This is a genomic window from Kitasatospora sp. NPDC056273 (assembly GCF_042268845.1).
Lineage (GTDB): Bacteria > Actinomycetota > Actinomycetes > Streptomycetales > Streptomycetaceae > Kitasatospora.
The window spans coordinates 127,793-185,463 of record NZ_JBHJSJ010000010.1; the positions used below are offsets into that span (position 1 = coordinate 127,793).

The window sequence follows — 57,671 nt, forward strand, 5'->3', positions numbered from 1 at the left end:
GGGTGGGTCGTCGAAGGAGAAGCCGCTGGTCGACCGGGGTTCCGGGTCCACGTTGGACGGGAAGCCCGGTGAGAAGTGGGTGTCCCGGGATTCGGGCGATCGCAGGTCGATGACCGTGAACGACCTGCCGGCGGATGGTCCGGTGAAGGGCGGGTCGCCGAAGGAGAAGCCGCTGGTCGACCGGGGCACCGGGTCCACGTTGGACGGCAAGCCCGGTGAGAAGTGGGTGTCCCGGGATTCGGGCGACCGCAGGTCGACGACCATGGACGACCTCAAGAAGTCGGGGGACGCGGACACCCCCTCGCCGAGGGAGCACGAGGGCGGCACCGACGGGTCGAAGCAGAAGCCCTCCGCGGGCGAGGCCCCGGGCAAGGGGGACCGGCCCACCCCGGACCAGACGCGGCAGAGCGGCCGGCAGGAGGGGACGACGACGAAGTCCGAGGGCTCGGCGCCGAAGAAGCCCACCGTGCGGCCGTTCGGTCCCGAGAAGGTGAGGACCCTCGCCGATGGCCCCCAGGACGGGGCGGGGCCGAGGAGCAGCACCTCGGAGTCGGGGATGCGACCCGGCGGCTCCAACGTGAAGACCGTCACCGAGGCCAAGCCGACCGAATCGGGGGCGGGCGGCTCGACCAAGGTCGGATCGTCCACCGAGAAGCCCGTGAGCAAGACGGAGCCCTTCTCCGGCCGGGGCGATCGTCTCGGCGGGGGGGCGCGGGTCTCCGAGGACGCCGGAGCGTCGAACCGAACCGGCCCGCGGAGCGGATCCCAGCAGGAGTTCCCGAACGCGGAGACATCGACGAATAGCCGGGGTCCGCAGTCGGAGCTGGCGGCGAAGCAGGAGACCGCGGCGAACGCCCGGATCGCCAAGGCCAAGGCCGAGGCCGATGCGGCGGCAGCGGCGAAGGCGGGTGCGGGGGCCGAGGCCGGCAACGCGGGGGCGAAGGCGAAGTCCGGTGCGGGGGTGGAGGGTTCGGGTTCGTCGGAGCGGGTCAAGTCGTCGGCGGAGTTGACGGAGTTGACGGACAAGCGGGAGGCCGCGGCGAAGCGGGAGGCCGCGGGGAAGGATTGGGTGACGCCCAAGGGTGAGGAGCCTGCTGGGACGAAGGCGAAGTCCGGTGCGGGGGTTGAGGGTTCGGGTTCGTCGGAGCGGGTCAAGTCGTCGGCGGAGTTGACGGACAAGCGGGAGGCCGCGGCGAAGCGGGAGGCTGCGGGGAAGGCTTGGGTGACGCCCAAGGGTGAGGAGCCTGCTGGGGCGTCCGAGAAGTCCGGTGCGGCGGTGGGGGGTTCGGGTTCGTCGGAGCGGGTCAAGTCGCCGTCGGAGATGCGGGAGGCCGCGACGAAGCGGGAGGCTGCGGGGAAGGCTTGGGTGACGCCCAAGGGTGAGGAGCCTGCTGGGGCGTCCGAGAAGTCCGGTGCGGTGGTGGGGGGTTCGGGTTCGTCGGAGCGGGTCAAGTCGCCGTCGGAGATGCGGGAGGCCGCGACGAAGCGGGAGGCCGCCGGGAAGGCTTGGGTGACGCCCAAGGCCGAGGCCGATGCGGCGGCGGTGGAGAAGCCCGGCGCCGGATCGGCTGCCCGGCCCCGGGTGCCGGAGAAGCCTTCGCCGGAGGTGCGGGGCGAGGAGGCCCGGCTGACGGCGCAGAAGCACGCGGAGGTCATGGACCGCTGGCTGGAGCACAAGCGGCAGGACCCGGAGACCCGGAAGCTGACGGAGCAGCGTGCCGAGGAGGCGCGCCAGGCGGCGGAGAAGCAGGCGGAGCGGCGGGCGGAGGTGGCCGCGGAGCGGCGGGAGCGGGCCGCTGCCGAGCGGGAGGCGTCCGAGCGGACGAAGGCGCAGGTCGCGGAGGCCGAGGCCCGGGCCGACCGCCGGCGAGCGGAGGCGGCGGCCGCCGAGGATGCCCGGTGGCGGGAGCTGTTGCAGGACCTGCGGGACAAGTCGGGTGGGAACTCCGGGACGATCGGGGAGATCTCCTTCGCCGAGGCCAGGGCCCGGATCACCCAGCGGGCCGATGCCGCGCTGCGCAGGCCCATGCGCGAGTACACGGGGCCGGCGGACTTCGAGGCGATGGACCGCTACCTGGCACCCCACCTGGTGGCCGCCGAGGCCGAGGCCTGGCACGAGCTGGCGCGCGAACTCGGCATCAACGTGGGCTCGTTGGCTCGGCAGGGCCTCATGCCGAGGTTCCCCCGGAACCTTCCGGAGCGGCCCGGCGGGAGGGTCGCCTTCGAGGCAGAGGCGTCCGCCGTCTCGAAGACCGGACCGGTCGGGGGCAAGGGCAAGGGCCTGGCCGTCGAGCCGGTTGAGACTGTCGAGGCCGGCAAGCCCGGCAAGCCCGTCGAGGCCGTCGTGAAGGAGCCCGAGGAGGAGATCACGGTTCTGCGGGCTCCGAACCCGGACGAGACCTGGGCGCAGATGGAGGCCCGGGAGGCCCGCGAGCTGGCGGCGGCGATCGAGCTGTCGACGCGGCTCCGGCAGGAGTCGAGCGGGGGCGGGGGGCCGATCACCTCGGCGTCGGCCGCGTCCGGGAGCCGGACCGGGTCGGCGCTGACGCCCGAGGCCAAGGCGAAGCTCCTCCAGGTCCCCACGCAGGCCCTCGACGAGGTCTCCCCGGCGGAGGGGTCGGCGTCGACTCAGCCGGAGGTGCCCGTCGTCGCGCAGCCGGAGGCGCCGTTCACGGCGCAGGAGTTGATCGACGAGCTGGTCGGCCTGATGCCCGGGGTTCCCCAGGCGCCGGCGGGTCTGCTGGGTCCGGACGTGTTCGGTGACCGGGTCGTTCCGCCCGCTCCGGAGTTCCTCCAGGGCTACGACTACCGGCAGTTGAAGTCGGAGTCCCGGGTGGCGTTCTTCCGGGCGCTGGACCTGGCGCGCGCGACCGCGCCGACGGCCGAGGGGCTCGCCCCGGAGACGCTGGGCCAGCACCCGGAGTCGGTCGTCGAGTCCAGTGGGATCCGGACGATGTCGCGGAGTACCGGTTCGGGGTTTCTGCGGAAGTGGGTGCGCATTCCGCGGCTGGTGCACTCGATCTGGCTGGGTGGTCCGCTGTCGGCGGACAACGAGCACACGGGTCCGTTCATGACCAATGTGCAGGACTCGGCGGACGGTCCGGGCCAGGAGTTCACCCATGTGATCTGGACGGATGTCACCCGTGCCCGGGTCGCCGAGGCCAGGGCGGCCGAGGGGACGGGCGACGACACGCCCGAACTCGCCACCGTACGGGCGATGGTGACGTGGGCGGGGACCCGGCCGCGCGGGAACGTGGTGCTGGTCAACGTCGACGAGGTCTTCTCGGCCGAGGCGCCGATGGGCCTCGAAGCGGCCTACAAGATGGAGACGGCGAAGCGCCTCGGGCAGGGGTACGCCTCGGCGAGCGACATCCTGCGACTGGAGGTCCTCGGCCGGTTCGGCGGGATCTACACCGACGGCGACAACCGCCTCCGGACCGACCCCACCCCGGCGGTCCGGCGGATCGTCGAATCCGACCAGGGCTTCGCCGTCGCCAAGGTCGGCAACGCCGGCATGGCGAACGCGGTGCTGATCGCCCCGGCCGGGCACCGCGCCGTGCGGCAGCACCTGGAGGTGCTGCGCCGCAACTACCTGCGCAGCTCGCACGAGAACACCGTCCGCGGAGGCTACTTCCAGTACCTGGACCGGATGTCCGTGTCCAAGACCGACTTCCGCGAGGCGGACAAGATGGCGGGGGAGGACCCCGTCTGGGTGCAGGGCCACACGGAGGAGCGGGACAAGAACGCGGTCCTCTATCTGAGCGGGACCGGCATCAACATCTGGGCGGACCTGGCGCACGGCCTGGGGCTCAAGGGCCCCGGCAGGCTCCCGGTGGTCGAGCCGGGTGTGTTCGAGATCGGGGTCGGGAACACCTGGGTGCCGCGCGAGCAGCCGGCCGCGGAGGCGGAGCCGGCGGAGGGCGACCAGCAGCCCGAGGCGCCCGACCGCGCGGCGACACTGCTGGCGGCCCGGAACATCATCAACACGTTGATCCGCGAACTCTCCTACCAGAGCGGTAAGTTGGCTCTGAGCGAGGTGGCCGCGCGGGTCGCCCGGCACCCGCAGCCCGAGTTGCTGTGGGACACGGTGATCGGCTTCCTGGCCGGCCACCCCGAGCTGCGGACGCGGGTGCAGTGGCGCACCGTCCAGAAGTACGACGCGGGGACGAGGCCGATCGGCGCCCCGGTGCCGCTCCCGCCGTGGTCCGCCGGCCTCCTGGTGCCCGAGCCCGGGGAGGTCGAGGGGATCAAGACCGGGCGGGGTGTCGAGCGGGTGCGCATGCTGGCGCCCGAGGAGGTGCCGCCGCCCGCCGCGACGGGGGTGCTCCAGGTCCCCACCCAGGCCGTCGACGGTGTGGTCCCGGCGGTGACCGACCTGGACCGGGCCCGCGAACAGCTGGTCGCCGTGGGTGCGGGTGAGGGGGAGCGGGCCGCGATCGGCGCGCGCCTGGACGACCTGGTCGCGGCGCTGGACGAGATCGGTGCGGGTGCGGAGGCCCGGCAGGGTGTCGGCACGGCCTTGCAGATGGGTGCTTTCCAGCAGGCGTTCGCCGACCTGGGGCAGACGCAGCGTCTGGAGGTGCTCCGGCTGCTGGCGCAGGCGCTGCGGGACGGGCTGGAGCCCGGGGCGCAGCCGATGCTGGCACTGCTGGTGACAGTGCTCCTCGCGGCTCAGCAGATCCGGGACGAGGTGCCGGTGGCGGCTGCGGGGGAGTCTCCGCGTGACCTCGCCAGGCGGTTGACCGGGTTCGCCGACGGCATCATGGCGGGCGCGGTCGCCTGGGCCCGTGAGTCGATGCGGGGTGAGGCGACCGCGCCGTACGCGGTGGTGGCGGTGGCGGGCTACGGCCGCACCGACCTGACGCCGGCCGCCGACCTGGACTTCGGCCTGCTCGGCGCCCAGGCGGACGCGGCCTGGCTGCGGTCGCTGACCAACCTGGCGGCGGGCTGGCTGGACCTGGCCCGCCAGTTCCTGCCGGTGAACGGGTCGGCGGCGGCGCCGTTCCAGGCCGACATCATGTGGTTCAACCCCAACCTGGCGGTCTTCGACCCGGAGGCCGTGCTGGAGCACGCGCTCGCCGCTTCGGCGGACGAGCTGACGCCCAAGCACGGTGTCATGCACGACACGCGGTTGATCGAGCTGGCGCCGCTCACCGGTGCCCTCGCCGCCGTCACGTCGCACGAGGGCCAGCGGGAGCTCTTCCGGAGGTTCGCCCAGGAGCGGAGCGGGCGCGGCGACGCCGAGGTGGAGTGGGCCGCCCTGCGGGAGTCGCTCGTCGGCCTCCCGCGTCCGGAGACTCTGGCGCAGGTGGACAGCGTCAACGTCAAGACCGGCTTGATGCGCCAACTGACCGTCGCCACACGGCACCTCTATGCCGCGTACCGGGCGGTGGCGAAGCCGGAGACGCCGTGGCGGCTCAGCACCGGCGAGCGGCTGGAGGAGCTGATCGCGGGGAAGGTGCTGTCGGGGCCGCTCGGCCGACAGCTGGTGGACGCCTATGTGCTGGGCCTGAGTCTGCGGCAGCGGTTGCACCAGGCGTACGGGGGTGAGCGGGACGAGGTCGCGACGGCGCAGGTGGCCGAGCCGCCGAACGGGCTGGAGCGTCTGCTGCCGGAGGAGCAGGAGCAGTTGGCGGCCGCGATCGGGGTGCTGCACGAGGTGCAGGGGAGCCTCGGCGCCCTGTGGTCCAAGGTTCAGTCCTCGGCGCCGTCGCGCTGGAAGACCCTGTTCGGGCGCCGTCCGGTGGCGGACCAGTCCGTCGGCCTGGTGCCGGACACGGTCGAGCCGGGTGAGTTGTGGGACGCGGATCTGGAGCTGCCGCTGGTCGGTGGCGGCAGTGTGCGGCTGGGCGATGTGCAGAGCCTGACCATCGTGGCGCCGGAGACGGGTCTTCCGCAGGGTCGGGCGTTCCACGCGGAGGACGAACTCGCGCAGCGGCGTGAGGTGTTGAGGAACTTCGACCTGGGGCGGCGGTGGCTGCTGGAGGTCGACGGGCAGGGACGTGTGGTCACCGGGTACCGGAAGGTGCCGTGGGGGACGGGCGGTCGGCGTTACCTCGCGCTGCTGCACGGCAACCGGGACTTCGCGGTGCTGCCGCTGTCCGGTCCGGTCGGTACGGTGAAGGTCACGGCGACGGGTCTGGCCCGGACGTTGCGGCGCAGGCCCAGCATTCAGCAGTTGGCGGCGGGTGACGAGATCGTGCTGGCCGCGTGCGACGCGGCGCTGCCCGCTTCGGATGGCGGGCCCTCGCTGGCGCAGGAGGTGGCCAACGCTACCGGTCGGGTGGTGTGGGCGCCGACCGGGAAGATCGCGGCGCTGTCGACCGACCTGGACGCGGACGCGGGCTTCCTGATGTACCCGGCCGCCGACGGCACCCCGGGTGCCTGGATCCGCTTCACGCCCAATGGTGTCGATCCCTCCCAGGACTCGGAGGAGTCGCACCCGGCGGGCGTGTCCGAGGTGGGCCCGGTGCCGCGTGGCACGGCTCCGATGGCACCGTCGCAGAGTTCGACGGGCGTCGTGATGACGGGCGTCGAGGACTCCGAGGAGGAACAGTCCGAGTCCGAGGAGGACGCGGACGACCTGGAGGAACTGGACGACCTGGAAGAGCTGGATCCGGCGGAGGGGTTCGCGTGGTCGCAGCAGCCCCAGCACCCCGGGAACCAGGGCGAGGGGTCGGGGTCTGTCCAGGCCCAGGTGTCGACCGTCATGCAACCGGAGGCGCCCTTCACGGCACAGGAGTTGATCAACGAGCTGATCGACCTGATGCCCGGGGCTCCGCAGGCGTCGGTGGCGCCGGTGGGTCTGCTGGGTCCGGACGTGTTCGGCGACCGGATCGTTCCGGTCGCGCCGGAGTTCCTCCGGGGTTACGACTACCGGAAGTTGAAGTCGCGGTCCCGGGTGGGGTTCCTCCGGGCGCTGGACCTGGCGCGCGAGACCGCGCCGACCGCCCAGGAGCTCACCCCGGATACCCTGGGCCTGCACTCGGGGTCGGTCGTCGAGTCCGACCAGTCCCAGACGATGCCGCGCAGGTCGGGCCCGATTCACCTGCCGAAGCCGGTGCGCATTCCGCGGCTGGTGCACTCGATCTGGCTGGGTGGCCCGCTGTCGATGGACAACGAGCACACCGGTCCCTTCATGACCAATGTGCAGCACTCGGCGGACGGTCTCGGCGAGGGGTTCACGCATGTGATCTGGACGGACGTCACCCGTGCGCGGGTCGCCGAGGCCGAGGCCGCGGCGGCCGCGGGGACGGACGACGGTCCGGCCGAACTCGCCACCGTGCGCGCCATGGTGGATTGGGCGAGGAGCCGGCCGAACCACAACGTGGTGCTGGTCAACGTCGACGAGGTGTTCTCGGCCGAGGCTCCGATGGGCCTGGAGGCGGCCTTCAAGATGGAGACCGCCAAGGGTCTCGGGCAGGGGTACGCCTCGGCGAGCGACATCCTGCGACTGGAGGTCCTGAACCGGTTCGGCGGGGTCTACACCGACGGCGACAACCGGCTGTTGAAGGACCTGGACCCCGAGGTCCGGCGGATCGTCGAGTCCGAGCAGGGCTTCGCCGTCGCCAGGGCCAGTGCCGCGACCACGGTGCCGAGCGCCACGACCAGCACGATCGGTACGACCACCGGGTTCACAAAGACCACCAGGACCTCCAAGGGCGGCCTGGCGAACGCGGTGCTGATCGCCCCGGCCGGACACCGGGCCGTGCGGCAGCACCTGGAGGTACTGCGCCGTAACTACCTGCGCCGCTCGAACGAGAACACCGTCCGCGGGGTGTACTTCCAGTCCCGGAAGCCGTCGCACATTTCCGGTGCCGACTTCCGGGAGGCGAAGACGTGGGTGAAGACGGACCCTGGCGAGCCGACGCGCCACACGGACGACGGGGAGAAGAACGCGGTCCTGTACCTGAGCGGGACCGGTGTCAACATCTGGGCGGACCTGGCGCACGGCCTGGGGCTCAAGGGCCCCGACGCGCTCCCGCTGGTCACCTCGGAGATCTTCGAGATCGGCACCGGGAACACCTGGGTGCCGCGGGAGCAGCCGGCGGCGGCCGTCCAGCTGCCCGAGGTGCCCGACCGCGAGGCCACGCTGCTGGCGGCCCGTCGCATCATCAACACGCTGATCCGCGAACTCTCCTACCAGAGCGGAAAGTTGGCGCTGAGCGAGGTGGCCGCGCGGGTCGCCCGGCACCCGCGGCCCGATCTGCTCTGGGACACGGTGATCGGCTTCCTGGCGCACCACCCCGAGCTGCGGGAACGGGTGCAGTGGCGCACCGTCCAGAAGCTTGACGGGGCGACGAAGCCGACCGGCAGTCCGGTCGTCCTCCCGCCGTGGTCCGACAGCCTGCTGGTCAGGGTGGAGGAGGCCAAGCCCAGGGCGGGCGTCGAGCGGGTGCGCATGGTGGCGCCCGAGACTGTGGCGCCGCCCGCCTCGACGGTACCCGCGGCGGGGCTGCTCCAGGTTCCCACCCAGTCCGTCGACGGCGTCGCCACGGTGGTGGAGACCGTCGTTCAGGAGCAGTCCGAGCTGGACCGGGCCCGTGAACTGCTGGTCGCCGTGGGTGCGGATGCGGGGGAGCGGGCCGCGATCGGTGCGGGCCTGGACCGGCTGGTCGCGGCCTTGGACGGGAGCGGCGCGAGCGCGGAGGACCGGCAGGGCGTCGGCACGGCCTTGCAGATGGGGCCCTTCCAGCAGGCCTTCGCCGACCTGGGGCAGACGCAGCGTCTGGGCGTGCTCCAGCTGCTGGCCCAGGCCCTGCTGGACGGTCTGCGGCCCGGGGCGCAGCCGATGGTGGCGCTGCTGGTGACGGTGCTCCTCGCGGCTCAGCAGATCCGGGACGAGGTGCCGGTGGCGGCCGCGGGGGAGTCCCCGCGTGACCTCGCCAGGCGGTTGACCGGGTTCGCCGACGGCATCATGGTGGATGCGGTCGCCTGGGCCCGTGAGTCGATGCGGGGTGAGGCCACCGCGCCGTACGCGGTGGTGGCGGTGGCCGGTTACGGCCGTACCGATCTGACGCCGGCCGCCGACCTGGACTTCGGTCTGCTCGGTTCCCAGCAGGACGCGGTGTGGCTGGAGTCGCTGACCAAGCTGGCGGCGGGCTGGCTGGACCTGGCCCGCCAGTTCCTGCCGGTGAACGGGACGGTGTCGGCGCCGTTCCAGGCCGACATCCTGTGGTTCAACCCCAACCTGGTGGTCTTCGACCCGGAGGCCGTGCTGGAGTTCGCGCTCGCCGGTCCGGGAGGTGAGCCGGGGCCCACACACGGTGTCATGCACGACACGCGGCTGATCGAGCTGGCGCCGCTGCCCGGTGCCCTCGCCGCCGTCACGTCGTCGGAGGGCCAGCGGGGGCTGTTCCGGACGTTCACGGAGGAGCGGGGCCTGCGCCTCGACCCCGAGGTGGAGTGGATCGCCCTGCGGGAGGCGTTCGACCGCCTCCGGCGTCCGGAGACGCTGGCGCAGGCGAACACCGTCGACGTCAAGGCCGACTTCATGCGGCAGTTGACGGTCGCCACGCGGCACCTCTATGCCGCTTACCGGGCGGTGGCGAAGCCGGAGACGGAGTGGCGGCTCAGCACCGGCGAGCGGCTGGAGGAGCTGATCACGGCGCGGGTGCTGCCGGCGGCGCTCGGCCAGAGGCTGGTGGACGCCTACAGGTTGGCCCTGAGTCTGCGGCAGCGGCTGCACCGGGCGTACGGGGGTGAGCAGGACAAGGTCGCGACGGTGGCGGCGGCCGGGCCGCTGAACGGGCTGGAGCGCCTGCTGCCGCAGGAGCAGGAGCAGTTGGCCGTCGCGCTCGGGGCCCTGCGTGATCTGGAGGGGAGCCTCGACGCCCTGTGGGTCAAGGTCAGGCCCCCGGCCCAGGCTCCGTCGCGCTGGAAGAACCTGTTCGGGCGCCGTCCGGTGGCGGACCAGTCCGTCGGCCTGGTGCCGGACACGGTCGAGCCGGCCGAGTTGTGGGACGCGGAGCTGGAGCTGCCGCTGGTCGGTGGCGGCAGTGTGCGCCTCGGTGACGTCCAGAGCTTGACCATCGTGGCACCGGGGACGGGCCTTCCGCAGGGTCGGGCGTTCCACACGGAGGACGAACTCACGCAGCGGCGTGAGGTGTTGAGGAGTTTCGACCTGGGGCGGCGTTGGCTGCTGGAGGTCGACGGGCAGGGCCAGGAGGTCACCGGGTACCGGAAGGTGCCGTGGGGAACGGGTGGGCGGCGTTACCTCGCGTTGGTGCACGGGAACCGGGACTTCGCGGTCCTGCCGCTGTCCGGCCCGGTCGGTACGGTGAAGGTCACCGCGACGGGGCTGGCCCGGACGCTGCGGCGCCGGCCGAGTGTCCAGCAACTGGCGGCGGGTGACGAGATCGTGCTGGCCGCGTGTGACGCGGCGCTGCCGGCCTCGGACGGTGGGCCGTCGTTGGCGCAGGAGGTGGCGAACGCTACCGGCCGGGTGGTGTGGGCGCCGACGGGGAAGATCGCGGCGCTGTCGACCGACCTGGACGCGGACGCCGGGTTCCTGATGTACCCGGCGGCCGATGGCACGCCGGGTGTCTGGATCCGCTTCACCCCGAACGGTGTTGAGACCGCCCAGGTCTCGGACGAGTCGGTGGGCGCTTCCGAGGCGGGCCCGGTGTCGCGTGGCACGGCTCCCCAGGTGCCGTCCCAGAGCTCGACGGACGTCGCGACGACGGACGTCGTGGAGGAGCAGCCCCAGCTCCCCGAGAATCAGGGAGAAGGGTCGGCCCAGGCGCAGGCGCAGGCACCGGAACCGCCCTTCACGGCCCAGGAGTTGATCGACGAGCTGGTCAGCCTGATGCCCGGCGGCCCGCAGGCGCCGGCGGCGCCTGCGGATCCGCTGGAGGCCATGCTGGGGCCGGACCTGTTCGGCGACCGGGTGGTCCCGCCCGCCCCGGAGTTCCTCCAGGGGTACGGCTACAACCAGTTGAAGTCGGAGTCCCGGACGGCGTTCTTCCGGGCGCTGGACCTGGCGAGCGAGGCGGCGACGCCGACGGCCGAGGGGCTCGCCCCGAAGGCTCTGGGCCAGGACCCGGAGTCCGTCATCGAGTCCGGGGCGCTCCAGACGGTGCGGCGCAGGTCGGGGTCGATGCACCTGCCGAAGCGGGTGCGCATTCCGCAGCTGGTGCACTCGATCTGGCTGGGCGGTCCGTTGTCGGCGGGCAACGCGCACACCGGCCCCTTCATGGCGAACGTGCAGGAATCGGCCGACGGTCTCGGCCGGGAGTTCACCCATGTGATCTGGACGGACGTCACCCGTGCGCGGGTCGCCGAGGCCGCGGCGGCCCTGGGGACGGACGGCGACACGCCCGAACTCGCCACCGTACGGGCGATGGTGGCGTGGGCGAGGAGCCGGACGCACCGGAACGTGGTGCTGGTCAACGTCGACGAGGTCTTCTCCTCCGAGGCGCCGATGAGCCTCGAAGCGGCCTACAAGATGGAGACCGCCAAGGGGTTGGGGCAGGGGTACGCCTCGGCGAGCGACATCCTGCGGCTGGAGGTCCTGGACCGGTTCGGCGGGGTCTACACCGACGGCGACAACCGGCTGTTGAAGAACCCCGTTCCCGAGGTCAGGAGGATCGCCGACTCCAAGCGGCACTTCGCCGTCGCCACGGCCAGTCTGGCGGATGCGCCGGGCGCCAGGAACGGCACGACCGCCAGGGGCGGCCTGGCGAACGCGGTGCTGATCGCCCCGGCCGGGAACACGGCCGTGCAGGAGCACCTCAGGGTGCTGCGAAGCAACTACCAGCGCAGCTCGCACCAGAACACCTTCCGCGGGGAGTACTTCCGGCCCCGGGGGCAGGAGGACAACACCGAGGCCAACTTCCAGCAGGCGGACGTGGTGGCGGGGCCCCCGGTCTGGGTCCAGAACCACACGGAGGAGAACGAGAAGGACGCGGTCCTCCACCTGAGCGGGACCGGTGTCAACATCTGGGCGGACCTGGCGCACGGCCTGGGGCTCAGCGGCCCCGGTGCGCTTCCCGTGGTCGAGCGGGGCGTGTTCGAGATCGGGGTCGGGAACACCTGGGTGCCGCCGAGGCCGTCGGCTGTGGCGGGCGTCCAGTTGCCCGAGGTGCCCGACCGCGCGGCGACGCTGCTGGCGGCCCGTCGCATCATCAACACGCTGATCCGTGAACTGGTGTACCAGAACGGGAAGCTGGCGCTGAGCGAGGTGGCGGCGAGGGTCGCCCGGCACCCGCGGCCCGAGCTGCTGTGGGACACGGTGATCGGGTTCCTGGCCCGGCACCCCGAGCTGCGGGACCTGGTGCGGTGGCGCACCGTCCGGAAGGTCGGCGCGGGAACCGGGCCGGCCGACCAGCCGGTGGCGCTCCCGCCGTGGTCCGCCGGTCTCCTGGTGCCCGCGTCCGAGCCGGTGGCGGGGGTCACCGCCGGGTCGGATGTCGAACGGGTGCGCATGGTGGCGCCCGAGGAGGTGCTGCCGCCCACCCCGACGGTGCCCGTCGTGGGGCTGCTCCAGGTCCCCACCCAGTCCGTCGATGGCGTGGTCCCGGCGGTGACCGACCTGGACCGGGCCCGCGAGCAGTTGGTCGCCGCAGGCGAGGGTGAGGGGGAGCGGGCCGCGATCGGCGCGCGCCTGGACGACCTGGCTGCTGCGCTGGACGCGAGTGGTGCGAGTGCGGAGGACCGGCAGGGCGTCGGCCGGGCGTTGCAGATGGGTGCTTTCCAGCAGCCGTTCGCCGGCCTGGCGCAGGCGCAGCGTCTGGATGTGCTCCGGTTGCTGGCGCAGGCGTTGCGGGACGGTCTGCGGCCGGGTGAGCAGCCGATGGTGGCGCTGTTGCTGACGGCCCTCCTCGCGGCACAGCAGATCCGGGACGAGGTGCCGGTGACGGTCGCGGGGGAGTCTCCGCGTGACCTCGCCCGGCGGTTGACCGCGTTCGCCGACGGGATTCTCACGGATGCGGTCGTGTGGGCCCGTGAGTCGATGCGGGGCGTTCCGACGGCGCCGTACGCGGTGGTGGCGGTGGCGGGCTACGGTCGCACGGACCTGACGCCGGCCGCCGACCTGGACTTCGGGCTGCTCGGCTCCCAGGCGGACGCGGTGTGGCTGGGGTCGCTGACCAACCTGGCGGCGGGCTGGCTGGACCTGGCGCGCGCGTTCCTGCCGGTGAACGGGACGGTGCCGGCACCGTTCCAGGCCGACACCATGTGGTTCAACCCCAATCTGGCGGTCTTCGACCCGGAGGCCGTCCTGGAGTTCTCGCTCGCCGCTCCGGGAGATGAGCCGGGGCCCAAGCACGGTGTCATGCACGACACCCGGCTGATCGAGCTGGCGCAGCTCACCGGGGCCCTCGCCGCCGTCACGTCGAGCGAGGGCCAGCGGGAGCTCTTCCGGAGGTTCGCGGAGGAGCGCGGCGGCCGCATCGTCCCCGAGGTGGAGTGGCTCGCCCTGCGGGAGGCGTTCGCCGACCTCCAGCGCCCGGAGGCGCTGGCGCAGGTGACCAGCGTGGACGTCAAGGCCGACTTCATGCGGCAGTTGACGGTCGCCACGCGTCACCTCTATGCCGCGTACCGGGCGGTGGCGAAGCCGGAGACGCCGTGGCGGCTCAGCACCGGCGATCGGTTGCAGGAGCTGATCGAGGGGAAGGTGCTGTCGCCGAGCCTCGGGCGGAGGCTGGTGGACGCCTACGAGTTGGCCCTGAGCCTGCGGCAGCGCTTGCACCGGGCGTACGGGGGCGAACGGGACAAGGTCGCGACCGCGCAGGTGGCCGAGCCGCCGAACGGGCTGGAGCGACTGCTGCCGGAGGAGCAGGAGCAGTTGGCCGCCGCGCTCGGGGCCCTGCGCGAGGTGCAGGGGGGCCTCGACGCCCTGTGGTCCAAGGTCAAGTCCTCGGCTCCGTCGCGCTGGAAGAACCTGTTCGGGCGTTCCCGTCCGATGGCGGACCAGTCCGGGGGCTCGGCGTCGGACTCCGAGACGCCGGTGGTCGGTGTGCCGGAGGTGCCGGACACGGTCGAGCCGGGTGAGTTGTGGGATGTGGACCTGGAGCTGCCGCTGGTCGGTGGCGGCAGTGTGCGGTTGGGTGATGTCCGGAGTCTGACGATCGCGGCGCCGGGTTCGGGCCTTCCGCAGGGTCGGGCGTTCCACACGGAGGACGAACTCGCGCAGCGGCGTGAGGTGTTGAGGAACTTCGACCTGGGGCGGCGGTGGCTGCTGGAGGTCGACGGGCAGGGGCGTGAGGTCACGGGGTACCGGAAGGTGCCGTGGGGCACTGGCGGTGGGCGGCGCTATCTCGCGCTGCTGCACGGCAACCGGGACTTCGCGGTGCTGCCGCTGTCCGGTCCGGTCGGTACGGTGAAGGTCACCGCGACGGGGCTGGCCCGGACGCTGCGGCGCAGGCCCAGCATTCAGCAGTTGGCGGCGGGTGACGAGATCGTGCTGGCCGCGTGTGACGCGGCGCTGCCCGCTTCGGACGGCGGGTTGTCGCTGGCGCAGGAGGTGGCGAACGCTACCGGTCGGGTGGTGTGGGCGCCGACCGGGAGGATCGCGGCGCTGTCGACCGACCTGGACGCTGATGCCGGGTTCCTGATGTATCCGGCCGCCGATGGCACGCCGGGTGTCTGGATCCGCTTCACCCCGAACGGCGTTGAGTCCGCCCAGGTCTCGGACGAGTCGGTGGGCGCCTCCGAGGCGGGCCCGGCGCCGCGTGCCAGCGTTCCCCTGGTGCCGTCGCAGAGTTCGACGGACGTCGCGATGACGGGCGTCGAGGGCGAGGAGGAGGACGAGCTCCCGGCCTCGAACTCCCGTACGGACAAGGGCAAGGGCAGGGTCGACGAGGCCGCCGAGGAGGACCTGGACAACCTGGAGCGGCTTGATCTGGAGGAGGCGATCGCGCGTTCGCGGCGGCCCCAGTACCCCGGGAACCAGGGAGAGGGACCGGGATCGGGGTCTGCCCAGCCGTCGGTGCCGGTGCAGGTCGTCGTGCAGCCGGAACTCCGTTTCTCGGCCCAGGATTTGATCGACGAGCTGATCGGCCTGATGCCCGGGGTTCCGCAGGCGTCGGTGGCGCCGGTGGGTCTGCTGGGTCCGGACGTGTTCGGTGACCGGGTCGTCCCGGCCGCCCCGGAGTTCCTCCAGGGGTACGACTACGGGAAGTTGAAGTCCGAGTCCCGGGTGGCGTTCTTCCGGGCGCTGGACCTGGCGAGCGGAACGGCGCCGACGGCCGAGGGGCTCGCCCCGGAGGCCCTGGGTCTGGAGCAGGGTTCGGTCGTCGAGTCCGGACGGTTCCAGACGATGTCGCGGAGTACCGGTCCGGCGTTCGGGCGGAAGCGGGTGCGGATTCCCCGCCTGGTGCACTCGATCTGGCTGGGCGGCCCGCTGTCGATGGACAACGAGCACACCGGTCCGTTCATGACCAACGTGCAGGACTCGGCCGACGGTCTCGGCCAGGGATTCACCCATGTGATCTGGACGGACGTCACCCGTGCGCGGGTCGCCGAGGCCAGGGCGGCCGCGGGGACGGACCGGGACACGCCCGAACTCGCCACCGTACGCGCCATGGTGGCGTGGGCGGGGACCCGACCGCACGGGAACGTGGTGCTGGTCAACGTCGACGAGGTCTTCTCGGCCGAGGCGCCGATGAGCCTCGAAGCGGCCTACAAGATGGAGACCGCCAAGGGTCTGGGGCAGGGGTACGCCTCGGCCAGCGACATCCTGCGACTGGAGGTTCTCCGCCGGTTCGGCGGGGTCTACACCGACGGCGACAACCGGCTCCAGGCCGACCCCGCCCCGGTGGTCGAGCGGATCGTCAACGCCCGGCGGAGCTTCGCCGTCGCGAAGGTCGGCAACGCGGGCATGGCGAACGCGGTGCTGATCGCCCCGGCCAGGCACCCGGGTGTGGAGCAGCACCTGGAGGTGCTGCGCCGTAACTACCTGCGCAGCTCGCACGAGAACACCGTCCGCGGGATGTACTTCCAGTCCCGCGACCGGGCGCACATCACCGCCGAGGAGTTCGAGGAGGCGGAGGAGTGGGTGGGGAAGGTCCCCGCCGAGGCGCAGCGCCACACGGACGACGGGGAGAAGAACGCGGTCCTGTACCTGAGCGGGACCGGTGTCAACATCTGGGCGGACCTGGCGCACGGCCTGGGGCTCGATGGCCCTGAAGCGCTCCCGCTGGTCCCCTCGGAGATCTTCGAGATCGGCACCGGGAACACCTGGGTGCCGCGGGAGCGGCCGGCGGCGGCCGTCCAGTTGCCCGAGGTGCCCGACCGCGAGGCCACGCTGCTGGCGGCCCGTCGCATCATCAACACGCTGATCCGCGAACTCTCCTACCAGAGCGGGAAGCTGGCGCTGAGCGAGGTGGCCGCGCGGGTCGCCCGGCACCCGCGGCCCGACCTGCTCTGGGACACGGTGATCGGCTTCCTGGCGCACCACCCCGAGCTGAGGGAACGGGTGCAGTGGCGCACCGTCCAGAAGTACGACGGGGCGACGAAGCCGGTCGGCGCTCCGGTCGCCCTCCCGCCGTGGTCCGACAGCCTGCTGGTCAGGGTGGAGGAGGCCAAGCCCAGGCCGGGCGTCGAACGGGTGCGCATGCTGCGGCCCGAGGACGTGCCGCCGCCCGCCGCGACGGTGCCCACCGCGGCACCGGCGGGGCAGCAGCAGGTGACCGAAGAGGAGGAGACGACCGGACAGGAGGAGACGGCCGACGGCCAGGCCGGTCAGGCACCCGGCCGGCAGTTCCACGCGCCGACCGGCGGCACCGGAGGCACCGACGGCATGACGGCCGGCACCACCGCGCCGACCCGCGGCACGCCCCAGCAGCAGGCCGCGCCGCAGCCGCCCGCGGCGACGGACCCGGCGAACTTCCCCGGCTGGCAGCCCTTCACGACCGCCCAGGGGACGGCGGCCGAGCCGCTCCGCCCCGACCGTACGCCGCGCCCCGGCCCGGGCCCGCAGACCGACCCCAACGGGGTCGTGCGGGACCACGGCGGCTGGCAGCTGAAGCCGACGGCGGTCCCGGGGGCGCAGATCACGCGGTTCCCGGCCGCCTGGCAGCGGCCGGTGATGGCGCCGGAGTGGACGTACTACCCGGAGGACTGGAGCGCCGACACGGTCCTGCGGCACGTCCAGGCGGCGATGCGGAACAATCCGAGCGTCGCGCCGGGGCCGGACGGCCTGGACCGGGCGGTCGGCTGGTCCGGGAGCCTGTGGGTCGAGGCGGTCCTGGACCAGCAGGGCTACATCCTGTACCACCACCCGCTCCCCAACTCCCCCGCGCCGTACGCGGCGTGGCAGGAGGAGGCGGTGGTCGGCCGGGGCGACCGGGTCGACCTGTTCGGGTACCCGGGCGTACTGCTCCAGCGGGTGCGGTTCGACAGCGGGCAGGACGGCTTCGAGTTCACCGTCCGGCTGCACCTGGAGCCATCCGCGGGCATGACGCCCGCCGAGCTGGACGCGGTGCGGCAGCAGGTGCGGACGCTCATGGCCGACTTCACGGCCGGGCAGCAGGTCGGGGCCTTCGACCGGCTGCTGAACGTGGGCGTGGAGTTCACCGAGGAGGCGGGCGACGGCGTCACCACGCTCCCGGTCGCGCCGGGCGCGGTGCCGAGCCTGGCGCAGGTGCTGCCGCGGCAGTTCAGGGAGGCGGCCGGAACGGTCGACCTGGAGTTCGTGACGGGGACGCAGCTGCGCAAGTCCCCGCCGGTGCGGGAGGTCCACGTCGGCGGGGACTGGACGGCCGGGCTGCGCCCGTCGTTCACGGCTCCGGCCTGGGACCGCCCCGGCCGGGGGCTGCCCCCGGAGTGGGGCACCGCCGAGGCCCGGTACGCCGCCCACCACGTGCTGCGGACGGGGACGGCCGAGGTCGTCGGCGAGGCGGCCGCGGGCCGTCCGGCCCCCGAGGTCCGCCGCGGCCGGTTCGCCGGGGTGCGGCTGAACGTCCGGGTCGAGGACGGCGTCATCACCGACGTCTGGGGCGAGCCGCACCAGAAGCTGCGGCCGCAGCTGACCGCCCCGGTGGCCGGCACCGAGGCGGTGCTGGTCCCCGCGCAGGAGGTCAGGCCGCCCCAGGACGCCTTCATCCGGGCCATCACCGCCCGGGAGCTGGAGTCCTTCGACGCCCGCCGGGTCCGGCTGCCGGACGGGGACACCGAGACGGTGCTGACCGTCCGGCTGTACCTGGACCTCGAAGCGAAGCTGGACCTCGCGGACGGGCCGACGGCCGCGGCCGTGGAGGCTCTCCGGGAGGCGGGCCGGGAGGGGGTCGAGAAGGTCTACAACACCGGGCAGCGGCTGCCCAGCGGCGATCTGCTGCGGGTCGAGGTCGAGTTCGTCCCCGACCGGTCCACGGCGCACCACACGGTCGCCGTCCGGGAGCGCCAGGACCGGGCCAACCACCGGACCTGGGGCCTGAACACCGGGGCGCGGACGATCGCCCACGAGATCGGCCACCTGCTCGGCCTGGACGACGAGTACCGGGAGGCGGGTTCCACGCCCCGGCCGATCCATCCGGACGACAGCGGGATCATGGGCGGCCGCCAGACCGACCGGTTCGGACGCCCCTGGCTGGACATGAACCACCTCCACGAGGGCCCGCTGGAGATCCTCGCCCCCTTCGCGCCGCCGGCCGCCCGCAACCTGCGGCAGCTCGGCGGGGTGGTGGACGAGGCCTTCGGCGAGGACCGCGGCCCGACGCCGGTCGGCGACGCGCCGACCCGGGCCCGGTTCCGCGAGGAGGTGCTGCGGCGCGCCCTGTACGGCGGTCCGGGCGGGCGGGACGGCCACCTGGTGCCGCCGCGGGGGTCGACGCGCCCCCGGCCGGAGCGGGTGCCGGGGTCGCAGGAGCGCAACGGGACGTTCAAGGTGGTCGGCGGGCCCGCCGACGCGGCGGCCACGCAGGTCGGCGCCCTGGCCGGCGACCTGCCCGGCCCGCGCCGGAACCGGACGGTGTTCCCCGAGCACTGGACGGCGGACGACGCGGTGTACGCCGCCGAGCAGGCGTACCAGCACGCCCTGCGTACCGGCCGGGTCACCGCGACCGGCCTGCACTCCCACCACTGGGTCGGCGAGTACGGCGGGGTGCGGATCGAGGGCCGGATCCGGGCGGGGGAGTTCGTCTCCTTCCGTCCCTCCGACGACCAGAGCGGGCTGGACACCCCGGCGTACATGCCGTGGCGCCCGACCGGTGGGGCCTTCGGCGCCCGGGTCGAGGACCTCGTCCGGTACGGCGACCGGCAGACCCTCACCGGCGTCCACGCCGAGCCGGAGAGGACGGCCGCCACGGCGCACGGCGTCAAGGTGGGCTCGGTGCTCGCGGAGAACGGCAACGGCACCTACCGGGCCGACGTCTGGTTCCTCGACGCGGCCGTGACCCCCGGCGCCCCGATGGCGAAGTTCCCGTCGCGGTGGCACCAGCACGCGGACGGGGAGACCCACACCCTCTACCCGAAGGCGTGGACGCCGTCGCGCGTCCTGTCCGCCGTGGAGCGGGCGTACGCGGCCCGGCACACCTCCGAGCCGCTGGACTCCGGCGCCGTGCGCTGGGTGGGCGAGGCCGACGGCGTGCGGATCGAGGGGATCACCCGGGACGGCCGGCACCTGACGCACCGTCCGACCGCCCGGCAGCCGCTCACCGACTGGTACGCGCCCCCGGCGGCGTCCACCGGGCCCGGCCTGCGCGGCCGCCGCGTCCGGACGGTGGACGGACAGCTGGGCATCGAGGTCTCGGCACCGGTGCACCTGCGGGTCGCGGCGGGCGCCACGCCCGCGGCGGTCGCGGACGCCCGCAAGCGGCTCCAGCGGGCCGCCGACGACTTCGTCCGGCAGCACCGCGCCGCCGGCGACCCGCCGGTCCTGCTGACCCTCGACTTCGTCGACACGGAGGCGGACGCCCTTCCGGGCGCGGTGGCCGGGGCGGACTCCGTCCCCGACGGCGCCGGGCTGGACGTGCTCCTGCCCGGTGTGGCCGGGGCGTTGACGCCCGGGTTCTCCGCGACGGTCGCGGGCAGCGCGGGCCCGGCCACGGCCACCGCCAGGAAGCAGGCCGGGTACGGACAGCGGGCGCTCGTCGAACCGGAGTTGGCGGAGCCCGCGGCACCCGGAACGGGCACCCGCCCGGCCACCGTCACCGAGATGGCGGGGCAGCAGTGGATGATCGACGGGGCCTTCGCCCCGACGCTCGCGGGGAACGCCGGGCGGGGACTGCCGTCCGGCTGGACGCCGGGCGAGGGCAGGTACGCGGCGCTCCAGGTGCTCGCCGGCTGGCGCGGCCGGCGGCGCGAGCTCGTGAAGGGCCGTTTCAACGGCGTCCCGATCGAGGTCCGGACCGAGAACGGGCGGATCGTGGACTTCCGCGGCCTGCCGGACCGGAGTGTCCCGGCCCAGTTCACCAAGGCCGTCCCCGAGCCGTCCGGCCAGGGCCTGCTCTTCCCGGCCGGCCCGCGCCACGCCCCCGAGTCCTCCTCCTCGTCGTCCTCGTCCTCCGCGCCCGCCGGCGCGATCCCGCAGCCGGCGCAGGACCCGGCGACGGCGCTGCTGCCGGGCCACGCCTCGGCCGAGGCCGTACCGGACGACCCGGCGGCGCAGCCGTTCGAGCTCCGGCGCGGCCCGCTCGTACCGGGCGGCGAGGACGTCACCGTCCTCGTCCTGCGCGTCCACCTGGACGGCTCCGGCCTGACCGGGGAGGACGCCCGGGCCAGGGTCGCCGCGCTGGGCGCGCGGATCCGGGACGCCGCCGCGCGGTTCGACAACCGCACCAGGCTCCCGGACGGCACCCCGCTGCTGGTGCGGGTGGAGTTCGTGGACGCCACCGGCGATCCGCACCGGACGGTGCTCCTGCACGAGCGGAGCGTCGCCCAGGACGCCGGGAACTGGCACCTGGAGATCTCCCGGGACGCGCTGGTCCACCAGCTGGGCCGGGCCTTCGGCATCTCCGTCACGGAGTACGCGGGCGGCGGCACGACCCACGTCGTCCCGGCGCCGTCGGTCCGCGTCCTGCGCGAACTCGGCGAGCTCGCGGACGACCGGCTGGGCCGCCTCGGGCACGACACCGAGGACGGCGAGTCGCCCCGGACGGAGTTCGCCGACGGCGTCCTGGAGGCCGAACTCGGCCCGGCCGTCGGGACGCGGGGCGGCCACCTGCCGTCGGCCATCGGCGAGGAGGGGGCCGAACAGCTGGAGCTGGTGCGCCGTCACGCCAACGGCACCCTGCTGGTGGAGACCGGCGCGGGCCGGCGCACCCTGTTCCCCGAGCACTGGACCGCCGCCGAGGCCCGGTACGCCGTCGAGCAGGCGGCCGTCGACGCGGTCCGCAACGAGACCTTCCGGGTGACCGAGAACGGGATCTTCTGGCAGGGCGTGTACGAGGGCGTCCGGATCGAGGGCAGGTCGGACGAGGACGGGACGGTCACCGCCTTCCGCCCGGCCGCCGACCAGCGCGGCCTGGTGGCGCCCGCCCACGCGCCGGGCGCCGGCGCGGTCGACGTCCCGTCGCTCGACGGGGCCCCGGTGCTCACCCCGGACCAGCTGCGCGTGTTCGGCGAGCAGGCCAGGCGGGAGGGCGGCACCGGTCTGCCCCCGGAATGGACCCGGGAGCAGACCCGCCACGCGGCCCTGTGGGTGTACGAGCAGCAGAACGGCGCGGCGAGCGGCCGTGGCCGGGATGAGATCCTCACCGGCGCCTACGGTGACGTCCGGATCAGGCTGCTGGTCCGCAACCGGCAGATCATCGACTACTGGGCCGAGCCGGGGCAGCGCTTCGACGCGACCGAACCGGCCGAGCCGGTACGGGTGCTGGCCACGGCGGAGGTGCGTCCGCCGGTCCGCCGCTTCCTGCGCTCGCTCCAGGCCCAGTTCATCCAGTCGTACGAGGTCCGGCGGGTGGTGGACGCCGACGGGGACACCCGCACCGTCCTGACGGTGCGGGTCCACCTGGAGGCCGACGGCCTGACGGGCAGCCGCGCCGAGGCCGAGCGGGACCTCGACCGGGTGCGGCTCAACGCCGAGGCGGGCGTCCGGGACGTCTTCGGCCAGGGGCTGCGGCTGCCCGACGGCAGCCTGCTGGAGGTCGCGATCCGGTTCGTCGACCGGGAGAGCGCCCACCACGTCGTCGAGGTGCGCTCCTACACCTCGCAGGAGCACGCCCAGCACTGGGGCGTGGACTCCCCGCCGAGGGTGATCGGCCACGAGGTCGGCCACCTGCTCGGCCTGGCCGACGAGTACCGGCGCCAAGGGGCCGGCCCGCGGCCCGTCCACCCGGAGTTGGGTCTGATGACCGCGCCCGGGAGCGACATCTACGGCCGGGTCTGGTACGACGCCGGGCACCCGGTGGAGCTGGGCGTCACGAACCCGGTGGTCTCGCTCCGGCCGCACAACCTGAACGAGCTGGGCGCGGTCCTCGACCGGGTCTTCCGGACGGACCTCCGGCCGGTGCCGGCCGGGGAGTTCCCGGTGCGGGCCGCCTTCGGCGAGGACGCGCTGCGGACCGCGCTCTTCGACGGGCCGGACCGGACGGGCGGGTACCTGACCCCGCCGGCGGAGTCGGGGCGGCGCAGGCTGCCCCGGGTCGGCGCGGCGAACCCCAACGGCACGTACCGCGCCGACGCGGGCGAAGCGGCGCTGGACCGGTACCGGACGATGTTCCCCGCGCACTGGACGGCCGAGGACGCGGTGTACGCGGCGCGGCAGGCCTACCTGCACGCCCGCCGCACCGGCGGGATCAGCGGGCGCGGAGACCTCGCGCAGCGCTGGGTCGGCGAGTACGACGGCGTGCGCATCGAAGGCCGGATCCGGTCCGGGGAGTTCATCTCCTTCCGCCCCGCCGAGGACCAGTCCGGGCTCACCGCGACGGCCCCCGCCCCCGCCCCCGCCACACTGTCCTTCGGCCACCGGGTCGAGGACCTCAACCGCTACGGCGACCGGCACACCCTCACCGGCTTCCACCACCGCGTCCGGGTCGGCGGGGCCTTCGCGGTGGACCCGGCGGACCACGGCCTGAGCCTCGGGCCGGTCCGGCCGCCGCGGGCCAACGAGACCTACCGGGCGCCGGTGTACTTCCTGGACCCGGGGATCGCGCCCGGCTCGCCGCTGAGCGAGTTCCCGTCCCGGTGGCGCCGCCCCGAGAACCTGGAGGCCCGGACCTTCTACCCCGTCTCCTGGGCGTCCGAGGACGTCCTGGAGCGGGTCGACCGGGCCTACCAGGAAAGGCTGTTCGAGGAGGTGCTGCCGGACGGCGCCGTGCGCTGGGTCGGGGTGGCCCACGACGTGTGGATCGAGGGCGTCACCCGGGACGGGCGGCACCTCGTCCACCGGCCCACCGACTGGCAGCGGTCCCGTCGGGAGACCGGGGCCGGGGCGGTCCCGGTCTGGGAGCGTCCCCTGGTGCGGGACGACGTCGACTACTCCATCGGCTACCGCCGCGTACGGCCGGGCGGGGCCGGCCTGCCGGACACCGAACTGGTCGTCCAGGTGCGGGACCACGGCGACCTGACCGCCGAGGAGCGGGCCGGGCTCCAGCGGCTCGCCGACGAGCAGGCCGCGGAGCTGTTCCCGGCCACGGCTCAGCCCGGCGGCCGGCCGGTTCGCATCCGGCTCCGGTTCGTCCCCGAGGCGGACGATCCGGAGGCGATGCCGCCGGTCTCGTCCTTCCCGAGCGCCTTCGTGCGGCAGCTGCGGTCGCGGCTGGAGGAGGCCGAGGAACTGGTCGCCGGACTGCACGGCACGCCGGCGCCGGAGCCGCCGCTGCTCACCCCGGTGACCCCGGGCACGGGCGAGCGCCCGGCCACCCGTACCCGCCTCCAGGACCTGGAGGCGGCGGGCATCGACGCGCCGGCCCTCGACCCGGCCCTCGCTCGCGCGCTCGCCCTCGCGGACGAGCGGGCCGAGGGAGCCGAGAGGCCCGGGGGACTGCCCACCGCGTGGACGGCCGCCGAGGGCGGGCACGCGGCGCGCATGGTCGCGCGGGAGCACCTGGCCGAGCTGGGGGACGGGCGGACGGGCACGGTCACCGGGCGGTTCGCGGGGGTGGAACTCCGGGTGACGCTGGAGGACGGCCGGATCGTCCGCTTCGCGGGCACGCCGGGCCAGACCTTCGAGAACCAGCGCCGACCGCGCCCCGCCGGGCAGCAGCCGCCGGCACTCATGGCGCTGCGCCCGGCCACCGGGTGGCAGCTCCGGGAGCCCGGGAACGACGGGCCGCACGAGGCCGTCGAGCCGGAGCAGGAGCAGCCGGCCGTCGTGGAAGCGGCCCCGGTTGCCCCGGTCACCCCGGCCGCCGTGCCGCCGGTGCGGCCGCCGGCGGCCTTCGGTGCGGCCCCGGTTGCCTTCGGTGCGGCCCCGGCGGTCCAGGCCGCCCCGGCCAGCACCGGCTCCGCCCCGGTGTCCGCGACCCCGCCGCCGGTGGTCCCCGCCGGGCCGCCGCCGCTGCCCGTGCTGGGGGGCCTGCGGTTCGACGGGACCGGCCTCACCGGCCGCCCCCCGTACGCGAGTTCGGCCGTCCGGGCCGGTTCGCCGTCGGACCCGCGGGAGTCCCGGATCCCCTGGGACACCGTCCGCGCACTGCTCAACCGCGCCTACCGCCAGGAGCGCGGCCGGCTGCTGCCGATGCTGCGGGAGTGGCTCGCCCCCGAGCACGTGGCGGCGGACCTGCTGGCCGAGGCGGACGCGCTGGTGGCGGCCCTGCCGTCGGAGCTGTTCGCCGAACTCCCGCACGAGGAGGACGCCCGACTGCTGCTCCGGGCCGGGTACCTCCTCCACGGCTCCTCGGCGGACCCGGGGGAGGAGGCCGCCGCGGCGGAGCAGGCCCGGGCCGAGCTGGCCGCCGCCCTGCTGGACCTGCTGGAGCCGCTCCGCGACCCCGCGCCGGACCCGGCCGCGGTCGAGCGGTCCCTGGACGGCCTGCGGGACGCCGTCTCCGCCCTGCCGGACCCGACCGGGGCCGCCGTGCGGGACGTTCTGGCCAGGATCGCGCGGACGCGGACGCGGATCACCGCGACCACCCCGCTGCACGAGGCCAACTCCCTGGTGAACGAACTGGCCGACCGCTTGATCGGCCAGGACGTGCGCCGCCTGCTGGGCGTGCCGACGGGCGACGGGGACCTCGAGTTCCTCGCCGGCCGGATCTTCCACGAGGCCCACGTCGTCCGTGACGACTGCTTCGACGTGAGGACGGTGCGCCATGCCCTGCGCGGCCTGTAGCGGGGGCCGTGGGAACGGCGGGACGGCCCCGGCCGTCCCGCCCCCGGGGGCCGGCACCATCCGCCCGCCCGGCGGTGTGGTGGCCGTCGACATTGCCGGGCGGGCGGAAGTTCCGTACCTTGGTGCCGGCTTTGGCTCCCAAAGGACTGTCCTTGACCTTGAGGCGTCGTCACCTGCCGTCGCACGGGCGGGTGGTGGCCACCGCCGGCGGTGGATGCGGGGAGAAGTTCCTCATGGCCGTCGAATCCGCTCCGGCCCTGAATTCCCCCCCCGATTCCCGGGCCTCCGCATGCCGGTACGGACCGGCGCCTCGGCGGAGAAGGGCGGGAGCACCGGTGGGGTGGAGCGCGGGTCCGGCCGTCGGGGTGCAGGGGCGGTAGGTGGTCGGCAGGGGTTGAGGCCCCGGCCGGCCGCGGCGAGGCTTGGAACCGGGCCGACCGGGCCGACCGGGCCGACCGGGCCGACCGGTGCGCCCGGGCCGACCGGTTGCGCGGGGCGGCGCGCCGGGCGGGGTGCCGGCCGGCCGCGCGGGGGAGTCGGGAAGGAGCGTGCGGAGGAGGTCTCAGCCCGCCCGGTGGCGGTGGCAGGACTGGTCGTGCGGGGGCGCGATCAGGGAGGCGGCGATCGCCTTGTTCACGGCGTCGATCCGGGAGACCGCGCCGAGCTTGGCGAAGACGTTGCGCAGATGGCGTTTGACGGTGGCTTCGGTGATCGTCAGCCGGGTGGAGATCTGGCCGTTGCTCAGCGCCTGCGCGACCAGCTCCAGGATCTCCAGCTCCCGGGCGGACAGCACGTTCTCGGTGATGCCCTGCATCCGGGCCAGGCTGTCCCGGGAGACGGCCAGGACCATCCGGTCCGAGCCGCGGTGGACGCTGCGGACCGCCGCGAGCAGCTCGTCGCCGCACACGCTCTTCAGCAGGTAGCCCCGGATGCCGGCGTTGATGAGCCGTCGGAGCAACTGGGGGCCGTCGTACATGGACAGCATGATGATCTGCGAGGACGGCGAGAGCGCCCGCATCCTGGTGACGGTGTCGGTGGGCTCGCCGTCGGGGAGTTCGACGTCCAGCAGGACGACGTCCGGCCGGTGCCGGGCGACCTGGGCGATGGCGTCGCCGCTGTTGGCGGCCTCGCTCACCACCACCATGTCGTCCTGCGACTCCAGGATCTCGCGCACCCCCTCGCGGACCAGCGCGTGGTCGTCGACCAGGGCGACGCGGGTGGTGGCGGACGCGGGGTCAGCAGCTACGGCGTCGCGCGGGTTCATCGAGGAGCCGTCCTTTGAGAGGTACCGAGAGATCCACCCTGGTGCCGTTGTCCGGACGGCTGTTGACCAGCAGTCGGCCGCCGAGCAGTTCGGCCCGCTCGCGCATCGAGGACAGGCCGACGCCGGCGTCGGCCGGCCGCTCCTGCGGCAGCCCGCAGCCGTCGTCCTCGACGGTGGCGCGGAGTTCGTTGGGGGTGATCTCGACGTTCACCAGCAGCACCGTGGCCCGGGCGTGGCGCAGGGAGTTGCGGACGCCCTCGCGGAGGATCAGGAACACCTCGTCGAGCACCTCCGGCGGAGCCCAGGCCTCGTCCCCGTTCACCCGGAGCCGGGCGGCCACGCCGTCGGGGCCCAGCGACTCCAGGTCGTTGAGCAGGGCCTTCTCCAGGCTCTTCAACGGCTGGCGGGTGTGCAGGTCGGAGGTGACCGCGCGCAGGTGGTGCATCGACTCCTGGATGGCCTGCTGGGCGGTGGCCAGCTTGACGCTCGCCCGGTCCGGCTGCTTGTCCAGGTAGAGGGTGTAGAGCTCCAGCTGGCGGTGGGTCACGCTCATGCCGTGCCCGATCCGGTCGTGGAGCTCGCGGGCGATCCGGCGCCGCTCGTCGAGCTGCGCCTCGTGGATCTTGTCGACGAGTAACCCGGTGTACGCGGCCACCGACTCGCGGATCCGCAGGGCGACACCGCGCTCCAGTGCGAGGGTGATCAGGGTGAGGGTGTCGACTTGTCTCGATCCGGGCGGAAGGTGGCTGAATATCGTCGACAGCGCCGCGTGGAAGAAGGCCGAGGAGGCCTGGACGGATTCCCGGGGGTGGACCCCGTCCGCCGCGCGTGTCGCGCCGACGTCCCAGGCCAGCAGCTTGCACGTCTGGTCGACCTCGACCTGCCCCACGCGCAGGCTGGTGACCACGTCGGCGACGATCTGACGGGCGGTGGCCAGGGCCTGGTCCAGCGAGGCCGGGCTCTGCGCGATGGCGTTGCCGGCCGCCCGGAGCGAGGCCTCGTAGGCCTCGACTATCTCGGGCGTGCGTTGTTCGATCAGGTCCGCCACCTGTTGGCGAGTCGTCAAGGCTGCCTTCTCCAAACCGGTCACGTGCCGGCCCCCGTGTCGCCTTGGCCAAGCGGGGTCAAGATACCAGAACGCCGTGCGAATTCGAGGGCGTGAAGATGGCCTCCGGGAGGCCCCCTCGCCGGTCGAGCGTGTTCGAATCTTCAACTAGTTCAAAGGCGCGGCCGGAATGCCGGGACCGGTGACAAAGGGGGGGTCGGCCGCGCCGTGAAGAAGTGGACGGCGGAGGTGGCCGGAAGTCGTCCCGTCGCGTCGGCCGCCACCCGGCCGGGCGCGGGCGGAGGGACCGCCGGTGGTACCGGGGCCGGAGCGGAGTGGCCCGGGGGTGGAGTGTCCACTACTCCCTTCGATACCCCCCGCTCATCCCTCCGGCGCGGATGGGCCGACAGCGCTGGCGAGACCGTTGTCCGGGACTACGGCGGCTCTCTAGCGTGACGTTCACAGGACGTCCGCAATCGACCGGTACTTCCTGCATGTCCGCAACAAGAGCATCACTCCGTGCATGTCCGCAACAAGACCAGTACTTCCCGCATGTTCGCAACAAGAAACAGTTGTGAGGAACCAGACCGTGAAGGCTGACCGGCTGCCCCGGCGCTACCAGGCGTTCGTCCCGATGACCCTGCCCGACCGCACCTGGCCGGACCGGACCCCCACGGCGGCGCCGCGCTGGCTCTCCACGGACCTGCGGGACGGGAACCAGGCGCTGGCCCGCCCGATGACGCCGGCCCGCAAGCTCGCCATGTTCGACCTCCTGGTGGCGATGGGCTACCGGGAGATCGAGGTCGGCTTCCCGGTCGCCAGCCAGGACGAGTACGACTTCGTCAGGATGCTGATCGAGCAGGACCGGATACCCGAGGACGTCCGCGTCTCGGTGCTGGTGCCGGCCCGCGACGAGCTGATCGAACGGACCGTGGAGAGCCTGCGCGGCGCCCGCGCCGCCACCGTCCACGTGTACAACGCGACCGCGCCGCTCTTCCGCGACCTCGTCCTCGGGATCGGCCGGCCGGAGTGCGTCGACCTCGCCCTGCGCGGCACCCGGTCGATGATGCGGCACACCGAGCGGCTGCTGGGCGACTGCGAGGTCGGCTACCAGTACTCCCCGGAGCTGTTCAACGAGACCGAGCCGGAGTTCGCCGTCGAGGTCTGCGAGGCGGTGATGGACCTCTGGGAGCCCGGCCCGGGCCGCGAGATCGTGCTGAACTTCCCGGCCACGGTCGAGCGTTCGATGCCGCACGTGTTCGCCGACCAGATCGAGTGGCTGGACCGCACCCTCTCCCGCCCCGAGTACCGCTGCCTGTCGATCCACCCGCACAACGACCGGGGCACCGGGGTGGCCGCCACCGAACTGGCCCTGCTGGCCGGGGCGAAGCGGGTCGAGGGCTGCCTGTTCGGCGGCGGGGAGCGGGCCGGCAACGTCTGCCTGGTCACCCTCGGCCTCAACCTGCTGACCCAGGGCGTCGACCCGGGCATCGACTTCTCCGACATCGACCGGGTGCGCCGCACCGTCGAGCACTGCTCCGGACTGCCGGTCTCCCCCCGCCACCCCTACGGCGGCGAACTGGTCCACACCGCCTTCTCCGGGACGCACCAGGACGCCATCAGGAAGGGCTTCGCCGCCCTGGAGGCCGAGGCCGCCGCCGCCGGCGAGAGCCCGCGCGACCGCGCCTGGCGGATGCCGTACCTGCCGATCGACCCGCAGGACCTCGGCCTCGGCTACGAGGCGGTGGTCCGGGTGAACAGCCAGTCCGGCAAGGGCGGCGTCGCCCACGTCATGAGCGCCCGGCACGGCCTGGACCTGCCGCGCGGGCTGCAGATCGAGTTCGCCCGCACCGTGCAGGCGGTCGCCGAGGCCACCGGCGCCGAGGTCGCGCCGGACCGGATCGGCCGGCTCTTCGAGCGGGAGTACCGGTCCACCGCGGACGAGACCAAGCCGCTGGCCGTACGCCACGCGCCGGTCCCCACCGAGCTGTTCGTCGACGGGGCCGGCCCCGCCAGCGCGGACGGCACGGTCCGCGCGGAGGAGGTGCGCAGCCTCGGCGCGACCCTGGCGCCCTGGGGCGTCGAGGTCCGGGACGTCCGGCACACCGGCCCCGAGGGCAAGTCCGCGGACCCGGGGCGGGAGGCCGCCGTCTACGCCCGCTGCGCCTTCCCGGACGGGCCGGCCTGGGGCTTCGGCCGGGGCCCCGGCCTGCACGCCGCCGCCTTCTCCGCGATCCGGGCCGCCGCCGCCCGGGCCGGCCAGGGCCCGGCCGAACCGGACCCGCCCGCACCGGAGCGGGCCCGGGCCCAGGGCGCCGCCCCGCTCCCCGCCGAGCGCCGCTGAGCCCGAACACCAGCTGGGCCCACCACAGACCCACCGACGGGGCACCGCCGGGAGCCCCGGAGCAGCACCGAGCACCACCCGAGCACCGCTGAGTCCCACGCAGCCGGTTCCCCCACCCACACCCGCACGTACGCACGAGAGAAAGTCTGAGCAATGATGCTGGTCGAACGCGATGAGCACCTGGCCTTCCTGGCCGGTCTGCTGACCGAGGCGGTCGGGGGCAGGGGACGGATCGCCGTGGTGAGCGGCCCGGCGGCCACCGGAACGAGCGCCCTGCTGGACGAGTTCGTCGAGCAGGCGGCCGGGGCGGGCGTCCTGCCGCTGACGGCGGTGGGGTCGGCCGCCGAGACCGGCCTGCCGCTCGGCGTGCTGGGCCAGCTGCTGCGCGGCGCCCCGGTGCCGGCCGAGCAGCGGGCCGCCGTCCGCGAACTGCTCGCGGCCGGCCCGGACCGGCGGGAGTCGGCCGCCCGGGAACTGAGCGCCCTGCTGCTCGACCTGGCCGAACGGCAGCCGCTCGCCCTGGTGGTGGACGACGTCCAGCACGCCGACCCGGACTCGCTGGCCTGCCTCTCCCACCTGACCCGCCGGCTCGGCCGCTCCCGGATCATGGCCGTCCTCGGCCGGACCGGCCGGGCCGCCCACCGCACCGCCGAGTTCCACCAGGAGCTGCTGCGCCGCCCCGGCTGCCACAGCCTGGTCCTGCCCCTGCTCACCCCCGACGGTGTGGAGCGGCTGGTCGCCGAGCGCCTGGGCCGGGAGGCCGCCGACCGGCTCGCCGCCGACTGCCACCGGATCAGCGGCGGCAACCCGCTGCTGCTCACCGCCCTGCTCGACGGGCAGCTCGCGGCGGTGCGGGCCGGCACCGCCGACGGCGGGCTGGCCGTCGCCGACGGCTACGGGCAGGCGGTGCGCGACCTGCTGCACCGGAGCGCCCCCGGGCTGCTCCCGCTCGTCCAGGCGCTCGCCGTGCTCGGCGCCCCGGACGGGGTCGGCCGGCTGCTCGGCGTGGACGGCGCGGAGGCGGCGCGCGGCCTGCGCGAGCTGGCGGACTGCGGCCTGCTGGCCCCCGACGGCTTCCGCCACCCGGCCGCCCGGGCCGCCGTGCTGCTCGACACCGGCTCCGAGCGCAGGGCCGAACTGCACGGCAGGGCCGCCGGACTGCTGCACGCGGGCGGGGGCGCCGCGGCCGCGACGGCCGAGCACCTGCTCGCCTCCGGTCGGGTCGAGGAGGCCTGGACCGTCCCCGTACTGGAGGAGGCCGCCACGCTGGCGCTGGCCGAGGGCCGGGTCGGCCAGGCCGTCGAGTACCTGCGGCTGGCCTGCCGGGTCTGCGCGGACGGGCCCCGGCTGGCCCGGATCAGGACGGCCCTGGTCCGCGCCGAGTGGCGGATCAACCCGGGCGCCCCGACCCCGCACCTCACCGAGCTCACCACCGCCCTGCACCGCGGCCACCTGCGCCCCAGCGACGGCCTGGTGCTCGCCAAGGCCCTGCTGTGGCACGGCCGTTTCGAGGAGGCCAGGGACGTGCTGTCCCGGCTCGGCCTGGAGAGCGGCCCGCACGACCCGGAGACCGCGGCCGAGCTGCGGACCACCCGGCCGTGGCTGCGCTGCTGGTACGCGCCGCTGCTGGCGCACGTGCCGTCCGCCGAGGAGGAGCCGGACCCGCGCCCGGCGCCGTCCACCGCGGTCAGCTGGCGGCTGGAGGCGGCCACCGCGCTGGACTCGGTGCTCAGCCACGGCCCGTCCGAGCAGGCGGTCGCCGAGGCCGAGCGGATCCTGCGCACCTCCCGGCTGGACGAGACGGGCATGGACACCGTCGAGTCGGCGCTGCTCGCGCTGACCTACGGCGACCGGGCCGACCGGGCCGCGCCCTGGTGCGACGGCCTGATCGCGGAGGCGGCCGCCCGCCAGTCCCCGGGGCGCCAGGCCCGGTTGGCGACCATCCGGGCCGAGATCGCCGTCCGGCAGGGCGACCTGCCCGGCGCCGAGCGGTACGCCCGGCAGGCGCTGGAGATCATCCCGGCCGGCAGCTGGGGGGTGGCGGTCGGCGGCGCGCTGGCCAGCCTGCTGACCGCGCTGACCGCGATGGGCCGCCACGACGAGGCCGCCGACCAGCTCAACCTGCCCGTCCCGGAGGCGATGCTGCAGAGCCGCTACGGCCTCCACTACCTCCAGGCCCGCGGCCGGTACCAGCTGGCCACCGGCCACCTGAACGCCGCGCTCGGCGACTTCCTCGCCTGCGGCGAGCTGATGCGCCAGTGGGGGCTGGACGTGCCCGGCCTGGTCGCCTGGCGCGGCGAGGCCGCCGAGGCGATGCTCCAGCTGGGCGACCGCGACGGGGCCCGGCGCCTGCTGGAGGAGCAGCTCGCGATGGTCGACCAGTGCGCGCCGCGGGCGCGGGGCGTGGCGATGCGCCAGCTCGCCGCCACCGGCGACCTGCGCCAGCGCCCGGCCCTGCTGCGCAAGGCCGCGGACGTGCTCCAGGAGGCCGGCGACCGGTACGAGCTGGCCCGGGCGCTCGCCGACCTGGCCAGGACCTACCACGACCTGGGCGAGCTGCGCCGGGCCAGGCTCACCGCCCGCCGCGCCTGGATGCTGGCCGAGGAGTGCCAGGCCCAGCCGCTCACCCGGCTGCTGGGCGTGGAGTTCGGCTGGAGCAGCGGCGGCGACCAGTCGGCCCGGGAGAGCGCCCCGGCGGTGTCCGACGCGGTGCTCAGCGACGCCGAGTGCCGGGTCGCCGAGCTGGCCGCGCACGGCTACACCAACCGGGAGATCGCCAAGCGGCTGTACGTGACGGTCAGCACCGTGGAGCAGCACCTGACCCGGGCCTACCGGAAGCTGCGGGTCAGCTCCCGGGTCGACCTGCCCACGGCGATGGGCGCGCTGACCCGGGCCGGCTGAGCCCCGGCCGGGCCCCCGGCGGGCCCCTGGTCGAGCCCCGGCGGGGCCGGGCAGGGGGCCCCGCCGGGACAGGGGGCCCTAAGGGGCGGACCGGGGTGTTCGAGCGGGTCCGCCCCTGCTGGAATGCGTCTGTCAGTCGTCCATGGCCGGAATTTTCCAGAAAGGGGGGCGACATGGCGCTGACCTTGTCAGAGAAGGACGTGCCACCGCTCGCGGAACAGGACGGGGCATTGCCCCGGATCATCGGCATCGCCACCGCGAACCCGCCGGACTCCTATGCGCAGAGCGATATCCTCGACATATTCGGGATAACCGACCAGCGCATTCGGTCGCTTTTCATGAACAGCGCGATCGACCGCCGTTTCCTCATTCTCCCGCCGGAGGGGCCGGACGGCGGGCGCCGGATGGAGACCCAGGGCGAACTGCTCCGCAAGCACCGGGCGTCGGGCGTGGAGACGGGCGCGCGGGCGGTGCGCGAGTGCGTGGCCCGCACCGGCCTCGACCTCTCCGAGATCGGCTACATCTGCTGCGTCACCACCACCGGACTGCTCACCCCCGGACTCTCCGCCCACCTGATCAAGGAACTGGGCCTCGACGTTCGGACCAGCCGGCTCGACGTGGTCGGCATGGGCTGCAACGCCGGGCTCAACGGCCTGACCGCGGTGGCCGGTTGGGCCGCCGCCAACCCCGGGCGGCCGGCCCTGATGGTCTGCGTCGAGACCTGCTCGGCGGCCTACGTCTTCGACGGCACCATGCGCACCGCGGTGGTCAACAGCCTGTTCGGCGACGGCGCCGCGGCGGTGATCCTGATGGCCGACCCGGACGGCCTGCTGGACCGCTCGGAGAGCGGCGTGCGGGCCGAGGGCCCGACCGTCCTCAAGTTCTCCAGCCGCATCATCCCCGAGGCCGTCGACGCGATGCGCTACGACTGGGACGACGACCAGGGCAAGTTCAGCTTCTTCCTGGACCGCGACGTGCCGTACGTGGTCGGCGCGCACGCCGAACTCGTCGTCGACAGGCTGCTGGAGGACACCGGCCTTCGGCGCAGCGACATCGCCCACTGGATCGTCCACTCCGGCGGCAAGAAGGTCATCGACTCGGTCCAGATCAACCTCGGACTGACCCGGCACGACGTCCGGCACACCACCGGGGTGCTGCGGGACTACGGGAACCTCTCCAGCGGCTCGTTCCTGTTCTCCTACGAGCGGCTGATGGCCGAGGGTCAGGTCCGGCCCGGCGACCTCGGGGTCTTCATGACGATGGGCCCCGGATCGACCATCGAGACGGCCCTCGTCCGGTACTGACCGGAATGCACCAGACACAGCCCGCACCTTCCGAAAGAGGAATTCCCATGTCCGTCAGCGAACTGCTTCCCGAACGCACCGGGTCGGCCGGGCGCCACGTCCTGATCGACTGCTCCGCGCCGCTGACCGAGCAGCTGATCGGCCAGGTCGTCGAGGTCTGCGACGAGCTGGAGGACGCCGACCGGGCGACCTTCGCCGTGCTGCACGTCGAGGGGACGGCCGGCGTCCGCGAGCAGGCCTGGCCCGGCGAGGTCGGCATCCACCTGGTCAACAAGTGGGAGCGCGCGCTGCGCCGCCTGGAGCGCGTCCCGGCCGGCGTCCTCGCCGTCGCGGCCGGCGAGTGCGCGGGCCCGGCGCTGGACCTGCTGCTGGCCGCCGACCACCGGATCGCCACGGCGGACACCCGGCTGAGCCCGGCGGTCACCGCCGGCCGGCTGTGGCCCGGCATGGCCGTCCACCGCCTGGTCCAGCAGCTGGGCGTCGCCCGCGCCCGCCGCCTGGTGCTGTTCGGCACCGAGGTCACCGCGGCGGAGGGCGCCGAGCTGGGCCTGTTCGACCGGGTCGTCGAGGACCGCGCGGGCGTCGCCGCCGCCGTCGAGAGCGCCGGCGCGCTGCTCGGCGGGCTGGTCGGCGGCGAGCTGGCGATCCGTCGCCGGCTGCTGCTGGACGCCACCACCACCAGCTTCGAGGAGTCGCTCGGCGCCCACCTGGCGGCCTGCGACCGGACGCTCCGCAACCAGTCCGCCGACCGGGCCTGACCCGTCCGGCGCCCGACCGTCCCGCGCCCGGGCCGGCCGGCGCCCGACCCGACCCGTACCCGACCCACCGAGGGAAACAGCTGTCATGACCGTCCCAGTCTTCACCCTGGACACCGCGCGCAGCGTGGACACCGCCCCGGAGGCCAGGCTGTCCCGGCAGCGCTTCCTGCGGGAGCACGTCGCAGAGGTCTACGGTGCGCTCACCGAGGAGCGCACCGTCCACCTGCGACTGGACGAGCTGCTGCGCCGGGCCGGGGAACGCCACCCCGGCCTGGTGCCCGGCGAGGCGCAGCTGGCCGCCGAGCACGGGCTGCGGCAGGCCGACAAGGAGGGCCTGGAGATCGACCAGGGCATCTTCCTCCAGGCCGTCCTCGCCCACCCCGAGTGCGGCCGGCACCTGATCGACGCGATGCTGCGCCCCACCGAGCGGGCGCTGGCCCTGCTCCCGGAGTTCAGCCGCACCGGCAGCGCCGACCTCGGCGTGGTCCGGATCGAGCGCCGCGACGGCACCGCCCACGTGACCGTCCACAACGACCACTGCCTGAACGCCGAGACCAACGCCCATGTCGAGGACATGGAGACCGCGGTGGACCTCGTCCTGCTCGACCCGGCCACCGAGGTCGGCGTCCTGCGCGGCGGCGAGATGACCCACCGGCGCTACCTCGGCCGCCGGGTGTTCAGCGCCGGGATCAACCTCACCGAGCTGCACGAGGGCACCATCTCGTACGCGGACTTCCTGATGCGCCGCGAGATCGGCTACATCAGCAAGATCTACCGCGGCCTGCTGGTCGACGACGACCGCGCCTGGCCGCAGCGCACGCTGGAGAAGCCCTGGGTGGCCGCCGTGGACACCTTCGCGATCGGCGGCGGGGCGCAGCTGCTGATGGTCTTCGACCACGTGATCGCCGCCGCCGACAGCTACTTCAGCCTGCCCGCCGCCCAGGAGGGCATCGTCCCCGGCCTCGGCAACCTGCGCCTCACCCGGCTCGCCGGCGGCCGGGTCTCCCGCCAGGTCATCCTCGGCGGGCGCAAGATCCGGGCCCGCGAGCCCGACGCCGCCGCGCTGTTCGACGAGGTGGTCGAGCCCAGGGCGATGGACGCGGCCGTGGAGGCCGCCGCCGCCCGGCTGGCGAGCCCCGCGGTGGTCGCCAACCGGCACATGCTCCACCACGCCGAGGAGCCCGTCGAGACCTTCCGCCACTACCTCGCCGAGTTCGCCCTCCAGCAGGCCCTGCGGCTGTACGGGCTGGACGTGATCGCCAAGGTCGGCGCGTCCTGGACCCGCCGCCCGGCGAAGGACGCCTGATGCGCCCGGTCGAGGCGATGCTGGAGATCCTCCGGGCCGAAGGCGTCACCACCGTCTTCGGCAACCCCGGCACCAGCGAACTGCCCTTCACCGACGCGCTCAGCGCGGCCGGGGACATCGACTACGTGCTCGGTGCCCACGAGGGCTCGGTGGTCGCCATGGCGGACGGCTACGCCCGGGCCACCGGCCGCACCGCCTTCGTCAGCCTGCACATCGCGGCCGGCCTCGCCAACGGCCTGGTCGGGCTGCTCAACGCCAGCCGCTCGCGCACCCCGATGGTGGTCACCGCGGGCCAGCAGGACCGCCGCCACCTGGCCTGCGACCCGATGCTCTCGGGCGACCTGATCGGCCTGGCCTCCGCGGCGGTCAAGCAGACCTTCGACGTCCAGCACGCCCACGACCTGCCGCTGATGCTCACCCGGGCCTTCGCCGCCGCCCGGCGCGCCCCCGCCGGGCCGGTGTTCCTGTCCATCCCGATGGACCTGCTCACCGAGGACGTCGACGTCGAGGTGCCCGGCCGCTCCACCCTCGCCCCGCAGGGCCCGGCCACCGAACTCGCCGCCGCCGCCGGGCTGCTGGCCGCCGCCGAGCGCCCCGCCCTGGTGGCCGGGGACGCCGTCGGCCGCGACGGTGCGGTGGCCGAACTGACCGCGCTCGCCGAGGCGCTCGGCGCGGTGACGTACCACCAGCCGATGAACGACAACCTGGACTTCCCCACCTCGCACCCGCTGTACGGCGGCATGCTGGGCGCCACCCACGCCGCGATCCGGGAGACCCTGGCGGCCCACGACACCGTCCTGATCGTCGGCACCCACGCCTTCATGGCCCACCACTACACCCCCGGCTCGCCGATCCCGGAGACCACCACCGTCCTCCAACTGGACGCCGACGCCGCCGAACTGGGCCGCAACTTCGGCGTCCGACTGGGCCTGCACGGCGCGCTGCGGCCCTCCCTGGCCGCCCTCGCGGAGCAGCTCGCCGGACGCGTCCCGCGGGCCGCCGAGCGGACCACCGCCGCCGGCCGGCGGGCGGCGGCCGGGTGGGCCGCCACCGACCGCGCCGCGCTCGCCGCGTGCGGACCGGGCCCGCTCGACCCGCTGGCCGCCGCCCACGCCGTGGCCGCCGGACTGCCCGAGGACGCCGTGGTGGTCGAGGAGGCCATCACCACCGGCCTGCGGCTGCGCCAGGTGCTCCGCCAGGACCGCCCGGGCTCGTACCTGCACACCGTCGGTGGCGGCCTCGGCCACGGCATCGGCGCCGCCGTCGGCCGCCGGATGGGCGACGACAGCCGCCCGGTGGTCGCCGTGCTCGGCGACGGCTGCGCGATGTTCGGCCTCCAGGGCCTGTGGGCGGCCGGCCACTACCGCGTGCCGGTGACCTTCGTGGTGATGAACAACGGCGAGTACCGCACCCTCAAGGAGACCCTGGACACCTGGGACAGCCGCTCCACCCGGGGCGGGCGCTACCTCGGCCTGGACCTGGCCTTCGGCCCGGACAGCGGCCGCCACCGGCTGGACTTCCGGGCCGCCGCCGAGTTCTTCGGCATCGAGGCCGTCCGGGCCTCCCACCCCGCCGAACTCACCGAGATCGTCGCCAAGTCGGCGTCCGCGACCGCGCCGCTCCTGGTCGACGTGCCCATCACCGGGCACACCCCGCCTCGTTGAACCGGGGGCGTGCCCGACGGACACGCCCCGGTACGCCGTTCGTCGGGGCCGAACCACTGACAAGGGAGGTGGCCGCGATGAGCGGTCTCATTCAGCTGGACGCCGGGCTCGACCCGGCACTCTCCGGTGGCGAGCTCCAGGTACGGGAGCCCGCCACCGGGCGCCCGATCGCCGTGGTCTCGCTGGCGGCGGCCGCGGACGTGGACCCCGCCGTGGCCGCCGCCGCGCAGGCCCAGCCCGGCTGGGCGGCGACCCCGCCGACCGGGCGCGCCGCCGTCATGCGCCGCGCCGCCGCCGTGCTGGAGCGCCACCGCGAGGAGATCGTCGACCTGCTGGTCCGCGAGGGCGGATCGGTGCGCGGCAAGGCCGACTTCGAGGTCGGCGCCGTCCTGGACGAGCTGTGGTCCGCCGCCGCGCTGCCCACCCGCCCCAACGGCCACCTGCTGGCCTCCGAGCCGGGCCGGGAGAGCTTCGCCCGCCGGGTGCCGCTCGGGGTGGTCGGCGTGATCAGCCCGTGGAACGTCCCGCTCGTGCTGGCGATGCGCGCGGTCGCCCCCGCGCTGGCCCTCGGCAACGCCGTGGTGGTCAAGCCCGACGTGCACACCCCGGTCTCCGGCGGCCGGGTGATCACCCGGCTCTTCGAGGAGGCGGGCCTGCCCGCCGGGCTGCTCCAGGTGCTGCCCGGCGACGCCGAGGTCGGCGAGGCCCTGGTCCGCCACCCCGACGTGCCGATGATCGCCTTCACCGGCTCCAGCGAGGTCGGGGCCCGGATCGGCGCGGTCGCCGGCGGCATGCTCAAGCGCGTCTCGCTCGAACTCGGCGGCAACAACGCCCTGATCGTCCTCGACGACGCCGACCTCGACGCCGCGGCCTCGTCCGGGGCCTGGGGCTCCTTCTTCCACCAGGGCCAGATCTGCATGGCCGCCGGGCGCCACCTGGTGCACCGCGCCGTCGCCGACCGGTACCTGGAGCTGCTCGCCGACCGCGCCCGCAAGCTGCGCCTCGGCGACCCGTTCCGCGAGGAGGTCGACCTCGGCCCGGTCATCGGCGAGCGGCAGCTCGACCGGGTCGAGCGGATCGTCCGCGAGTCGGTGGCGGCCGGCGCCGTGGTGCTGGCCGGCGGTGCCCGGCGCGGCCCGTTCTTCGAGCCGACCGTGCTGGCCGGCGTCACCCCCGACATGCCCGCCTTCACCGAGGAGGTGTTCGGGCCGGTCGCCCCGGTCACCGTGGTCGCCGACGACGACGAGGCCGTCGAACTGGCCAACCGGACCGCGTACGGGCTCACCGCCGCCGTCCAGACCGGCTCGGTGCGGCGCGGCCGGGCGATCGCCGACCGGCTGCGCACCGGCATGGTCCACGTCAACGACCAGACCATCAACGACGAGGCCCACGTGCCGCACGGCGGCCGCGGCGCCTCCGGCAACGGCACCCGGCACGGCTCCGAGCACAGCTGGGACGAGTACACCCAGTGGCAGTGGCTGACCGTCCGCGAGACCCCGGCGAGGTACCCGTTCTGATGGCCGAGCCGACACGGGTGCGGTACGAGAGGAAGGGCCGGGTCGGGTACGTCACCCTCGACCGGCCCGAGGTGCTGAACGCGATGGACCTGCGCATGCACGAGGAGCTGTGCGGGATCTGGGACGAGGTCGAGGCCGATCCCGAGGTCTGGGTGGTGGTGCTGGCCGGCGCCGGGGACCGGGCCTTCTCGGTCGGCCAGGACCTCAAGGAGCTGGCCGAACGGGTCAGGGCCGGCACCGCCACCTCCACCTTCGGCAGCCGGGGCAAGCCGGGCTACCCCCGGCTCACCGAGCGGTTCGCGCTCTCCAAGCCGGTCGTCGCCCGGGTCCAGGGCTTCGCCATGGGCGGCGGCTTCGAGCTGGCGCTGGCCTGCGACATCATCGTCGCCGCCGAGGACGCCGTCTTCGCGCTGCCCGAGGCGAAGCTCGGCCTGATCGCCGGCGCCGGCGGGGTGTTCCGGCTGGCCCAGCAGCTGCCCTACCGGGCCGCGCTGGGCCACCTGATGACGGGCCGCCGGCTGAGCGCCCGGCGCGCGCTGGAGTACGGGCTGGTCAACGACGTGGTGCCGGCCGGGGAGCTGGACGACTGCGTGGACGGCTGGGTGCGCGACATCCTGCGCTGCGCCCCGCTGTCCGTCCGCGCGGTCAAGGAGGCGGCGGCCAAGGCCCTCACCACGCCGCTGGAGCAGTCCTTCGCCACCCGCTACGTCTGGGAGGAGCGCCGGATGCACAGCCGGGACGCCGAGGAGGGCCCGCTGGCCTTCCTGGAGAAGCGCGAACCGGAGTGGACCGGCACCTGACGCGACAGTGACGGCAACGACGAGGCCGCCGCCGGGAATCCGGCGGCGGCCTCGGTCGTCGTGCGGCGACCGCGTCGACTACGGGACGATGACCAGGCGCTTGTGCCCGGTGTCCTCGGCCTGCCAGGCCTGCTCGATCTCCGCCAGCGGCACGGCCCGGGTGTCGATCCGGATCTCACCGGCGGCGGCGCCCGCCATCAGGCGGTTGAACATGTCCAGGAACGCCTGCGGCGGCGGGAAGCCGCCGCCCACGATGGTCAGGCCCGCGCTGCGGATCGTGCCGGCCGACAGTTCGATGGTGGCGCCCGCCGACTCGCCGATCTGCACCAGCCGGGGGCCGGAGCTCTTCAGGTGGAAGTCCTTGCGGGTCATCGCGGTCAGCAGCGCCTCGGTCGGCTTGCCCCACAGGTAGTCCAGGATCACGTCGTACCCGGTGTCGCCGGCCGCGGCGGCGAAGGCCTCGGCCATCTCCTCCTGGGTGCCGTTCAGCGGGACGGTGGCGTCCGCGCCGTACTCGCCCAGGGTGTCCAGGACCTCCTGGTTGCGGCCGGCGGCGACGACCCGTCCGGCGCCCAGGTGCTTGGCGATCTGGATGGCGAGCTTGCCGGCGGCGCCGGTGGCGCCCAGCACCAGGACGGTCTCGCCGGGCTGCAGCTTGGCGGCGTGCTCCAGCGGTATCCACGAGGAGAGTGCCGGGTTGGGCAGCGCGGCGGCGGTGAGGTCGTCCACGCCGTCCGGCACCGGCCAGGTGAACGGGGCGCGGGCGACGGTCAGTTGCGCCATCGAGCCGTACGGCTTGCGGGCCCCGCCGAAGAACACCCGGCTGCCGTCCTCCCGCCGGCCGACGCCGTCCAGGCCGACCACCGCGGGCAGGTTGTCGGAGCTGGCGAAGTGGCCGCCGCCGGCCACCGCCTTGGTGGAGGGGTTGAGCGCGGCCGCCAGGACCTGGACGAGCACCTCGCCCTCGCCCGCGGTCGGCTCGGGGAACCGCTCGAAGCGGGGCGGCTTGCCGAGCGTGTGGAGGACTGCGGCGTCCATGGTGCTACTCCATTCACAGGTGATCGGGCCGAACGTACGCCGGTCCCCGGCCGAGGGCGGCCGGGGACCGGGGAAAACATCAGTTGATCAGACTGGCTTCCTTGGCCGCCAGTTCGAGCTCGGCGGGGGATCCGGTGAAGATGGTGCGGACGTGCTCGGTGACGGCCTCGACCGGCCAGTCCCACCAGGCGATCCGGGCGAGCCGGTCGATGTCCGCGTCCTCGAAGCGCTTCTTGATCAGCTTGCCGGGGTTGCCGCCGACCACGCCGTAGGCCGGCACGTCGGAGGTGACCACGGCCCGGGTGCCGATGATCGCGCCGTCGCCGATCGTCACGCCCGGCATGATCACGGCCTCCCGGCCGATCCACACGTCGTTGCCGATGACGGTGTCGCCGCGGCTGGCGACGGTGGCCAGCGCGTCCACCGTCCGCGCGGTCCAGTCCCCGCCGAACATGAAGAACGGGTAGGTGGTGGAGCCGATCATCGGGTGGTTGGCGGCCGGCATGATGAACTGGGTGCCGGTGCCGATGGCGCAGTACTTGCCGATCACCAGCTTCTCGGGCCCGAAGTTGTAGAGCACGTTCCGGGTCTCGAACGCCGCCGGGTCGTCGATGTCGGCGTAGTAGGTGAATTCCCCCACCTCGATCAGCGGGGAGCTGATCAGGTTCTTCAGGAACACCACCTTGTTGTCCATTCCCGGAAGGTACGTCTGGGAAGGGTCGGGGCTGACGGGCATGGCCTCTCCTCGTGCGGGACTATGCCTTGACGGCGGTGACGAACAGGAAGTTTCCGGGGCCGGACAGGTCGCGCACGGTCATCCCGGCGTCGGCCAGCCAGCCGGTGAGCTGCTCCGGGTCGAAGGAGCCGCGGTGCGCCTGGCGCTCCAGCCGGCTCTGGAACTGTCGGTAGAGCGGGTCGGCGGCCTGACGGAAGGTCATGACCGTGAAGGTGCCGCCCGGGCGCAGGCAGCGGCCGACCTCGCGGATCGCCCGCTCCGGGTCGGGGATGGCCTGCAGCGCGTTCCAGCAGTTCACCCCGCCCAGCGAGGCGTCCTCGAACGGCAGCTCCAGGGCGCTGCCGCGGACGGTGAGGACCCGGTCCAGCTTGGCCCGCAGCTGGGCCAGCATCTCGGCGGAGAGGTCGAGCGCGATCACCCGCTCCTCGCCGAGCGAACGGGCCAGCACCCTGGTCCAGCGGCCGGCGCCGGCCGCCAGGTCGAGCACCGGGCCGTCGACCGGCCGGACGTGCTCGGTGAGGTAGGCGTCCTCGTCGTCGAGCGACACCCAGCCGCCCCAGTTGGCGCCCATGATCCGGACGAACCCGGCCCGCAGGCCGCGCTCGTACCGGCCGGCCAGCAGCGGGTCGCTCGGGCCGGACGGCTGGTCGTGGAAGTCCAACAGCCCGTCCACCGACGGGAATACGGCCTCGCAGCCGGTGCAGACGGCGGCCTCGGCGCCGCCGGCCAGCGGCTGCCGGCAGCGCGGACAGCGGACGGCCCGGGTGTGGCCCCGAAGGACGTCCGCGGCCGGGGACGGCTCGGCGGTCCGCTCCTCCTCGGGGGCGGGCACCACGAAAGGGGACACCGTGGCGCCGTGCTCGCAGGCCCAGACCGCCTTGGCGCCGGAGTAGGCCAGCAGCGCCCGGGTCTCGGTCGCCCACAGCTCGGCGGTGCGCTCGGCGGGCAGGCCGAGCCACCGGTCGAGCGCGGGGGCGGTGGCCCGCTCCTGCTCGGTCAGGCCCCAGACGGCGGGGGAGGGGAAGACCCGGCCGAGGTCCCACCGGGTCGCGGCGTCCGCGGTCTCCCACGGCTGGAGGCAGCGGGCCAGCCGGGACAGGTCGTCCCGGTCCACCCCGGTGCCGGGGACGGCGGCGAGGATCCGCTCGCCGTCCTCGGGGAAGTGGCCCAGCAGGAAGAACAGGGCGGCGCCGCGACCGGCGTCCGTCCCGCCGTCCGACAGCAGCCGGAGGTAGCGGTCCAGGCCGGCCCGGACGGCCTCGTGGGCGGGGAATCCGCCGTCCGGGCCGGCGGCCTCGGCCAGCAGCCCGAGCAGCAGGGCGAGCCTGGCCTGGTGTGCGGGCGGGACGGTGTCCAGCGCGTCCAGCAGGGCCGGAATTCCGGCGAGCGCGTCCGGGCGGAGGGAACCGTCCGCCTGGAATTCCGCGGCGAGCCGGCGGAATACGCCGTCGATTTCGGCGGGGGTCGAGCCGGTGAATTCGTCGATCGTGGCGCGCGCGACCGAAATCGCGCTCGTGTCACTCATGGTGCGGAGCCTACCCGTCCCGGTCTGCGAGGCAGATCCGAATATGGTGCGAGAAGCGTGTTCTGAGGGGAATTCAGGGGGTGTAGGGGGGTGTTAGGGGATGAGCAGGACGCGGCCGCTGGTGCGGCGCTCCTCGACGGCGGCGTGCGCCTCGGCGGCCCGGCCGAGCGGGAAGCGGGAGTCGATCCGGACGGTCAGCTTCCCCTCGCGCATCCACTGGAAGCAGCGCTCCAGGAAGTTCAGCGGCGGCCACGACTCGTCGAAGAAGTGCGGCAGGCAGAAGCGGGTGACGAACAGCGAGCCCTTGTCGTTCAGCGTCATCAGGTCCAGCGGCGGGACGAAGCCGCTCGCCTGGCCGAAGTTGATCAGGTAGCCGCGCGGGGCCAGGCTGTCGAGGTTTGCCTCGAAGGTGTCCTTGCCGACCGCGTCGTAGACCACCCGGACGCCCTCACCGCCGGTGATCCGCTTGACCTCGGCGGCCACGTCCTCGGTGCCGCCGGAGACGATCACCGCCTCGGCGCCGGCCTCCTTGGCGACGACGGCCTTCTCCTCGGCGGAGACCACGCCGATGACCCGCGCGCCGCGCATCCGGGCGAACTGGGTGATCAGCGTGCCCACGCCGCCGGCCGCCGACTGCACCAGGGCCCAGTCGCCCTCGGCCAGCGGGTACGCCTCGTGGGTCAGCTTGTACGCGAGCAGGCCCTGCACCGGCAGGCCGGCCGCCTCGCCGAGGTCGATGTCCTCCGGCACCGGGATCAACTGCGCGGCGGGGGCGATGACATGGCTCGCGTACGAGCCGGCCGCCAGGGCCCAGGCGACCCGGTCGCCGACCCGCACGCCGGTCACGTCCGGGCCGAGCGCCTCGACGTAGCCGGAGCCCTGGTAGCCGGGCTCCAGCGGGAGCGCGGCGTCGGCCCGGTAGTAGTCGCGCTTGGCGAGGTCGCCGCGCCGGTTGAGGATGTCGAAGAAGGTGACGGCCGCGGCGTGGGTGCGCAGCAGCACCTGGCCCGGGCCGGGCTCGGGCAGTTCGAGGTCCTCCAGCTCCAGCACCTCGGGGCCGCCGTAGGCGTGCTGACGGATGATCTTCATGGCGGGTGTCACTCTCTCTGGGAACGGGTGGCGTGTGAACTGACGGATCGTCAGCGAGGCTTGGCGTTCAGGTAGTTGCTGAAGGCCTTGATCTGGAAGCGCTGGAACCCGGTGAAGGAGATGCCGTCCTTGGAGCGCTTGAAGAGGCCGGGCACCGACTGGCCCTGCTTCCCGGTCGCCGCGGCGTAGTGGTAGAGCATCTTGACCCGGCGGCGGCGGATCTTCTCGTAGCGGCGCAGCAGTTCGGCGGGGGAGCCCTGGCCGGACAGCGCCCGCCCGATCACCCAGGCGTCCTCCAGCGCCTGGTTGGCGCCCATGCCGGTGCGCGGCGGGACGGCGTGCACCGAGTCGCCGAGCAGCGTCACCGGGCCGCGCCCCCACACCTTGGGGACCTGGTGCAGGATGTGCGGGAAGACCTGGACGTCCTCGTCGCTGATCGACTCCAGCAGCTCGGGCAGCGGGGAGGAGAAGCCGGCGAACCGGGCCCGCAGGTTGGCCACCGCGGACTGCGGCCGGCCGTCGGCGCCGATCGGGCCGGTGCCGTCGGGGGAGCCGGGCGCGCCGGGCGGGACCGCGTCGCCGTCCGCCCACGGCGTCTCGAAGGCCCAGTAGAGCATGGACTCGCCGAGCGGGTGCATCACGCACAGGCCGTGCTCGCCGGCCATGGTCTGCACCCGGTTGCTGTTGGTCAGCTCCACCGGCAGCGGGGTGGTGCCGTGCCAGGTCGCCCAGCCGGTGTGCTCGGCCGGCGAGAAGCCGAAGAGGTGCTTGCGGACGAAGGAGCGGTGGCCGTCCGCGCCGATCAGCACGTCGGCCTCGATCCGCCGGCCGTCCTCGAAGGTGATCGCGACCGGCCCGTCCGTCCCCGGCGCGGGCTCGTCGATGGCGGTGGCGCGGGCGCCGAACCGCAGCACGCCCGGCGGCAGCGCGGCGGCCAGCACCTCGACCAACTCGCTGCGGCGGATCACCTTGTTCGGCGAGCCGAAGTCGCGCGCGATCCGGTCGAGGTCGACCTTGACCAGCGGCTGGCCGGTCTCCGAGGTGATGTCCACCCGGTCGAGGCGGTGGCCGAGGTCGGTGTGGTCGATGCCCAGCTGGGTCAGGATGCCCGTGGCGTTCGGCCACAGGATCACCCCGTAGCCGCCCTTGCGGAGCTCGTCCGCCTGCTCGTAGAGCTCGACCTGGTGGCCGGAGCGGGTGAGCGCCAGGGCGGAGGCGACGCCGCCGAGCCCTGCACCGATGATGACGATCTTCATGAGCTGTCTCCTGAGGAGGTTCGAACGGTGGAACAGCGGCCGGCCGTCAGAGGGGTCTGAGGGCGGGCTCGACGGCGTCGGCCAGCCATGCCAGCACGGTGCGCGCGGTGGTGTCGGAGTGGTCCTCCAGGACCGAGAAGTGGTCGCCGGGGGTGTCCAGGGCGGTGTGCGGGAGCGACCAGACGGCCTGCCAGCCGGCCGACTCCCGGATCTCCTCGGTCCACGGGTCGGCCGCCCGCACCAGCAGGGTCGGTACGGCGATCCGCTCCGGGCGCCAGCCCGCGAAGAGCCGGTGGTAGGCGCCCATCGCGGCCAGCCGGGTGTCGTCGGCGAGCGCGAAGGCCGACTCGCGGTCCTTCATCGCGGCGGACATCGACGGCTCCAGCAGCGGCAGTTGGTCGTAGTCCGGGTCGTAGCTGTCGACCAGGGCCAGCCCGGCCGGGCCCGTCCCGAGCCGCTCCAGCCGGGCGGCCACCGCGTGCGCGATCCAGCCGCCGGCCGAGCGGCCGACCAGGACGAACGGCCGGCCGCCGGTGTGCCGGAGCACCGACCCGGCGTGCAGGTCGGCCAGCGCGTCCAGGTCGGCGGGCGGCAGCTCGCCGGCCAGGAAGCCCGGCTGGGGCAGCACCAGGACCTCGCGGCGGCCGCGGCAGGCGGCGGCGAACCGGGCGTACTCGTGCGGGCCGGAGACCGGGCCGAAGGACGGCAGGCAGACCAGCACCGGGCCGTCCGGGCTCTGCGCCAGCCGGACCGGCTCGGCGGCCGGGGCCTCCTCGGCGGTCCGGAACGAGGGCCGGCAGCCGGCGGCGGCCTTGAGCAGGTCGAGCGCGGCCATCGAGGAACCCTGCTCGCAGGCCTGCCAGTAGAGCGTCGCCAGCGGGCCGTCCGGCTCGGTACCGGCCACGGCGGTGTCCGCCTCAGCGGCCCGCCCGTCGGCGTGGGCGTCGGCCCGCTCGGCGAGGCGCTCGCGCAGGTGGGCGGCGAGCAGCGCCGGGGAGGGCTGGTCGTAGATCAGGCTGGTGGCCAGCCGGAGCCCGGTGGCCGCGCCCAGCTGGTTGCGCAGCGCCAGCGCCGTCAGCGAGTCGAAGCCGAGTTCGAGGAACCGCCGCCCCGGGTCGACCTGTTCGGGCCCCGCGTGGCCGAGCACCCCGGCCACCGCGCCGCGCACCAGGTCGAGCAGGATCCGCTCCCGCTCCACCTCCCCGGCGTCCGCCAGCCGGCCGGCCAGCCGCTCGGCGGCGGACGGGCCCGCGGTGTCCTCGGGGAACTCCCCGGCCGGCTCCTGGCGCCGGGACGGCGTACCGGCCGCGAGGTCGCGCAGCAGTGCGGGCAGCGGCCCGGGAGCGGCCCGGCGGCGGATGGCGGGCAGGTCCAGGCGGGCGGTCACCAGGGTGGCGTCCCCGGCCGCCAGTGCGGCGTCGAACAGGGCCAGGCCCTCGGCGGAGGAGAGCGGGGCCACCCCGCCGCGGACCATTCGGGACAGCTCCGCCTCGGCCAGCCCGCCGGTCATGCCGCTGGGCTGCGCCCACAGGCCCCAGGCGAGCGACTGCGCGGGCAGGCCCCGGGAGCACCGGCGCTCGGCGAGCGCGTCGAGGAAGGCGTTGGCCGCGCCGTAGCTGGTCTGGCCCGCGCTGCCGAGGGTGGCGGCGGCGGAGGAGAACAGCACGAAGGCGGCCAGGTCGTGGCCGGCCGTCAGGTCGTGCAGGTGGACGGCGGCGTCGACCTTCGGGCGGAGCACGGTGTCCACCCGCTCGGGGGTGAGCGAGTCCAGGATGCCGTCGTCGAGGACGCCGGCGGTGTGGACGACGGCGGTGAGGGGGTGGTCGGTGGGGATGTCGGCGAGCAGCGCTGAGAGTTGGTCGCGGTCGGCGGTGTCGCAGGCGGTGACGGTGACGGTGGCGCCGAGGGCGGTGAGTTCGGTGGTGAGCTCGGCGGCGCCGGGGGCGTCGGGGCCGCTGCGGCTGGTGAGCAGCAGGTGGCGGGCGCCGTGGTCGGTGACGAGGTGGCGGGCGAGCAGGGCGCCGAGGGTGCCGGTGCCGCCGGTGACCAGCACCGTTCCGGCCGGGTCGATCGGGCGGGCCGGCTCGTGGGGGACGGGCAGCAGGCGGGCCGCGTGCGGAACGCCGTCGCGGATCACCAGCTGGGGCTCGTCGGTGGCCAGGGCGGCGGGGATCGCCGCGGCGGAGGCGGCGGAGTCGTCCAGGTCGAGCAGGGCGAACTGGCCCGGGTACTCCGCCTGGGCGGAGCGGACCAGCCCCCACACCGGGGCCAGGGCGAGGTCGTCCAGGCCGGGGCCGGCGGCGCGGCGGGTGGCCAGGACGAGGCGGGAGGCGGCCAGCCGGGGTTCGGCGAGCCAGGCGCGGAGCAGGTCGAGGGTCCCGTTGACGGCGGCGCGGACGGCCGTCGGCAGCCCGGCGTCCGGGCCCGCCGCGGCGGGCAGGTGGTAGAGGACGGTGGCGGGGACCGCCTCGGCGGCGGCGAGGGCGGCCAGGTCGGTGTACGGGACCAGCCCGTCGGTGGAGCCGGGCCCGGCGTTGAGGACGGCGATCGGGCCGTCCGGGCGGCCGGTGCGGGCGCCCCCGACGGGCCGCCAGACCGTCCGGAACAGGGCGCCGGCCGAGGCGTCCTCGCGGGGCCCCTCCAGCCAGTAGCGGCCGCGCTGGAAGGGGTAGGTGGGCAGGTCGACCCGGCGGGCCCCGGCGAGGGCGGGGGAGAAGTCGACCGGGACGCCCCGGACGTGCAGCCGGGCGGCGGAGGCCAGGAAGGCGGTCGGGCCGCCGTGGTCGCGGCGGAGCGTGCCGCAGGTGACGGTGGGCGCGGCCGTCTCGTCCAGGGTCTCCTGGAGTCCGGGGGTGAGGACGGGGTGGGGGCTGATCTCGACGAAGGTGGTGAAGCCCTCGGCGAGCAGGGCGCGGACGGCGGCCTCCAGCTGCACCGGGTGGCGCAGGTTGCGGTACCAGTACGCGGCGTCCATCGTCGTGGTGTCCAGCCACCGGTTGTCGACGGTGGAGTGGAAGGGGATGTCGGCGCCGCGCGGGGTGACGGGGGCGAGCAGGGTGAGCAGTTCGTCCTGGATCCGCTCGACGTGGGCGGAGTGGGAGGCGTAGTCGACGGGGACGCGGCGGGCGTGGACGCCCCGGGCGTCGAGGGCGGCCTGGAGCTCGTCCAGGGCGTCGGCGTCTCCGGCGACGACGGTGGAGCTGGGGCCGTTGACGGCGGCGACGGAGATCCGGTCCTGCCAGGGGGTGAGGTCGATCTCCCCGGCGGGCTGGGCGATGGAGACCATGCCGCCGTTTCCGGCGATGGCGGTGATGGCCTGGGAGCGCAGGGCGACGGTGCGGGCGCCGTCCTGGAGGGTGAGGGCGCCGGCGACGGTGGCGGCGGCGATCTCGCCCTGGGAGTGGCCGATGACGGCGTCGGGCTCGATTCCGTGGGCCTGCCAGAGGGCGGCGAGGGAGACCATGACGGCCCACAGGGCGGGCTGGACGACGTCCACCCGGTCGTAGCCGGGGGCGCCGTCGGCGCCGCGGAGGACGTCGATCAGGTTCCAGTCGGTGAACTCGGCCAGCGCGTCGGCGCATTCGGCGATCCGCTCGGCGAACACCGGCTCGGTGTCCAGGAGTTCGACGGCCATCCCGGCCCACTGGGAGCCCTGGCCGGGGAACACGAACACCGTCCGGCCGGTCACGTCCGCCGTGCCGGCCACCACGGCGGCCGGGTCCTGCCCGGCGGCGTAGGCGGCGAGCGCGGCCCGGTCGGCGCCGACCACCACCGCGCGGTGGGGGAAGGCGGAGCGGCCGGTGGCCAGCGAGTGGGCGACGTCGACGGCCGCGAGCGCGGGATGGGCGTCCAGGTGCTCGGCGAGGCGCCCGGCCTGGGCCCGTACGGCGGCCTCGGTGCGGCCGGCCAGCAGCCACGGGGCGCCGGTGCCGGCCGACGGGGCCTGCCCCTCGGCGGGCTCCTCGCCGGGCTGCTCGGTGGGCTGCTCCTCCGGGGCCTGCTCGACGATGACGTGGGCGTTGGTGCCGCTGATCCCGAAGGAGGAGACGCCGGCCCGGCGCGGACGGCCGGTCTGCGGCCACTCCCGCTGCTCGGTCAGCAGCTCCACCGCGCCCGCCGACCAGTCCACGTGCGAGGACGGCCGGTCCACGTGCAGGGTCCGGGGCAGCACGCCGTGCCGCAGCGCCAGCACCGTCTTGATCACCCCGGCCACCCCGGCCGCGCTCTGGGTGTGGCCGATGTTGGACTTCACCGAGCCCAGCAGCAGCGGGAGTTCACGCTCCTGGCCGTAGGCGGCGAGCAGGGCCTGGGCCTCGATCGGGTCGCCCAGGGTGGTGCCGGTGCCGTGCGCCTCGACGGCGTCCACGTCGGCGGCGGTGAGACCGGCGGAGAGCAGGGCCTGGCGGATCACCCGCTCCTGCGCCGGGCCGTTGGGCGCGGTGAGCCCGTTGGAGGCGCCGTCCTGGTTGACGGCGCTGCCGCGCAGCACCGCGAGCACCGGGTGCCCGTTGCGGCGGGCGTCGGAGAGCCGCTCCAGCATCAGCATGCCGACGCCCTCGGAGAACCCGGTGCCGTCCGCCGCGTCCGCGAAGGCCTTGCACCGGCCGTCCGCCGCCAGGCCCTTCTGCCGGGTGAACTCCACGAACAGTCCGGGCGTGGACATCACCGCGACGCCGCCCGCCAGGGCCAGGTCGCAGCCCCGGCGGCGCAGCTCCTGGACCGCCAGGTGGATCGTCACCAGCGAGGAGGAGCAGGCGGTGTCCACGGTGACGGCCGGGCCCTCCAGGCCCAGCGCGTACGAGACCCGGCCGGTGGCGACGCTGCCCGCGCTGCCGTTGCCCAGGTAGGCGGCGACCTCGTCGGGCACCTCGTCCAGCCGGGCGGCGTAGTCGTGGTACATCACGCCGGCGAACACGCCGGTCCGGCTGCCGCGCAGGGTGAGCGGGTCGATGCCGGACCGCTCGACGGCCTCCCAGGAGGTCTCCAGCAGCAGCCGCTGCTGCGGGTCCATGGCGAGGGCCTCGCGCGGGCCGATGCCGAAGAAGCCGGGGTCGAACTCGGCGGCGTCGTAGAGGAACCCGCCCTGGGCGGTGGCGCTCTGCTCGCCGAGGTCCCAGCCGCGGTCGGCGGGGAACGGCCCGATGCCGTCGCCGCCCTCGGTGAGCAGCCGCCAGAAGTCCTCGGGCGTGCGCACCCCGCCGGGCAGCCGGCAGGCCATGCCGGTGACGGCGATCGGCTCGTCGGCGATCGCCGACAGCCGCTCGTTCTGCTTCCTGAGCCGCTCGTTGTCCTTGATCGAGGCGCGCAGCGCCTCGACGATCCGCTCCGGCGGGGTAGTCATGCTGTCCTCTTCCTCAGACGCCTGCGGGGTCCACCGAGGTGCCCAGCGCCAGTTCGACCAGGTCCGTGATGTCCATGCCGTCGATCTCGGCCGCCCGGGCCTCCTCGGCGGCCTGCTCCTCGGCGGTGCCGCCGTCGGTGCCGCCGTCGGCCTCCGCCTCGGGCAGCAGCAGCGCCCGCATCCGCTCGGCCAGCGCGCCGGCCGTCGGGTAGTCGAAGACCGCCGTCGCGGGCAGCCGCAGACCGGAGGCCTGGTAGAGCCGGTTGCGCAGCTCCACGGCCGTCACCGAGTCGAACCCGAGCTTGCTGAACGGGAGTTCGGGATCGACCTGCTCGGCCGAGGAGTGCCCGAGCACCCCGGCGATCTGGGCCCGGACCAGGTCGAGCGCGGCACGGCGGCGGTCGGCCCCGGAGAGCGCGGCCAGCCGTTCGGCCAGCCGGCCGCCGTCCTCCCCGGTACGGGACCGGGCGGCGCGCCGCGCGGCCGGCCGGACCAGCGCGCGCAGCAGGTGCGGCACCGGGGTCCGCCCGCGCAGCACCGCGAGGTCGAGCGCGGCCGGCACCACCAGCGGGGCGGGAACGGCCAGCGCCTCGTCGAACAGGGCGAGCCCGTCCCGCTCGGACAGCGGCACCGTGCCGCCCCGGCTCATCCGCTCCAGCTCGGCCTCGCCCAGGTGGCCGGTCATGCCGCTGGGCTGCGCCCACAGGCCCCAGGCCAGCGACTGCGCGGGCCGCCCGGCCGCCCGGCGGCGGGCCGCGAGCGAGTCCAGGTAGGCGTTGGCGGCGGCGTAGTTGCCCTGGCCGGGGCTGCTGAAGGTGGCGGCGGCGGAGGAGAACAGGACGAAGGCGGCCAGGTCGAGCTCCGCGGTCAGCTCGTCCAGGTGCGCGGCGGCGTCGAGCTTGGGCCGCAGCACCCGGGCGAGGGCCTCGGGCGTCAGGGTCTCGACCACGGCGTCGTCGAGGACGCCGGCGGTGTGGACGACGGCGGTGAGGGGGTGGTCGGTGGGGATGTCGGCGAGCAGCGCTGAGAGTTGGTGGCGGTCGGCGGTGTCGCAGGCGGTGACGGTGACGGTGGCGCCGAGGGCGGTGAGTTCGGTGGTGAGCTCGGCGGCGCCGGGGGCGTCGGGGCCGCTGCGGCTGGTGAGCAGCAGGTGGCGGGCGCCGTGTTCGGTGACGAGGTGGCGGGCGAGCAGGGCGCCGAGGGTGCCGGTGCCGCCGGTGACCAGCACCGTCCCGGCCGGGTCGAGCGGACGGAGGTCGGCGGTCGGGGTGGCCCGGACCAGCCGGGGGGCGAACAACTCGCCTTCCCGGACGGCCAGTTGCGGCTCGCCGCTGGCCAGCGCGGCGGGCAGGACGGCGGCCGCGTCGGCGGTGCCGTCGAGGTCGACCAGGACGAACCGGTCGGGGTGCTCCGCCTGCGCGGAGCGGAGCAGGCCCCAGAGCGGGGCGTGGACCAGGCCGGGCACCGGGTCGCCTGGGGTGGCGGCGACCGCGCCCCCGGTCAGCACGGCCAGCCGCGTCCCGGCGAACCGCTCGTCGGCGAGGAACTCCTGGAGCAGGCCGAGGACTTCACCGGTCACCCGGTGGGCTTCCGCCGGGGACCCGCCGTCGGCCGGCGGCGCGGGCAGGAGCAGGACCTCCGGTCCGCAGGCGGCCCCGGCCAGGGAGTCCAGGCGGTCGAGTCCGGCCAGGCCGTCCAGCCGGAGCCCGGGGACGGCCCGGTCGTCGCCGAGCACCGCCCAGCGCTCGGCCCGCCCGCCGTCGCCCGGCGCGACCCGGGCCCACTCGACCCGGAAGAGCGCGTCCCGCTGCCCGCGCCGGGCGGCCCGCAGCTGACCGGCGGAGATCGTCCGGACGGCCAGCGAGGCCACCGAGGCGACGGGGGCGCCGGTCTCGTCGAACAGGGCCAGCGACACCGAGTCCGGCCCGGTGGGGGAGACCGTCACCCGCAGCGCCGTGGCGCCGGTGCCGTGCAGGCGGACGCCGCTCCAGGCGAACGGCAGGCCGTTGCCCTCGGCCGCGCCCTCCCGGCGGGCCAGCCCCATGCCGTGCAGGGCGGCGTCCATCAGCGCGGGGTGCAGGCCGAAGCGGTCCGCGTCGGCGTGCGCCTGCCGCGGCAGCCGGACCTCGGTGTGCACCTGCTCGCCGAGCCGCCAGGCCCGGGTCAGGCCCCGGAACACCGGGCCGTAGCCGTAACCGGCCTGCTCCAGCCGGTCGTAGAAGCCGTCCAGGTCGACGGGGGCGGCGCCGGCCGGCGGCCAGGGCCCGCTCTCGGCGGGGGCCTGGGCGTCGTCGGCGGCGAGCAGACCGCCGGCGTGCCGGGTCCACGGCTCGCCGTGCGGGGCGTCCTGGGGGCGGCCGTAGACGGCCACCGGCCGCAGGCCGGACTCGTCGGCCGCGCCGACCACGGCCTGCAGGACGACGGCGCCGCGCTCGGGGAGGATCAGCGGGACCTCGATGGCCAGGTCCTCGACCAGGCCGCAGCCGACCTCGTCACCGGCGCGGACGGCCAGCTCCACGAAGGCCGTACCGGGCAGCAGGACGGTGCCGGAGACGGCGTGGTCGGCCAGCCACGGGTGACTGCGCAGCGACAGCAGGCCGGTGAGCACCACCCCGTCGCCCTCGGCCAGCGGCAGGGCCGCGCCGAGCAGCGGGTGGTCGGTGGCGCCGAGACCGGCCGCGGTGACGTCCCCGGTGCCGGAGGAGGGCTCCAGCCAGTAGCGCTCGTGCTGGAAGGGGTAGGTGGGCAGGTCGACCGGGCGGGCGCCGGCCGAGCGGCCGGAGAGGTCCACCGCCACGCCGCGCACCCAGAGTTCGGCGGCGGAGGCCAGGAAGCGGGCGAGCCCGCCGTGGTCGCGGCGGAGCGTGCCGCAGGCGACGGTGGGGGCGGTCGCCTCGTCCAGGGTCTCCTGGAGTCCGGGGGTGAGGACGGGGTGGGGGCTGATCTCGACGAAGGTGGTGAAGCCCTCGGCGAGCAGGGCGCGGACGGCGGCCTCCAGCTGCACCGGGTGGCGCAGGTTGCGGTACCAGTACGCGGCGTCGAAGGCGGCGGTGTCGGTCCAGCGGCTGTCCAGAGTGGACCAGAACGGGACCTTCGGGGGCCGGGGGCGCAGGTCGGCCAGGGCGGTGAGCAGGTCGTCCTGGATCCGCTCGACGTGGGCGGAGTGGGAGGCGTAGTCGACGGGGATGCGGCGGGCGCGGATGCCGTCGGTGGTGAAGCGTTCGACGAGTTCGTCGAGGGCGTCGGCGTCTCCGGCGACGACGGTGGAGCTGGGGCCGTTGACGGCGGCGATCGAGATCCGGTCGTGCCAGGGGGTGAGGTCGATGTCCCCGGCGGGTTGGGCGATGGAGACCATGCCGCCGTTTCCGGCGATGGCGGTGATGGCCTGGGAGCGGAGGGCGACGGTGCGGGCGCCGTCCTGGAGGGTGAGGGCGCCGGCGACGGTGGCGGCGGCGATCTCGCCCTGGGAGTGGCCGATGACGGCGTCGGGCTCGATTCCGTGGGCCTGCCAGAGGGCGGCGAGGGAGACCATGACGGCCCAGAGGGCGGGCTGGACGACGTCGACGCGGTCGTATCCGGGTGCGCCGTCGGCGCCGCGGAGGACGTCGATCAGCTTCCAGTCGGTGAACTCGGCGAGGGCGTCGGCGCATTCGGTGATGCGGGCGGCGAACACCGGCTCGTTGTCGAGGAGTTCGACGGCCATCCCGGCCCACTGCGAGCCCTGCCCGGGAAACACGAACACCGTGCGCCCGGTGACGTCCGCCGTACCGGAGGCGAAGTCCCCGAGGGCGCCGTGGAGTTCGGCGGTGGTGGCGCCGACCACCGCCGCGCGGTGGACGAAGTCGGAGCGGGACGAGGCCAGCGAGGAGGCGAGGTCGGCGGGGACGAGCGCCGGGTCGGCGGCGAGCAGCTCGCGCAGCCGCGCGCCCTGGTCCCGGAGCGCGGCCGGGCTCTTGGCGGAGAACGCCAGCGGAACCGGGCCGGTCGGCGCGCTCGACGGCTCAGGAGCGTCGTCCGACGGGGCCTCGTCCGACGGGGCCTCGACCGGCGGGGCCTGCTCCAGTACGACGTGGGCGTTGGTGCCGCTGACGCCGAAGGAGGAGACGCCGGCCCGGCGCGGGCGGCCGGTCTCCGGCCAGGCGCGCGCCTCGGTGAGCAGGTCGACCGACCCGGCCGTCCAGTCCACGTGCGGGGTCGGCTGGTCCACGTGCAGGGTGCGGGGCAGCACGCCGTGCTGCATGGCCAGCACCGTCTTGATCACCCCGGCCACGCCCGCGGCGCACTGGGTGTGGCCGATGTTGGACTTCACCGAGCCGAGCAGCAGCGGGAGTTCACGGTCCTGGCCGTAGGTGGCCAGCAGCGCCTGGGCCTCGATCGGGTCGCCGAGGGTGGTGCCGGTGCCGTGCGCCTCCACCACGTCGACCTCGGCCGCCGCCAGCCGGGCGTCGGCCAGCGCGTGCCGGATCACCCGCTGCTGGGAGGGGCCGTTGGGGGCGGTCAGGCCGTTGGAGGCACCGTCCTGGTTGACGGCGCTGCCGCGGATCACGCCGAGCACCCGGTGCCCGTTGCGGCGCGCGTCGGAGAGCCGCTCCAGCATCAGCATGCCGACGCCCTCGCTCCACGCGGTGCCGTCGGCGGCGCCCGCGAAGGCCTTGCAGCGGCCGTCCGGGGCCAGCCCCTTCTGCTGGCTGAACAGCACGAACATGCCGGGGTTGGACATCACCGTCACGCCGCCGGCCAGCGCGGTGGTGCACTCGCCCTGGCGCAGCGAGCGGGCGGCCCAGTGCAGCGCGACCAGCGAGGAGGAGCAGGCGGTGTCGACCGAGACCGCCGGGCCCTCCAGGCCGAAGTGGTAGGCGATCCGGCCGGAGGTGACGCTGGAGGTGGTGCCGGTGCCCAGGTACAGGTCCACGCCCTCCGGGATGTCCGAACCGGTGCCGTACAGCTGCGAGGTGGTGCCGACGAAGACGCCGGTCCGGCCGCCGGCCAGCGACTGCGGGTCGATGCCCGCGCGTTCCACGGCCTCCCAGGAGGTCTCCAGCAGCAGCCGCTGCTGCGGGTCCATCGCCAGCGCCTCGTTCGGGCTGATGCCGAAGAAGCCCGCGTCGAAGCCGGCCGCGCCGTCCAGGAAGCCGCCGTGGCGGGTGTAGCTGGTGCCGGCGGCGCCCGGATCGGGGTCGTACACCGAGTCGAGGTCCCAGCCGCGGTCGGTCGGGAACTCGGAGATCGCGTCGGCCTCGTCGACCAGGAGCCGCCACAGCCCCTCGGGGCTGCGCACGCCGCCGGGGAAGCGGCAGGCCATGCCGATGATCGCGATCGGCTCGTGGCGCTCGTCCTCGAGCTCCTTGAGCCGCCGGTGGGCCTTACGGGTATCGGCCACCGCCCGCTTGAGGTACTCGCGAAGCTGGTCTTCGTTGGCCATCTCAGATCACTTTCCTGCGGCGGAGTGGTGGCTGCCGGGGTCGTCCGGCTCCGGGGCGGGGCGCGGCCGCGTCCGGGCGTGTCCGGGGGGCCGCCGGGCCGTGCCCCGGAAGGGGGCCGGCCCGGCGGCGCGGGGGGTTCCTGGATCAGTCCAGGGAGTCGACGAGGGCGAAGAGCTCGTCGTCGGAGGCGGCGTCGAGGTCGCTGTCGTCCCCGGCCAGGCCGGCCGCGGAGGCGGCCGGGCCGTCCAGGCGGTCGAGCAGGGCCCGCAGGCGCGGCGACAGGCCGTCGAGCGCGTGGCCGTCCGCCAGCCGCCGCTCCAGGGCGGCCTCCAGCCGGTCCAGCTCGGCGAGGACGGGCTCCTCCCGCGGTGCTCCCTCCCGGGGCAGCCGCCCGTCGAGGAAGCCGGCCAGCGCGGCCGGGGTCGGGTAGTCGAACACCAGGGTGGCCGGCAGCCGCAGCCCGGTCGCCTCGTGCAGCCGGCTGCGCAGCTCCACGGCGGTCAGCGAGTCGAAGCCGATCTCCTTGAACGCCCGGGTGGCCTGCACGGACTCCGCCGAGGCGTGTCCGAGCACGTCCGCCACCTGGGTGCGCACCAGGTCGAGCAGGGCCCGGGTCCGGTGCTCCCCGGTGAGGCCGGCGATCCGGCGGGCCGGGTCCTGGCCGGCGCCGGTCTCGGCGGCCCGCCGGCCGGTGGCGCGGACCAGGCCGCGCAGCATCGGCGGCACCTCCCCGCCCCGGAAGGCGGCCGGGTTCAGCCGGACCGCGACGGCCAGCGGGTCGGCGCCGGACCGGGCGGCGTCGAACAGCTCCAGGCCCTGCTCCGCCTGGAGCGGCGCCATCCCGCCGCGGGCCAGCCGGCCGAGGTCGGCCCTGCCGAGCCCGCCCGCCATGCCGGCGTGCGCCGGGTCGTCGAGCAGCCACGGGCCCCAGGCGATCGCGGTGCCCGGCAGGCCGTCGGCGCGGCGGCTGCGGGCGAGCGCGTCCAGGAAGGTGTTGGCGGCGGCGTAGCCGGCCTGTCCGGCGGCGCCGAGCACCCCGGCGACGGAGGAGAACAGGACGAAGGCGTCCAGGCCCCGGCCGGCCGTCAGCTCGTGCAGGTTGACCGCGCCGTCCACCTTGGGGCGCAGGACGGTGGCGACCCGCTCGGGGGTGAGGGCGTCGAGCACGCCGTCGTCGAGCACCCCGGCGGTGTGCACCACGGCG

Annotated in this window: 20 protein-coding genes (1 of these 20 cut by a window edge); 9 read left to right on the plus strand and 11 right to left on the minus strand. The window is 74.7% G+C overall.

Translation table 11 applies throughout. The annotated features are described in order from the left end of the window. Window positions 1-264: hypothetical protein (locus tag ACFCY1_RS12200; protein ID WP_375874428.1), on the minus strand; the 264-nt coding region annotated here is incomplete at its 3' end. Between ACFCY1_RS12200 and ACFCY1_RS12205 the strand changes: the two genes are divergently transcribed. Beyond that, a complete protein-coding gene (locus ACFCY1_RS12205; protein ID WP_375874429.1) occupies window positions 263-25,156 on the plus strand; it encodes an EndoU domain-containing protein in 24,894 nt (8,297 codons plus the stop codon). The two genes, ACFCY1_RS12200 and ACFCY1_RS12205, sit on opposite strands and share 2 nt — an antisense overlap. A gap of 562 nt (window positions 25,157-25,718) precedes the next feature. Here the strand turns inward: ACFCY1_RS12205 and ACFCY1_RS12210 are convergent. Both ACFCY1_RS12210 and ACFCY1_RS12215 read right to left on the minus strand, forming a co-directional pair. Next, window positions 25,719-26,420 carry a response regulator transcription factor gene (locus ACFCY1_RS12210; RefSeq protein ID WP_049659142.1) on the minus strand — a complete coding sequence of 234 codons (702 nt, stop codon included), beginning with the start codon at window positions 26,418-26,420 and terminating at the stop codon, window positions 25,719-25,721. Further along, a complete protein-coding gene (locus tag ACFCY1_RS12215) occupies window positions 26,392-27,486 on the minus strand; it encodes a sensor histidine kinase (RefSeq protein WP_181970733.1) in 1,095 nt (364 codons plus the stop codon). Before ACFCY1_RS12215 ends, ACFCY1_RS12210 begins: the two co-directional genes overlap by 29 nt. A gap of 613 nt (window positions 27,487-28,099) precedes the next feature. On the opposite strand from ACFCY1_RS12215, the gene ACFCY1_RS12220 reads away from it, so the two are divergent. From ACFCY1_RS12220 to dpgD, 8 genes are all read left to right on the plus strand, one after another. Next, the gene (locus ACFCY1_RS12220; RefSeq protein WP_375874446.1) at window positions 28,100-29,809 is read left to right on the plus strand and encodes a 2-isopropylmalate synthase; all 1,710 of its coding nucleotides are present in this window, start codon (window positions 28,100-28,102) and stop codon (window positions 29,807-29,809) included. A gap of 153 nt (window positions 29,810-29,962) precedes the next feature. After that, a complete protein-coding gene (locus ACFCY1_RS12225) occupies window positions 29,963-32,710 on the plus strand; it encodes an AAA family ATPase (RefSeq protein WP_375874430.1) in 2,748 nt (915 codons plus the stop codon). Window positions 32,711-32,883: 173 nt separating this feature from the next. After that, window positions 32,884-34,014, plus strand: a complete 1,131-nt coding sequence (gene dpgA / locus ACFCY1_RS12230) for a 3,5-dihydroxyphenylacetyl-CoA synthase DpgA (protein WP_375874431.1) — start codon at window positions 32,884-32,886, stop codon at window positions 34,012-34,014. 47 nt (window positions 34,015-34,061) lie between these two features. Then, a complete protein-coding gene (gene dpgB / locus ACFCY1_RS12235; protein ID WP_049658312.1) occupies window positions 34,062-34,772 on the plus strand; it encodes an enoyl-CoA-hydratase DpgB in 711 nt (236 codons plus the stop codon). Window positions 34,773-34,857: 85 nt separating this feature from the next. Then, window positions 34,858-36,078 carry a (3,5-dihydroxyphenyl)acetyl-CoA 1,2-dioxygenase DpgC gene (gene dpgC, locus ACFCY1_RS12240; protein WP_117490415.1) on the plus strand — a complete coding sequence of 407 codons (1,221 nt, stop codon included), beginning with the start codon at window positions 34,858-34,860 and terminating at the stop codon, window positions 36,076-36,078. Continuing rightward, the gene (locus ACFCY1_RS12245; protein WP_375874432.1) at window positions 36,078-37,742 is read left to right on the plus strand and encodes a thiamine pyrophosphate-binding protein; all 1,665 of its coding nucleotides are present in this window, start codon (window positions 36,078-36,080) and stop codon (window positions 37,740-37,742) included. The genes dpgC and ACFCY1_RS12245 overlap by 1 nt, the downstream gene beginning before the upstream one ends. 77 nt (window positions 37,743-37,819) lie before the next feature. Next, on the plus strand, window positions 37,820-39,259 hold the full coding sequence (locus ACFCY1_RS12250; RefSeq protein WP_375874433.1) for a benzaldehyde dehydrogenase: 1,440 nt from the start codon (window positions 37,820-37,822) through the stop codon (window positions 39,257-39,259). Further along, complete coding sequence (gene dpgD / locus ACFCY1_RS12255; protein WP_049652977.1) at window positions 39,259-40,059, plus strand: enoyl-CoA-hydratase DpgD; 801 nt, start codon at window positions 39,259-39,261, stop codon at window positions 40,057-40,059. Before ACFCY1_RS12250 ends, dpgD begins: the two co-directional genes overlap by 1 nt. A gap of 78 nt (window positions 40,060-40,137) precedes the next feature. Here the strand turns inward: dpgD and ACFCY1_RS12260 are convergent, their stop codons facing one another. The 8 genes from ACFCY1_RS12260 to ACFCY1_RS12295 form a co-directional block, all read right to left on the minus strand. Beyond that, the gene (locus ACFCY1_RS12260) at window positions 40,138-41,097 is read right to left on the minus strand and encodes a zinc-binding alcohol dehydrogenase family protein (protein ID WP_375874434.1); all 960 of its coding nucleotides are present in this window, start codon (window positions 41,095-41,097) and stop codon (window positions 40,138-40,140) included. A 79-nt stretch (window positions 41,098-41,176) separates the two neighbouring features. Beyond that, complete coding sequence (locus ACFCY1_RS12265; RefSeq protein ID WP_375874435.1) at window positions 41,177-41,833, minus strand: CatB-related O-acetyltransferase; 657 nt, start codon at window positions 41,831-41,833, stop codon at window positions 41,177-41,179. Between the two features lie 19 nt (window positions 41,834-41,852). Beyond that, complete coding sequence (locus ACFCY1_RS12270) at window positions 41,853-43,358, minus strand: class I SAM-dependent methyltransferase (RefSeq protein ID WP_375874436.1); 1,506 nt, start codon at window positions 43,356-43,358, stop codon at window positions 41,853-41,855. A 93-nt stretch (window positions 43,359-43,451) separates the two neighbouring features. After that, window positions 43,452-44,447: a quinone oxidoreductase gene (locus tag ACFCY1_RS12275; protein ID WP_375874437.1), complete on the minus strand. Its 996-nt coding sequence runs from the start codon at window positions 44,445-44,447 to the stop codon at window positions 43,452-43,454. 50 nt (window positions 44,448-44,497) lie between these two features. Next, window positions 44,498-45,703, minus strand: a complete 1,206-nt coding sequence (locus ACFCY1_RS12280) for an FAD-dependent oxidoreductase (RefSeq protein WP_375874438.1) — start codon at window positions 45,701-45,703, stop codon at window positions 44,498-44,500. 46 nt (window positions 45,704-45,749) lie between these two features. Then, the gene (locus ACFCY1_RS12285) at window positions 45,750-51,044 is read right to left on the minus strand and encodes an SDR family NAD(P)-dependent oxidoreductase (RefSeq protein ID WP_375874439.1); all 5,295 of its coding nucleotides are present in this window, start codon (window positions 51,042-51,044) and stop codon (window positions 45,750-45,752) included. A gap of 13 nt (window positions 51,045-51,057) precedes the next feature. Further along, window positions 51,058-56,466: a type I polyketide synthase gene (locus ACFCY1_RS12290; RefSeq protein ID WP_375874440.1), complete on the minus strand. Its 5,409-nt coding sequence runs from the start codon at window positions 56,464-56,466 to the stop codon at window positions 51,058-51,060. 145 nt (window positions 56,467-56,611) lie between these two features. After that, on the minus strand, window positions 56,612-57,671 hold the 3' end of the coding sequence (locus ACFCY1_RS12295) for an SDR family NAD(P)-dependent oxidoreductase (protein WP_375874441.1). It continues 10,469 nt past the right edge of the window; the window shows 1,060 of its 11,529 coding nt (coding positions 10,470-11,529); the start codon falls outside the window, past its right edge; it ends in the stop codon at window positions 56,612-56,614.

Coding starts and splice junctions, on each gene's coding strand:
- ACFCY1_RS12205 (WP_375874429.1), top strand. CDS start 263: ATGGACGACCTCAAGAAGTCGGGGGACGCGGACACCCCCTCGCCGAGG.
- ACFCY1_RS12210 (WP_049659142.1), bottom strand. CDS start 26,420: ATGAACCCGCGCGACGCCGTAGCTGCTGACCCCGCGTCCGCCACCACC.
- ACFCY1_RS12220 (WP_375874446.1), top strand. CDS start 28,100: ATGACCCTGCCCGACCGCACCTGGCCGGACCGGACCCCCACGGCGGCG.
- ACFCY1_RS12225 (WP_375874430.1), top strand. CDS start 29,963: ATGATGCTGGTCGAACGCGATGAGCACCTGGCCTTCCTGGCCGGTCTG.
- dpgA (WP_375874431.1), top strand. CDS start 32,884: ATGGCGCTGACCTTGTCAGAGAAGGACGTGCCACCGCTCGCGGAACAG.
- dpgB (WP_049658312.1), top strand. CDS start 34,062: ATGTCCGTCAGCGAACTGCTTCCCGAACGCACCGGGTCGGCCGGGCGC.
- dpgC (WP_117490415.1), top strand. CDS start 34,858: ATGACCGTCCCAGTCTTCACCCTGGACACCGCGCGCAGCGTGGACACC.
- ACFCY1_RS12245 (WP_375874432.1), top strand. CDS start 36,078: ATGCGCCCGGTCGAGGCGATGCTGGAGATCCTCCGGGCCGAAGGCGTC.
- ACFCY1_RS12250 (WP_375874433.1), top strand. CDS start 37,820: ATGAGCGGTCTCATTCAGCTGGACGCCGGGCTCGACCCGGCACTCTCC.
- dpgD (WP_049652977.1), top strand. CDS start 39,259: ATGGCCGAGCCGACACGGGTGCGGTACGAGAGGAAGGGCCGGGTCGGG.
- ACFCY1_RS12260 (WP_375874434.1), bottom strand. CDS start 41,097: ATGGACGCCGCAGTCCTCCACACGCTCGGCAAGCCGCCCCGCTTCGAG.
- ACFCY1_RS12265 (WP_375874435.1), bottom strand. CDS start 41,833: ATGCCCGTCAGCCCCGACCCTTCCCAGACGTACCTTCCGGGAATGGAC.
- ACFCY1_RS12270 (WP_375874436.1), bottom strand. CDS start 43,358: ATGAGTGACACGAGCGCGATTTCGGTCGCGCGCGCCACGATCGACGAA.
- ACFCY1_RS12275 (WP_375874437.1), bottom strand. CDS start 44,447: ATGAAGATCATCCGTCAGCACGCCTACGGCGGCCCCGAGGTGCTGGAG.
- ACFCY1_RS12280 (WP_375874438.1), bottom strand. CDS start 45,703: ATGAAGATCGTCATCATCGGTGCAGGGCTCGGCGGCGTCGCCTCCGCC.
- ACFCY1_RS12285 (WP_375874439.1), bottom strand. CDS start 51,044: ATGACTACCCCGCCGGAGCGGATCGTCGAGGCGCTGCGCGCCTCGATC.
- ACFCY1_RS12290 (WP_375874440.1), bottom strand. CDS start 56,466: ATGGCCAACGAAGACCAGCTTCGCGAGTACCTCAAGCGGGCGGTGGCC.